Below are 57671 nucleotides of genomic sequence, written 5' to 3'. Positions count from 1 at the left end.
AAATCCCAAATGGCACCCAGGGCCGGTTCAAGGCATCCCCGTAGTTTTTCCACCCCATCGATATCATGGCGGGCACCAATGAGATCGCAGCCAACAGCAAGTACCGGGGAACCTCCTCAACCACCTGGCCGGGTTGGCCAAAACGATCGAGAAAAGGTATGGTTGCGAGGATCAAGACCACCACCAGCAAGCCATAACCAGCAGCCAGCCACGTGCCATGCCGCAAGGCATGTTTAACGTCATCATGCTGCTTCGCTCCACGCCCCTGGGCTACCCGGATCGACACCGAAGTGAGCAAGCCGACACCAAAGAGAAAAGGAACCATCAGTAAAGTGTTGGCAAAGGTCGAGGCGGCCAAGGGCACCACACCAACACGACCAATCATCACCGTGTCGGCCACCCCCATCAACATTTGCCCCACTTGCCCGGCAATCAAGGGCAAGGCTAACAAAATGGTCGCTCTGGCCTCTACCCAAAACGAGCCAAAAGCCGGACCTTGTCCAGTCGCTGCCTTACCTTCCCCTCTGTTCACCCTCTTCTGATACCCCATGATCATCAACAATCAAGAGTAAGTCACTAAGGATTTCACCTCACTTGCTAAGTCCGTTTCTCGTCGATCTAAGCTCATTCTCCAGCGCATACTTCGGATCAGGATAAGGCTACGGGTGATTTTTCCATCGCCGTGGCAGAGGTTCTGACCTTACAATAGCGGCTCCGACGCATATGTCATCGCGCTATTTCCAACTCCAGTTTCTGGTCCTGATTCTCGCCTTCACCGCCATCCTGGGTCGGCTGATCACCCTACCCGCTCCCTTGTTGGTTCTCTGGAGGACCGCTCTGGCGGCCATCATCATGTTCATCTGGCTGGCCGCCTCCCGCCGAGCCCCCTTGACCATGCCTCGTAAAAAGATGCTCAGTGCCTGCGGCGTCGGCATCATCCTGGGGCTGCACTGGATGACCTTTTTTGGTAGTATCCAACTGGCGAACATCTCCGTCTGCCTGGCCGGCATGGCAAGCACCTCGCTTTTTACCGCTCTGAGCGAACCACTTCTCGACCGACGTAAGCCATGCTGGAAAGAAATCCTTCTGGGACTCATGATTGTCCCCGGGCTGGCGATGGTAGCTGGAGCTTCATGGGACCACGCCGCAGGACTCGGCTGCGCGCTCGTCTCCGCATTTCTTGCCTCCCTCTTTCCGGTCCTCAACCGAAAACTCACGCTCGCAGGGCAAGCACCACAAACCATCACCCTCTACGAGCTTATTTCCGCCTGCGGCACCTGCCTGATTGCGGTGCTCTGCATCGGTGATCTGAGGATCAGCCAGATGCCAAGCTCCAGCGACTGGCTCTGGTTACTGATCCTATCAGGCGTATGCACCGTCTGGGCCTTTTCCTTTCATATCCACTTGCTCCGCTATTTCACCGCCTTCACCACCAATCTGGCGGTCAATTTCGAGCCGGTCTACGGGATTCTACTGGCCGCCTTGCTGTTCCAGGAATACCACGAACTCAATCCGATGTTTTACTTCGGAGCACTCTGCATCATCGCGGCCAACATCCTGCACGTCTTTATTGGCAAAAAAACGCCGGAAAGCGGCGCAGGTGAACTTCCGCTCAACAAGTAGTTAGAGCTGTCGACGCTCACCATTCCGGAACAGCAGCCAAAGGAAAAACGGTCCACCAAGTAAAGCCGTCACCACGCCCACAGGAATCTCTGCCGAGTCCGTCACACTGCGCGCCACCGTATCACAGAGGGTAAGGAACACCCCTCCGAACAAGGCAGCACAAGGAACCAGAATCCGATGATTGGCCCCTACGATCAATCGACAGATATGCGGGGCCATAATGCCGACAAAACCGATCGGGCCACACACGGTGATAATCCCGGCCACCATCAGCGACACAGCAAAAAATAAGACCACCCGAACTTGCTCGACATTCACCCCGCGGCTCGCAGCCAGATCATCACTCACCGTCAACAAATTCAACTCCCGGCGCAACACCATCGCAATCAAGGCACCACTACCAACAAAGGGAAACACCTGCAGCACCGAGTCGGCATCCGCCCGACCCATGTCTCCCATCAGCCAGTGAATCACCCGGAAGGAGTTGCCAGCATCCATCAGATACTGCAGCAGCATAATCAGACTGGAGAAAAAGAAGCTGATCGCCACCCCGCCGAGCAACATCGTCATCGGTGATAGTTTTCCCGAGGCCTTGGCAATACCATACAACAGAACGATCGATAACATGGCTCCCAACAAAGCAGCCAATGAAACACCCGAGACCCCGAGCAACGAAAAACTAATCCCCAGATGCACCCATAGCGCCACCCCGAACGATGCCCCACCTGCAACCCCCAGGGTAAAAGGAGTCGCCAGCGGGTTACGAAACATCGCTTGAAAAACCACACCTCCTAAGGAAAGCCCGACTCCAGCTAAAAAAGAAAGCAAGACCCGAGGCACCCGGATTTGCCAAAAAATAATGGCATCAAGGTCAGAGCTCCCCGGTTTCGACAACACCGAACTATCCAAGGAATGACTACCCACCCAGGGAGCCCCCATCAAAGTGGCAGCCACCAAGAGTAGCAACACCGCGGCAATCACCTTCTGGGAACGTAGCAACATCAAACGCTCTCCTTTCTAGCCGCCGGGATCACAATCGGATCTCCAGTCACCGGGTGAGGATGAAGGGAAAAGTCCACCCCAAACACCAAGCGCAGGTTCTCCGGAGTCATAAACGCAGCAGGGGTGCCGTCAAACACCACCCTGCCATCAGACATGCCCAACATGCGGTCGTAATCCATCGCCGCCCAGTTCAAGTCGTGCGTCACGGCCAGCACCGTCACGCCTTGTCTCCTCCCGATTTCACATAAAATATGGTGGATCTCCTCACGCTGGCGTGGGTCGAGATGCGCCGACGGTTCATCGAGAACCAGCACGGGGGCCTGCTGGGCCAGGGCCGCGGCAATACACGCTTTTTGGCGTTCCCCACCACTTAACGTGGATAAAGTTCGCCGGGCAAAGGATTCCATTCCGATCTGCTGCAAGGCATCCATCGCGATGCGCAAGCCTTCCTGATCGCCCTGCCCCATCCCCCCTTCGTGGGCATACCGGCCCATCATCACAAAGTCCAGAACCGTAAAAGGCACACTCGCTTCAAGCAACTGGGGAACATACGCAAGCTTGCGAGCCAACTCGAGTCGTGAATAGCCAGGCATACCGCGGCCATCAATTTCCATCTCACCCCGCTCTGGTTTTAGCAAGCCTAGCAAACACTTCAGCAAGGTCGTCTTCCCCGCGCCATTGGCTCCAACGATCGCCACCCGCTCACCTTTACCCACCGAAAACGACACGTCTTTGAGCAGTCGGGATTTCCCGATGCTGAGCGACAGGTTGTTGGTCTTAATGATTGGGCTCGTCATAATCGTGGGACAGGTTTGCAAGCTGTCGGCAGAATCAGTTCTTTCTCTCTACTTCATTCCTATTTGTTGTTCAGTCTATCAAAAGTCTTCAAATTTGTCTTAATTCGGATGGATGGCCTCTGCCATGGCATCCAAGGTCTTCAAAAACCTAGGCCCTGGAATCAAATGCTGATTACCGGCAATGATCACAACCCGTCGATTTTTCACCGCATTCAACTCACCAAAGGCATACCACTGCTTCAACAACTGGCGCTCCTTGTATTTTTCATAGGTTTCATCCCGAACCAGATCAATGATCACATCCGGATTCAAATGCAAGAGCTTCTCCCGTGACAAAACCGGATAGGCGATGTCCCCCTGATAGGCGTTCACTCCACCGGCAATTTCGATCAATTCCCGGTGAAATCCACCACTCCCTGCTGCGATCACCCTGTCGGGCCGTGGCGAATCCGGATCTCGCTCAATGCAAACCAAGACCCGTGGATGCTCCTTGTCAGCATATCGATTGCGAATGCGATCGACGTGCTCCTGCATGCGGTCGGCCTTCGCCATTGCCTCCGGCCCCTTGCCGCAGGCTTTGCCAATTTTTCGGAACGACTGAATAATGCCGTCCACACTCGCATGCTCGGCACTGATTGTGCGTATCCCCAACTGATCAAATTTCCCTTGGAGACTGTGTTGGCTATCCACCATCACCACGCAATCGGGCTGCAAGGTGACCAATCGTTCAAAATCCACATCGACAAAGCCCGCGATCTTAGGCTTCTCCATGGCCTCCGGCGGGTAGGTACAGTAGCGAGATACTCCCACCACGCGCTCACCCAAGCCCAACTCATAAAGAACCTCCACCGTGCTCGGAGCCAATCCAACAAGTCGCTGCGGATCGGAGGATGAGACACTTGCCGTTTCAGCAGCCTCCGATTGGCTCACCGCGGGAGCCAAACAAAGCCTCGCCCAGTAACTACCAACAAACATCAATACCACCAAGGCGGACACCATTATGGCACCTGCACTTGGTTTGGTTCTGACGGGGGAATGATTCATGGCAGTCGCGAATGGCCATTGAATACCAAGGATACGCTAACAAGCAACTATCTCTTTTTGCAGCCACTCGACGGTTTGTAAAAAACTGGGCCCTTCCTGAATCATATTTCGCCCACAATCCACGGTGGACACAATCACCGGAGTGGATGCGTTCCACCCTCGCTCCGCGACCAAGGCCGCTGGATCCACCAAATATTCAGGTTCATGGAAAAACAAATGAATATCCGGCCGCATCCGGGCCACTTCTTCAAAATCAGGGGTGAAATATCCTTCGGCCCGATTCCCAAAAAGTAAGTCCCCTCCCGCCATCTCGACCAAATCCTGGATAAAGGTCATACCTCCGACAGCACGCATATGCCTTCCCAGCCAAAGCTCCACGTAGATTTTCGGACGAGTCCCTCGATTCGCCGCTTGCAAGCGCTGCGCCTGTGCCAACATCTCAGCCGACAAAATCCTCGATTTTTCCAACTCATCCAAGACCCCGCCGAGAATTCGATTATTCTCGAGCATCCCGAAGAAGCTATGAGGCAAGGGAAGCACATAGACTGGCAGCCCCTCTTTCGCCAACTTCCGGCCTAACTTCAACTGAATCCCGGAGGTGATCAGGATCAGGTCGGGCTGAAGTGCCTTCAACTGTTCCAAATCACAGTTCAAGTACTGGCCCACAACCGGGGCGTTCAGATCCGGAATGTAACGCTCACAATATTCAGACACACCGACCACTCGATCGATCATGCCCATCCGGTCCATGGCTTCACTCGCCGATGACACCAGACTAACCACGCGCTGTGGTGCTCCCGACAATTCAAATGAATAATCGAGTAATTCAACGTGCACTTTCTTCTTCATATTTTTTGATAGTAGGACAAGTTTGTAACTTGTCGACAGGCTTTGTGATCCATCAGAGAATGGTGTTGGCTCACGAGAGAATCGAAATAGGCTGGATTGATCTGATTTCTGGAAGTCGGCCTAGCATTCCTTACAAGTTGCAAACTTGTCCTACGTTGGGAAGAGATCACCCGGAACCACTCGAATGATCTCTCCATACTCCCAGGCATCAAACCATGCTCATGCCTGGGAGGAATCTCAACCAGAGATTCAAATTGGGGCCATTACCAGCTGAGGGTAATGCCACCGAAGAAACCGATTCCGCGTCCGGGGTAAACACTCCCGTATCCGTTGTAGTATTCGTAATGTTCGTCGAACAGGTTCTCAACGCGGGCATTAAAGGCCAGGTTCTCATTTACCTCATAATTGCCATACAGGTTGATCAGGGTGTAGGAATCCATCGTATTACCACCGTAACTGCGGGAATCCAGATAGCTTGCCGTCACCCCGGCATTGAGTTGATCACTGATCCGCCCATGCAGGCGAAGCCCCAGGGAGTTCTCAGGAATATCCACCAGAGCCCGGTCCAGCCAGGTGTAACTCAGATAAACACTCAATCGTTGATCAAGAAAATGAGCCTCAGCCGAAGCTTCGATACCACTGGTTTCGGTCACGCCATCTGCATTTTCATAACTACCGGGTTGAATCAAATTCCAATTGTTATCATAAACAGGAGGAACACTGGTAATAGCATCCTCGATTCGATTACCAAAGTAAGTCACTCCGATCTTATACTGACCATCACAAAACGGCTGCTCCACTCCAAAGTCCCAACCAAGTGACTCCTCGGGGTCAAGCTCACTGTAGAATCCTGCCCCATATCCATACATCTCAGTGAATGCAGGAAGGCGGAAACCATGCCCAACACTGGCTCGAACGATCGAGTCGGTTTGAGACACCGTGTAAGCAGAAGCAACACGCCAGGTGACCACATCGTCATCGTATCCATTTTTGCCATCATCGTCGTAGTTCTCCCACCGGGCACCACCGCTGACGTTGAATTGTTCAGTCACATCCCAAATATGATTCACATACAATCCATACTGGGTCCGGGTGCGATCATCCGCCGACCCAAAACTGTTCGCGTAGGAAAAATCGGAATCTTCGTAAACGAGGCCGGCTACCGTGGTGTGTTGGTCATTCCACTTCACGGTGTTATCCCAGTAAGCAGCGTATTTGGTGATGTCTTCATCATTGAGATACGGCACAACCGGACCATTGGGGTTGGGGGCAAGACTCTCAAATTCGGAATCTTGATCGTAAACACCCAAGGTCAACTTGCTGACCCATTGATCATTCACTTCATACTCGGCAAACAAAGTGCCCAAGTTATAGGTCAAATCCGTTTCATCCGGACCCGAATAATACCGTCCGACTTGAGGCCCTTGATAGGTAGAATCGGCACCTCGCCAGGTCAGGCCAACATTCAGGCAAGGGTTGACGACATAGTCCAAGCGCAAGGCATAAGAAAATGAATCAAAATCATTATGATCCAGATCATTCTCTGTGGTTTCGTAGCCAAGCCCCAAGGAATACGAAAAGTCTCCCTCGGACCCCTGCATGCTAAGAATGGAATTCCACGAGTTGAACGATCCACCTTCAACAAACAGATCGCCGTGATAAGGTCCTTCTCCCTTTTCTGAGTAGATACCGATGACCCCTCCAATGGAGTCACCACCGTAGAGTGCCCCTTGAGGCCCACGTAATACCTCTACGTTAGACAAGCCACCCAGATTGTTATTTCCAAGAAATTGTTTAATCCCAACAGCAGAGGTATTCGCATCGCTAATGCGCATACCATCAACGACGACGTGCGCATGAGCGGTCCGGGTTCCCCGGAAATAAACGTCAGAGGTAGAACCTCTCTGGCCGCCCACCGAATCGGAGACAACACCTGGCACAAATTTCAGAGCCTCGTCAAGATTTCGGACTCCCTGGGTTTCCAACAAGCCCACATCGAGCACCGTCACCGAGTTCCCCACTTTGGCCAATTCGGTTTCAACCCGGTTGGCCATCACAGTGGTAGGAGCCAAAAACTCTTCCTTCGGCTTCGATTTCACCTCGGCTTCTGCCCGGTCTTGACTTTGTTGGACATCCTGAGCGGCAGACACGCCGAAACTCGCCAACAATACACTGCCCGCTGCAAATCCGCGCAGGCCCGTCATTTCTGCACTCTTCAAGAGTGCGCATTTTCTGTTCATTTGGAATGGTGGTTCGTTGCCTGTTTCACGCAGGCGCTGGATCCATCTTCCCAAGGCTGGTTTTCTGACTTTTCCCTCGTATACTCGATACGAGACAATTCACAGTGGCGGAACCGCTTCGGAATCCCTTGATTGCTCAAAGTCACCGAATTTCCCATCTATTTCCTGCCCGTGCCACGGGCATCCCTGGAAGAGTCGAGCCACCTTCAGCAGATGGCCGACGGCGCGAAACTAGGGAGCAAGATTGAAATAGCAAGCCGATTGCTGAAACAATCACAATACGCACAGGTTAAGAGCGATTCTGCATGACTGCCCTCATTGCACAATTTCGCCCTTCATCCTTGCAGGCGTCCGCTAGAATCGCTTTAGTTGGTGAAGATCCATGCACGCACTCATCGACCGACTTGCCGAAAAGGCATTTGAATCCGGGGCCACCGACCTGTTCCTCTCTGAGGGGGAAGTCCCCAGGATCCGCTTGGACAATGTCATCACCCCGCTCGACCACCCAGCAGTCCCGCGGGAAACCATGGAAACCTTCTGGCGAAGCTGCCATGCAGACCCCGAAACAACCACGGAAAAAGACATCAGCCACGTGATCCCCGAAGGCAAACGCCTACGCGTTAACCTCTACCGTTCACTCGGGCTGCTCGCCGCCGTACTACGCCCGATCAAAAATGAAATCCCGAGCCTGACCGAACTCGGACTCCCGGAAAACCTCATCACCCAATGGTTCAACCAAAACGCCGGATTCATTCTCGTCACCGGCCCAACCGGATCGGGAAAATCCACCACCGTCGCTTCCGCTCTCCAATGGGTCAACCATCACTTGACCAAACACATTGTCACCATCGAAGACCCGATCGAATATCTGTTTGCCAATCAACACAGCTACTTTTCCCAACGAGAACTACACGCCGACACCCCATCGTTTGGTTCCGCATTGCGTGCATCCATGAGACAAAGTCCGGACATCATCTTCGTCGGTGAAATTCGTGATGAAGAAACAGCCAAAGTTTGTTTGCAGGCCGCAGAAACCGGCCACCTGGTCGTCGCCACCTTGCATAGCTCCGGTGTAACAGACAGTCTGGAGCGCTTATCCAACCTGTTCCCAGCCGAAGAACGGAGCGGATTACTCAAGCTTCTCTCCCAACATCTAACAGGCATCCTATCCCAACAACTTCTACCCCGCAGCGAGGAGGGTCTTTTTCTTGCGATTGAGCACCTGCAAAACGAAGCAGGCACGCGCAAATGGATCGAAGAAGCCAATCTGGCCGAAATCTCCGACCACATGAACCGCGGGGATAATGCCGCCAATTGTTCCTTCGTGCGTTACCTCGTAGCGGCAAGCGAACAAGGGTTTATTTCTGCGGAAGTCGCGCGCAAGGCGTCACCGAACGCCCAGGACTTCGACCGTTTTCTGCGAGGCATCTCCTAACAAATCACCACACCTGATCACGAAGCAGCCATCATGAGCGAAGTTAAAAGCGTCACCGATTACCTCAGGATCACCGTCGAATACGGAGGTTCCGATTTACACCTATCCAGTGGAGCTCCACCCGCAGCCCGAATCGATGGTGTGCTCAAACCTCTGGAAACCTTCTGTCTCAATGACGAGGTCACCAAGTCCCTGATCATGGACACCCTCACCGAGTCGCAACGGGCCGAACTCGAACAAGACTGGGAGCTCGACTTCGCCATCCAGGTGGATGACATCGGCCGTTTCCGTGGCAACGCCCACTTCACCCGGGGGCATGTCGAGGCATCATTCCGCTACATCCCCACCGAGATCCCGAATCTGGCCGAACTCGGCCACTACCCGATCATCGAGCATATTTGCCAGCTGCGCAGAGGCTTGGTGCTGGTCACCGGCATCACCGGCTCAGGCAAATCCACGACCATGGCATCGATGATCAAACGCGTCTCTGAAACCCGCTCCGGAGTGATTATCACCATCGAAGACCCGATCGAGTTTGTCTACCCTCACATGTCCTGCCTGGTCAAACAACGGGAGGTTGGCAGCGATACCAAGTCGTTTCCCAAAGCGCTGCGCCAATCCTTGAGACAAGACCCCGATGTCATCGTTGTCTCCGAGCTCCGGGATCTCGAAACCATCCGGATCGCGCTCACCGCCGCCGAAACCGGCCACCTTGTCATCGCTACCCTCCACACCGTGGACGCCCCTCAGAGTATCGACCGACTTGTCGATGTGTTCCCTCCGGATCAGCAACAACAAATCGTCGCCCAACTCGCCAACGTTTGTGAAGCCATCGTCTCCCAACGGCTGATCCCGACAGCCAACGGCCAGGGGCGCGTGCTTGCTTCTGAAGTTCTCAGAATGAACCACGGGCTACGCACCTGCATCCGGGAACGAAAAATCGAACAGGTTGTCGGTTTGATGGAAATTGGTCAGGCCGAAGGTATGCACACCATCGACGAATGCCTCGCCCAACTGCTCGCAGCCAATCAAATCACGCAACAAGAAGCGATTTTCAATTGCCGGGACCGCAAGCGCTTCGAACCTACCAACAAAAAATAACGATCCACATCCATGTTTAACGCCAACCTACCAGCCAGCGAATACATCAAACAAGGCGTCCTTCTTGTCGTCGTCATTGCCGTCGCCCTCTTTGGCATCAAAAGCTGCCGAAAGTACCAGAAACAACGGCAACTTGTCATCGAGCTCAGCAACCATGCCAGCGAGTCCGCAGCCTATGAGCAATTTTATGCCGAATCCGCCCAACAAAACCTGCTTAAAGCGATGTCTGAAATCCACCAGGCTTCCTTGTTGGGGCTGACACCCAATGAGGTATTAGACAAAGTCATGCAAAAAGAAAAAGGCTTCTTTGCGGACGAAGAAAGTGGATCGGTCCCCATCCGGGAAAAACTCATCCGCGACACACTGCTGAGCAACTACGACCACTGCCATAAGCTTGGTATTTTCGACGACGACATCAACCTCGACTCACTTGCTGCAGGCGAACTCCCAACCATCACCAAAGGCCCGTCAGCCAACGAAACCGCCGTCATCCGAAATATCATCGATGCCAGCATCCTGCCCGGAGTTGAAAAACTGCTGCCCAACCTCGTCATCAGTCCACCACGAGACGAGAAGGCCACTGATACAGACACCCACTTCGCCAAAGCCAGAGCCAAGCAATTGTTGCAGTCACTGGCAGAAGCCAGCCTGATCGAACACAAAGACTACAAAAAAGTGATGGAACACTTCGAGGCGAGACAAAACAAGCTCCCCCCCATCCAGCCGGAAGCCGCCCCTAGTTCTTCTCTTTCGAAGGAGCGTTCTCCATCCCCATGAACCACTGCTTGAAAAAGGCCTCGGCTTCCAGCTTCGCCCGGTCCTGACCTTGCCCAAAAATCCCGCGATCGGCAGATGCCGGACGCTTCATCAGCGTGACCTGTTTGTCTAGCTTCGCCCCCCCTCTCTCAAGGTGAAGGGTCACCACATCGTCCGGCTGTTTTCCTGACACATAAGCTTGAAACGTATCCCGGGCATCGAAGCTCGCCTTTTTCTCCTTCAGCTCTGAAAAATCCAAGGCATCGATACCGACAATCACATCTCCTGGCTGAAGCCCTGCCTTCTGGGCAGGAGTGTTAGGCAGCACCTGTAACACCCGAATCGCAACCTGCCCGACCGGGTCCATCATGATCCCGACAAAACCTTTCCCCTTGCCAAATTTCCGTTGGATCGCCGACTGCTTCATCAGCGCATGACAGCGGGCTTTTACCTCAGGGTTATCCACCCCCTTCCACACTTGGTAAAGGATTTCGGGTGCTTGCTGACGGTGTTTTGCAGCCCACGATTTGAGCTCGCCGTAGGCTTGTTCCCGCTGCTCAAATTGATCCGAGGCCATTTGATTCAAAACCTCCGCCGACACCTTGAGCGCATCCTTGGGCGCATTCTTTGGAGTATCCTCGGCAGCATGCACCGCTCCCCAGCTCATCAAGGCAAGCAGCACCAAACGGAACACAGACAACTTCATCATCATGGCGGCCAAGCTACCTCAGCTCTCCGGGAATGCAACACTCCAGAAGCACCGATATGGATCTTATTGAAACTCCAAAGACAAATCCAGAGCCACCGCCGAGTGCGTAAGCGCGCCAACAGAAATAAAATCCACCCCTGTCCGGGCAATGCCCGCCATGGTCTCGAGATTCACCCCCCCACTGGCTTCCAACAATGGCTTCCGATCCGCGGCATCTCGCATGGCAACCGCCAGCTTCATCTGCTCGTTGCTCATGTTATCAAGCAAAAGATGATCCACACCATCGAGAGACAAAAACCCCTTCACCTGATCCAGCGTGTCCGCTTCCAATTCAACTTCCACATCCGGCTGGTCTTGCTTCAGCCGGTCAATCGCATCCTGCAAAGCCTCCAGTTTATTCTCTGCCACCAGATGATTATCTTTCACCATCGCCCGGTCATACAAACCCATGCGGTGATTGCTTCCACCACCTGCGACAACAGCAGCTTTCTCTATCGCTCTCCACCCTGGGGTCGTCTTGCGTGTATCCAGAACTCTGGCCACCGTCCCCTCGACCATGCGCACATACTCCGCGGTTTGGCTCGCGATGCCGGACAAGCGCTGCAAAAAATTCAGAGCGGTTCGTTCAGCCGTCAAGATGGAGCGTGCAGAGCCAGATATTTCCAACACGTGGTCACCGTAGGCAATCGGATCACCATCTTGCTTCAAGACCACCACATTCAAGGATGCATCAATCCGGGAAAACACCTCTTTGGCTACATCCAAGCCAGCGACCACGCCGTCCGCCTTGGCATAAATAGAGGATTCCGTTTGTTTATCCTCAGGGACAAAGTACTTCGAGGTCACATCCCCGGTGCCAATATCCTCCTGCAAGGCCAAATCGATCAACTGGTTCGTCACTGCGTCCATGTCCTGATCTTGAACCGCGACCACCGAATTGACAACCCTCATTCCTTCTTCTGCGCTGCCAATCTCGCAAATCGTTTTTCACCAGGCCCAAGTGCTCCGCCAACCCGGTATTTATAGACCCACACGCCATGGTCCGATTCATACTGCTCAAGGATTTCAAGGTCCGCCGCACTCTGCCAATCCTCCATATTGCTCGAAACCTCAATATCCAAATCCATATCAAAACATGATCTCGCCGAAATTTCCATCGTCAGATAGCGATCCGCTTCCTCTGATGCCCCGCCAACAACCACTTCAAACCCTCCGGAGCCGTCATCGGTCAGCGACTCCACCGCAACACGATACACAGCCTCCCCCCCGAGTAAATCACGCCCCAAAGCATAACTCATCAAGGCACTCCAGCCGCCATCTTCCTCCAGTGGGTCCGATTGTCCACGTGCCGCCAGCCAGCTATCGAACAAGGGGCCGTAGCCTAGCGGGGAGCCCTCTTCACCCGGCGTCACCACCCAATTCGAAGGATCGGAATAATCAGTCACTTGGGCTGGTCCCAGACCAAAACCATGATCATAGCTCAACGACGAACCTCCGGCATCCGGCCACGGGCTTTGGTTATCGTAGCGGAACTCAAAGATGGTCGAATTCGTGGCATCCTCAAGCTTAAGTCTCTCCCCCCCGTTATTCAATGAGGTGCCATTGGCAAACTCTCCCGCAATGCGCGCATTGAAGTAATCGCCATAGATCGAGGCAAAAGCCAGACTATCTTTAACCACTAACAAGCGTTGCCCAGGCTCCAAGGTGGTGATGTCTGCAGTCGTAAAATCAAAATCAACCCCCGCGGTGAAATGCACACCGGTCAGGTCGATGGTCTCGCTTGATGACGAGTTCCACAACTCGATAAACTCAGCATCCGGATTCACCCCCGGAGCGTAATGAAGCTCGGTGAGAAGGAGATACTGCTGAGCCAAGGAGGGAGCACCTTGATAGGTGAACCTTTGCACCTCCCCTGCGGCGGCATCACTCAAAACAAGCTCTTCACCAAAGCTCGAAAGGTGCCCGGCATACGGACCGGTCACCAGACAACGTTCACCGGCCTTGGGTGATACCGAGCGACTCGCGAATTTCTTCAATTTGGGCGACACATAAAGGTAGCCGTTTCGGGGGATCACCGTGCCTGCTGGAAAAACAAATTCCACCCCATGGCTGATCGACCAGCCACTGATATCCACCTCGCTTGATTCTCGATTCCATAGGCGGATATACTCCTGATCCTGATCGTGGCTTGCAGGACTGAAATCCACCTCGTCAATCACCACATCCGGGGTCCCCGACTGACTATCCGGTATCACCACATTCATTCCCGGGATCGCCTGCGTGAAGTCATTAAACAACTCGCTCCGCCGCTCCGGCAACTCGGTATCGCGCAGGCGGACACGGTAGGTGTTCGAGGGCCCGGGCAAGGAACTCATCGGCTCAAACAAAGCATCAATCGTCTGATCAAACCAACTGCCGGTAGACGTCGCCATCAAATGCTGGTCCATCAAGGTGCGCAAACGCCGCAACATCAGGCGCTGCATCGTCTCATCCTCAAAGGCGACATCATACAAGCGGTTCCACTGGTTGGCCCCGTCAGCTGTCGGTTGTGCCTGAATCCCGAAAAACGGATGATCCACTCTGGTTTCACCGTGCCCACCGACGATGTCCCAGGTGTAATCAAGGTCCCAGGGGAAAATCCTCCAGCGCCCGTCCCCATCAACATCCTTGAAGACATAAAAATTTTTCCGCACATCATCCGCTTGTTGCTGGATCGCCCGAATCGCCATGTAATTGATAAATTCAGGGATATCCAGATTATCATAAAAGCGGTCGATCCGCTGATCCGAGCTCGCCAGTTTCAGATCATCGACCAATGCCTGAAGCGATGAAAAATCATCTTTGTCCCCGGTCTTTTTTTCGACCCCTGTGGTTACATCATCAAAGGAAGGATTGAGATTGCTGCGCTGCACCAGCTTATAAAGGTCCCCTCCGTCGCTGTCATAGCCATAGCGGTCCAGAAAATCTTCATCCACCTGTTCAATCAAGGTGCCGACCCGGTCAAAACTACCATTCACGCGCATGTGAACCTGGAAAGATTCACACGCCGGGTTGCCGGCCTGCTGATGATATTGGAACCCGAGTGGCTGCCGCAGATACGACGGGTCGGAACCATTGGCATTCATATTCACCTCCCCGACAGATGGCATCGTCTCATTCACATACAATGGATAGCCCTTGTTGAAGTCAAATTTCTGCGATGAGGTATTGGTATAGCCCCCACGCTCCCGCACATAGATGTTATCGTAAAACTTCCCACCGTAATAGACCGATGCACGGGCTCCGGTCCGATTGTGTGCGTTGGTCACATTCTGGGTAAACCAATGCATGAGCTCAAGGTCTTGCCCGAGTGAAGGGTCGGCCACCACGGTTCCGTAATACCCCGGCGACTGGCTGTCTCCCGAAGTATCCGCCTGCATTGGCATCCTGGAGGCAAGCCCACCGGTGTCCTCCGCCACCACCGTCCAGCGCAACATTTCACCAGCGGAAGCAGCAGAAGCCGGGAGAATCGCCGTATACAGTCCATCTCCGGCGCTAACATCGCCACCCAACCCGTCATCCCGCATCGCTACCTCAAGCTCAGCCGAATAGTTCACGCGATACCGCAGCGTGACCGATGCGACCGCCGCCTCCCTGGGTTGCACGTAAGCGGTGACCAGGACATCGTCAGCCTCACCAGGTTGAGGTGGATTTTCCGTGACCCCTGAAACAATCGGGCCCGGGTTGATCACCCCGCCATCATTCGCCCGAGCCGGAGAGGGGTCACTTAGATAGGTATACGCCGAGGCGTCGGCCGCCGTGTTCACGGACAGCTCGGCATCCAGCAGCAGGTCAGAGCTCGAAGCATTGCTATTGTTCAGTTGAATTGCCAGCACATTGGTTCCATTCCGCAATGCCGATTCATACCCCGCGAGGTCGAAATCAACAAAGCCGGTGGCATCCCCCGCCTGGGTGGAAGAGAGCACTTCGGTTCCATTCAAAAACACCTCGACTGCATCATCATAACGCAAGCGCAGAATCATACCGGAAACCGCAGAGGCATCCGGGAGCTCAAAGGATTGCCTTGACCATACCGATACCGTGCCATCTGCCAGCCAGCTATTGATCCATTGCGCATAATCCCCACTGCGGTCATAACCCAATCCCGCCATGCCCTCGGACCAGGTTTCGTCATCGAAGTCATAGGCCGTCCAGTCCTTCCCCTGAAGATCGACCGTCGGGGTCTCGGTGGTAAATTGAACCGCCGATTGTGAGGCCACCAGAACCGAGCGATTGAACAATCCATAGCTGATGTCCTCACTTTGTGCCGGAAAGGGGTCAAATTCCGAAGTTTTTGATACGCCGTCCGGTTTGACCAAGGACAGATACTCGCCATCACTGCTGAGCTTGAAATTTGTATGGAGTTCACTTCCCGTGACCGCCCGGTCCTTGCCCGAGGCAAAAACCACCAGGTAGCCGCCGGCGGGAACACTCACGCTCGGAAACGTCCACTTCTCAAGATCGTCGTCAGCATCCGTCAGATGCCATCCGGCCAAGTTGACCGCCAGACTTCCCGGGTTGTGGATTTCAATCCAATCGGAAAACTCTCCGTCTTCATCCGCATATTCACTGTCATTGGATGCCAAAAACTCCGAGATCACAGGATCACCCGCAGCGATAGCCACTGGAAGAATCCAGCAAACCATCCATGCCACCACCAAGACTAAAAACCTGCTCATCATTAAGGAGAATACCGCCATCACCGAATGCCTGACGAAAAAACCTACACGCTACCTGCTATCGAGCAAGCTCCAATCCCACCCCCAGCGCGGTAGAGCGCGCTAAAAATCCTTGTGCATCACGGGAATTCTGGCAGAAACCACGGCGCGATGCTTGCCATTCAAAATCTCCACGTCGAATACGGTGCCAGGGTGCTTTTTAAGGATCTGTCATTTACCGTCCTGACCAAGGAGCGTATCGCCTTTGCTGGCCACAACGGCGCAGGCAAATCCACCCTGATGAAGTGTATCGCCAACATCATCGAACCCAGTGGTGGCCAAATCGTCAAACCAAAGCATTGCCAGATCGGCTACCTTCCCCAGGAAGGCATCCACATCAAAGGCATCAGCCTCTGGGATGAGGTTGAATCCGCCTTCGCCGAAACCCAGTCCCTGCAACAGGACATCGACGAACTCTCCGAGCAACTTAAACAACTCGACCCCCGCTCCGCTCCGTATTCCGACCTGCTGCATGAAATCGGCGACCTGGAACTCAAACTCCACGACGCCGACCCCGGCAGAATTAAACCGAAAATAGAATCCGTGCTCGCCGGCCTTGGATTCAAACGGAGCGACTTCACCCGCGACTGCGGTGAGTTCTCAGGAGGATGGCAAATGCGTATCGCACTCACCAAACTCCTACTGCAACAGCCAGAAGTTCTGCTCCTGGACGAACCCACGAACCACCTCGACATCGATTCCCAGAAGTGGATGGAGAACTACCTGGTCAACTACCCCGGTGCCATCCTGATCATTTCCCACGATCTGGCACTGCTCGACATGCTCACCACCCGGACCATCGCCTTCCACCACGGCCGGGCGGAGGAATACGCCGGCAATTACTCGTTCTACATGAAGGAGTCCGCACTGCGTAAAGAAATCCTGGTCAAGCAATACAAAGCTCAGCAACGCGAAATCAAACAAACCCAGGAGTTTATCGACCGCTTCCGGTCCAAAGCCACCAAGGCAAAACAAGTTCAAAGCCGAATCAAACAGCTCGAAAAAATCGAACTCATCACCATCGAAGATGACGACTCCGTGATGAACTTCCGCTTTCCCGAGCCCCCGGCCTCCGGCCACAGCGTGGCCATGCTGGAACGTGCGGATAAAGCCTACGGCAACATCTCGATCTTCAAGGACTTCAATTTCGAAATCACCCGCGGCGAACACATCGCCATCGTTGGCCCCAACGGTGCCGGCAAATCAACCTTCTGCCGACTCATCACCGGACAGGAAGCACCCGATGCCGGAACCTACACTCTGGGCCACAAAGCCGCCGTCTCGTTTTTCTCCCAGAACCACGCCGACGAACTCGACGCCACCCTGACGGTGCTCGACTGCGTGGAGCGGGCAGCCTCCCGGGAGATGGCGCCACATGCCCGGAACCTGCTGGGGTGTTTCCTCTTCCGTGGCGATGACGTCTTCAAGCGCATCGGCGTGCTTTCCGGAGGAGAACGCTCCCGGGTTGCCCTCGTCTGCATGCTGGTTCGCCCGGCCAATTTCCTGATCCTGGACGAACCGACCAACCACCTTGACATCCAATCTCAGGAGGTTCTGCAAAATGCGCTCAAAGATTACCCGGGCTCGTTTTTAATCGTCTCCCACAACCGATCCTTCCTCGATTCCATCGTCACGAAAACCCTCGAGTTCCGCCAAGGGCGCCCCCCTCGGATGTATGCCGGCAACATTTCCTATTACCTCGAGAAATGCGAAGAGGAAAAACAAGCGGAAGCGGTGAAAAATAAAACCGCACCCAACACCCAGACCGCAGGAGCCGCGGCATCGGGCAACCGTAAGCAACAACGGAAACTCGAAGCCGAACAACGCCGCAAACGGAAGGAAATCCTCGGTCCCCTTCAGAAAGAACTCGAAACAACTGAAGAAAACATCTCTGAGTTTGAAGCGGCCCAGGCTGCCCTCACCCAGCATATGTCAGAGCCCGAAGTCGCGGCCGATGCCGAAAAACTCCAACAGGCGTCCCACGCCTACCAGGCGCTCGGAGAAAAACTCGAACATGCCTACACCCGCTGGGACCAGCTCAATACCAAGATTGAACAGGTCAGCGAAGAACTCGGCGAGTAATACCATTTGATCAGTTAAATTGGCTGAATGGCACTGAAAGTTTTCGATTTTAACTAGGCACAAGGAAGGCGCATAGCGGGCTATGCAACCGACGCGCAGCAACGGTAAAACCAAGTAGTAAAACAGACGGGACGATAGCCGAGATGAATGAGTTCTTTGGTAAGGCGCGACGAAGGAATGGTGCGGGCACCATGACTAAGGAGAAACAAAGCCAAAGGAGTCATTCATCCGGAATTCTCATGGATCACGCAGTGCTTTTCCACATACCTCAACAACGATCAATCGTCTCGTCTGTTTTGCGGAGTGGTATAAAATCTATAAGATTCAGTGCCCCCTTGCCATTCAGCTTGCTGACTGACTCATCACCTTAAACTCAAACCATTCAGCCCATTTAACTGGGAGAATGGTATAACCCTGTCGATGGGCCAATGGCAGGCAGCGCCTGTCCATTCGGCTTCGGCTGCTATTTTTTCTTATTTTCAGGCACGGGCAAATCCCCCGTTTCCGTCTCGGCCTCTGCTTTTCTCCACCCCTGAATACCGGCCTCAAGATACTTCACTTGGGTGTATCCCAACTTCTTGGCTGCGACCGCAGCCCGTTTCCAAGCAGATCATTGAGGGCCACTACAATAGGTGACCACTAGGGTGCTCTTGTCCTCTGGTAGTTTTTCGGCGAGTTTCTCTTTTTCCGTAGCAAAGTGAATCGCGCCAGGCACATGTCCCTTATTATAGGACTTCACTCCATTGACATCGATCACGGCCACCTTGCCCGCTTTCACTGCGGACTGGAGCTCTTCCACCGTCACGGATTGAAAGCTCGGCTTGTTCGGTGTCGACTTTTCCTCGGCTTGGCTTTTGGCAGGTGCTTCGGCTTTATCTTGGGCCAGAGCCAGAGGCGAAACCAATAGGGCCACCATGGCTCCCATGGAGCAGGTGGATAAACAGGGGGATGGGTTCAGTTTCATAACAACCCACAATAAAGCACCAAATCGACATTCCTCCACTGAAAACCAACAATCACGCCCAGCCGGCAGGCTATAGCCAATGATCGGGAACCTTCAATCCGTAGGTGCTCTGCACAAAACCAAGGCCGTCAAGAATCGCACGGTGCCTGTCGGCGTCATACTCCAGCCCGGCTTTTCGCCGGTCCACAATCTCTTTCAGTTCAGGCAATGCATACATGCCCAGCTGATAAAAATTCCCCCAGGTGGGATCTCCAAACAAGCGGTAGATCACCTCGTTGTCATCCCGGTCACTGGCAAGGCGCTTTTTGCCGGTGATCTTTTTTTCCGCGGCTTCGGCCTCCAACTGATCGACGTACGTAATGAGTAGCTGCATGATTTTGTCCAAGCAGCATGCGCCAAGCCGATCAAGGCATACAAGCCCTAGTTTGGGCTAGCGACGCTTTTTTCGCTGACCTCCCGGTCCTGACTTCCCTCTTCCGGAAGTTTTTTTACCCGCTGTCTTTTTTGCCTTGGCCCTTGCCGATCGCTCGTAGCGGTCAGCCGAGTGACGTTTGGGTTTCGGCTGATGATACGGGCGTCTTTCGTCCTCATCATCCGGAGCCGGGACCTTGTAGTTGAACCCCTCCCGATACTTTTTCGGCAAAGTCCGTCCAATCTGGCGCTCCAACTTGCGGAGTTTTTCACCGTTGGCCGAGGTCAGGAACGTAATGGCATTTCCCTCGGAACCGGCCCGACCGGTGCGCCCGATCCGGTGGATGTAGTCATCGCTTTGCTCCGGAAAATCATAATTGACCACGTGGGTGACATCCGGGATATCGAGCCCTCTGGCGGCAATATCCGTCGCGACCAACACACGAATCTTACTTGCCTTAAAGTCCCTCAGGGTTCGGTAGCGGTGGTTTTGGGAACGCTCCCCATGAATCGCTTCGGCTGAGATTCCTTCGGCCTTGAGATCCTTGGTCAAGGTGTCCACCGCCTCCTTGGTCCGGACAAATGCAATCACCGAAAACAATTGATGATCCTCCAGCAAGCTGACCAACAAGTCGGTTTTTAAATGCTGCTCCACCGGATAAAGCTCCTGTTTCACGGTATCGGCCGGGTTACTACGGTTCCCAATCTCAATCGTCATGGGTGAGCGAAGAATCTCCTTCGACAGCTTTTCCACCTGATGAGGAAAGGTCGCTGAAAACAAAAGACTCTGGCGTCGTTTCGGAAGGCGGCTGACAATCTCATAGATATCCGGGAAAAATCCCATATCCAACATCCGGTCAGCTTCATCAAGCACCAGGTGGGTGAGCTTGCCAAAGCTGGCATGACCAGCCTCCATCAAGGCCAGTAAACGTCCCGGTGTAGCAATCACAACATCCGCCCCACTGGCAAGTTTTTCGATTTGGTGGCGTTCACTGGCGCCGCCGGTCACCATGACCGTCCTCAGGTTGGTGTATTTTCCATAGGTCCGGATACTCTGGTTGATCTGGGCAACCAACTCACGGGTCGGGGCAACAATCAGCACCCGGCTTGCCCGCACGGCCTCATCGTGACTCTGTTGGCAGAGTTCGGACAAAAGGGGCAGAGTAAAAGCCGCCGTTTTCCCCGTTCCGGTCTGGGCCAGGCCAATCAGATCCTTCCCCTGCATAATCACAGGAATAGTCTTGGCCTGGATCGGCGTGGCTTCCTGATATCCCGCATCGTCAACCGCTTGAAGAATACGTGCCTGGAGTCCGAGAGTGGTAAATGACATACGGAGATCAAGTAGGCGGGATCCCGGAAACTGCAAGTTTTTTCCCGCATTCCACCACTTGCACGAGCTTCAGAGGCATGTTATGACCTCCTCAGACCACCGTCATGTCCAAGCTGCCCGATACTTATTTCTCTCTGTTCCAGCAGCAAGTGGATGCTTGCCAGATCGCCGACCGCGATGAACACGCCCAAACCCGGCGAAAGCTCAACCGCGAGATCAGAGAGTGTATCAGCGCCCTGAAACAAGTGGCCAACGAGGAAGATCCCGAAGTCTGGTATGCCCTCGGCCACGCCTCCACCTTCTTTGAAAAAAACATTTCCCAGGCAAACCACTGGTACCAAAAAGCCGCCGACGCCGGCCACACCCAGGCAATCACCAAAATGGGGAACCGCCTGCGCCAGTCCCAACACCCGGAAGACCAGGAACAATCACGCCAGTGGCTCACCCAGGCAGCCAAACAAGGTGACGCCTATGCGATGCTCTGTATCGGCTTCGCCCACCGCGATGGCAAGGGGGTGAGCAAAAACCTCCAAGAAGCAAAAAACTGGTTTATCAAAGCTCTCGATGCCGGAGAGCCGTCCGCTCCAGAGCAGCTCGCCGACTTACTCCATAAACATCTTCATGACCCGGCACAAGCACTGCCCTATTACCTCAAAGCCCAGCAGCACGGAGTTTCCTGCCACGAAGCCTTGGCCGAAATCTACAACACCCGCGGAACCACAGCCTACAACCCGCACAAAGCAAAGGACCACTACGAAATCCTGCTCCGGCGTGGCCAGAAATCCGCCCCGTGGGTGATGCTCGAACTCGCTAAACTCCACGCCTCGGGACAGGTCAGCGACAATGGCGTAACCCACGCCCGCAAGTGGCTCTACCAAATCATCACCCAGTGCCCGAAGTCGCTCTCAACCCGTAAAAAAGCAGAGCGCTTGCTTGAAAAACTCGACGAGTCTCTATTCTAATTCTATGGAGTGCTGAGCAGGCTGCGATGTTTGATCCATGTCACATGATTCAGCAAGCTGATCCTAATCACTCATGGTCAGAATCTTATCCCATTCCACTTGTTTACATGAGTCATACGTGCGTGTGAACCAACAAAAAAGAGGCCCGGCGAACACTCACCGGACCTCTTTGATAAATCATTAAAATAGATCGTAAAGATCTTACTTGGCACCAACAGCGGCGCTGATCAGATCGAGGAAGCTCTGGGCTTGAAGGCTGGCTCCTCCGACAAGACCACCGTCGATGTCCGGCTGGGCCAGAAGTTCGCCGGCATTGTCTGCCTTCATGCTGCCACCGTATTGAATACGCACAGCTTGAGCCACTTCGTCACCGCAAACGTCAGCCACCACGGAGCGGCAGAATGCGTGAGCATCCTGTGCCTGCTCGGATGTGGCAACACGACCGGTTCCGATCGCCCAGACGGGTTCGTAGGCAATCACGATCCCCTTTGCGTCGTCAGCACTGATGCCTTCGAGTCCTTCAGTGATCTGGGAGCGAAGCACTTCTTCAAGTTTTCCTCCGTCGCGCTCTTCGAGCGTTTCCCCGATACAGAAAATCGGTTTCAGGTTAGCCGCAATGGCCTTCTTGATTTTGGCGTTGATGATGGCATTGGTCTCACCGTAGAGCGTGCGGCGCTCGCTGTGACCGATGATCACGTAGCGGACAAACAGCTCCTTGAGCATCATGGTGCTGATTTCACCTGTGAATGCTCCGTTGTCCTGCTCGGACACGTTCTGCGAGGACACAGACACTCCGGAGTTCGCTGGCAGGGCAGCTACTGCGGCGGGAATGGTTACAAAAGGAGGCGCGATGACGATGTCAGCTTGGTCGGACAAACTGCCGAGTCCGGCAGTGAAGGAGGAAATGAAGTCCTCGGCCTCTTTCGGGCCAATGTTCATTTTCCAGTTAGCAGCAATGATTGGTTTACGCATAATAAATAATGGTTGGTTAATGGTTGGTTATTGATTCGGACTGGCGCCTCCCGCGAGAGGCGCTCAATCGACTTAAGATTCGCTCAGGGCGGCCACACCGGGCAGCTCCTTGCCTTCAAGCAGCTCGAGCGATGCTCCGCCACCTGTGGAAATAAAGGAAACGTCCTCACCGAGGCCGTATTTCTTCACAGCGGTCACCGAGTCACCACCGCCAACAATCGACAGGGCGTCACTCTTGGCGACGGCCAGTGCCAACGACTTGGTTCCGGCTTCGTATGATGCCATTTCGAACACACCCATCGGTCCATTCCAGACGATGGTCTTGGCATTCAGTGCCTCTGCCACGAAGGTCTCGATCGATGCCGAGCCGATATCGAGGCCCATCCATCCGTCTTCGATTCCATCCTCGACGGTAACGTTTCTGGTTTCCACCCCATCCTTGAACTCCTGGGAGACGCAGTGGTCAACCGGCAAAAGGAAGCGTGTGTTTTTCTCTTTGGCGAGGCGAAGAATATCAAGTGCAAGGTCCAGTTTGTCTTCTTCGACAAGCGAGCTACCAACGTCATAACCTTGGGCCTTGCTGAAGGTGTAGGCCATGGCTCCACCGATAATAAAGGTGTCCGCCTTCTCGAGCAGCGCGGTGATGACTTCAATCTTGTCACTCACCTTGGCTCCACCCATGATCACCAGGAAGGGCGACTCGGGAGACTCAAGCTTTTCGCAAAGGAACTCAAGCTCACGCTCGATCAAGAACCCCATCGCACTCTGAGACACATAATGGGTCACGCCCTCAGTGGATCCGTGCGCACGGTGGGCAGTCCCAAAGGCGTCGTTAACAAAAACCTCGGCGTCGCCAGTCAATGCCTTGGCAAACTCAGGGTCGTTCTTTTTCTCACCGACATGAAAGCGGGTGTTTTCCAACAAAATAACATCACCCTCGGCCAATGCGGCACGTTGGTCGGCAGCGGCCACGCAGTCGTCTGCAAAAGCAACCTCCTTACCCAGAAGTTCACCGAGACGCACGGCAGCCGGGCGAAGAGAGAATTTGGGGTCGGGCTCACCCTTGGGGCGACCGAGGTGGGAACAAAGGGAAAGCTTGGCGCCTCCGTCCAGAAGATGTTTGATGGATGGGAGAGCTGCCACAATACGGGTGTCGTCGGTGATTTCACCGGCATCGTTCAAAGGAACGTTAAAGTCGACACGCATCAGGACAGACTTGCCGCTGACGTCGAGGTCTCGAATACTTAATTTAGACATAACAATTTGCAGTTAGAGGGATTGAAAAGAAAGGGAAGAAAAAAGGCAGAGGAAGTTGCCCTCCTCCGCCTTGGGTAAATACATAATCAATGATTAGAGGGATGCTCCGAGCATGTTCAAGCCCTCAGCTGCACGGCAGGAGTAACCCCACTCGTTGTCATACCAAGAACAGACTTTCACGAAGTTACCTTCAAGAGTCATCGTAGTTCCAGCGTCGAGGATCGAGCTGTGTGGGTTGCTGACGATGTCCTGAAGAACCAATGGATCTTCAGAGTATTCGAGCACACCCTTCATAGGACCTTCAGCAGCGGCTTTGAATGCTGCGTTGATTTCTTCAACCGTCGCCTCGGACTTGAGGATCGCTGTGAAGTCAGTGAGTGATCCGGTAGGAGTAGGAACACGGAATGCACCACCGTTGAGCTTACCCTTCATTTCAGGGATCACCTCACCAATGGCACGTGCTGCACCAGTGGAAGAAGGAACGATGTTAATCGCAGCGGAACGAGCGCGACGAAGGTCACCGTGTGGTGCGTCAAGCAGGTTCTGGTCACCGGTGTAACTGTGGATCGTGCTCATGAAGCCTTTTTCAATGCCCCAGTTGTCGTTGAGAACCTTGACCAGAGGAGCAAGGCAGTTGGTGGTGCAGGATGCGTTCGACACGATGTTGTGCTTCTCAGCGTCGTAAAGGTCGTCGTTGATACCGATACACATGGTGAGATCAGGATCAGAAGCTGGTGCGGAAATAAGCACCTTCTTGGCTCCGGCCTCGATGTGCTTGGAAGCACCTTCGCGGGAGCAGAAGAAACCTGTAGACTCGAGAACTACGTCTACTTTGAGTTCTGCCCATGGAAGAGCTGCAGGGTCACGCTCAGCGGTGGCGTGAATTTTGTGTCCGTCTACGATGATGGAATCATCGTCATAAGTGACGTCATAAGAAACACGACCCTGTGCAGAGTCATACTTCATCAGGTGAGCCAGAGTTTTGTTATCTGTGAGGTCATTGATTGCGACGACATTCTTGAGTTCGCCTTTTTCTACGAGCGAACGCAACACGTTGCGTCCAATGCGTCCAAATCCATTAATTGCGTAATTAGCCATGGTTTTTTGTGGTTAGCCGCCTGCGGGAATGCTGGCGGGGCAAATACTTTAATCGGCAAAAGCACCTCGTCAACACCTGAGACGCTCATTTCTTGACCATTGCATTGCATATCTTGCGTTTGCGGCGCGGGATGTGACTTGCATCTGTTGGCTTCCTCGTTATTGTCCGCAGCCCCCGACCTACCAAGGCCACAGCAACCGCCATTTGAAGAGACCATGAAACACCCAGCCCTCTGTTTGTTCCGCTCCGTCCTGACTGCCGCATTCGCACTCGGCCTGGCTGCCCAACTGACATCTTGCTCAAGCCCGCAGCAGCGTCAGCACACGAAGATCACCGTCATCGCCAACTCCGGCAGCAAACAAAGCCAGGAACATCACCTGGCGGAGGCCCTGGCAACAGCCGAATCCTGCCTGCAGCGTGGAATCGACACTCCGGAACAGTTAGCCCGCTACAATCAAGCGGTGGAGCACGCCGTCCTGCTCTGGCTCGCCGGCAGTGAGCAAGATCTGCACCAGCAACGGCTCAACGTGGACTCCCGAGAAGGAAAACCCTACCAGGTGCAAGCATCCTGGCCAGCCAAGCTGCGTTTTGACCGTTTGATACCAAGCTGGACCGTCAAACGAGGATCGCTACGCAAAAATATCCACCGCCAAGGAGCTGGAGCGCCCTTTGTTGCCCAGTGGGAATTCACCCCCAAGCGATCAGAAAACGAGCCCTTCATGTCGAGCAAAGGCTACTTTGCCTCGGTCACCGCCACCCTTGATTTCCAAGCCTCGGAAAGCGAACGCACCATCGCCAGACTCGTCATTCACAATGCCAATATCACCCCGGATGTCCGACTGGGAGGGAACAAGCACACGCTCAACTTCGACCAATCCGCGTTGGCAGAACATTTGCTCGCCTACGACAACGAGTTCTCCGCTCTGGGAGCCCTGCTGCGACCACATAAATACCTCGACCAAATTGACCTGCAAACCATCTCCCCCCCGGACCCCGACCGACTGCCGGTTATCTTCACCCATGGCCTGGCCTCCGAACCCCGAACCTGGCAAAACGTTTACAACGAACTTCGCAGCGACCCGGTCCTTCGAGAACGCTGCCAAATCTACTTTTTTCGATACCCAAGCGGTGTGCCCGTGCTTTATAGCGCCGCCCAACTGCGCACCAAACTTGCCGAACTCCAGCAAACGCTCAATCAAAAGCAGACGAACCGCTACAGCAAGCAAATGATGCTCGTTGGCCACAGCATGGGGGGCCTGATCACCAAAACCCAGGTTCAGGACAGCGGCGATACCATGTGGTTGAACTTTATCGATTACACCCAAAATCGCGTCCGACTCAACGACCAGCAACTGGCGGCCCTGCAGCAATACCTCATTTTCAAACCCAACCCACACATCAGCCGTGTGCTGTTTATTGCCACCCCGCACCGGGGGAGCGAGCTCGCCGACTGGTGGATCACCCGTCAGTTCCGCAAACTCATCAAAGGCCCGGGCATCATCCTCCGCACCCCCCTGATGGCACTCGACCAAGACAACACCGATCAGCATGCCCAGTCAGCCATCGACAAACTCTTCCACTCCGGTATCCCCACCAGCATGGAAAACCTCTCCCCCAAATCCAAATTCGTCAAAGACACGATCAACCTGCCCCTCAAAAAAGACCTCCGCATTCACTCGATTATCGGTAACCTGAAAGGCCTCGACCTCAACGACCCCGAGTGCTCAGACGGCGTGGTCCCCTACACCAGCGCCCACCTTCAACAACCCGACTCGGAACTGGTCGTGCCCTACGGCCACAGCGCCCACGAACATCCGATGGCCATCGAAGAAATCCGCCGCTTGATCCTCCTCCATCTCAAAGAGCTGAAATAGCAAGGAGCTGACGAGGACAAGCTCACAGCTCATGGGGCAATTTTTCACTTTCTACTCTCGCGTTTCAAACACTGTTTGCTAGAAGAGTATTCGATATGAGTGATTATCCAGCACCTTCCCTATCCACCCAAGAAGCAAGCAACCTTTACCAGGCTCCAGGAGTCCACCCTCAGATGCAAGTCAGCGACCCTTCGGTATCTGCCATGATCATCAACCAATTGGTCAGAACCCGGGGCTGGGTCCGTTTATGCAGTGTTGTGGGATTCATCGGCGCGGGTTTCATGCTGCTTGGAGGCCTCTTCATGGTCATCGGAGGTGCCGCACTTCCACTATCCTCTGGTCCGGGTCAATCAGCGGCTTACGGTGCTGGTATGATCGCAGGCATGGGCATCTTCTATCTCGTTTTCGCCCTTTTCTACATCTACCCATCCCTGCGCCTTTGGCAGTATGCCTCGAGCATCTCAAGGCTTCAGCACTCGCAGCAGACGGTCGATCTTGAGACCGCTCTCGACCGCCAGCGCTCATTTTGGAAATTTGTCGGCCTGATGATCAGCATCATCCTCGGACTTTACCTACTCATCATCGTTGGAGCGATTGTGATCGGGGCCGCGGGAGCCCTGAATATCTAGGCCGAATCGCGGCTTTCCATTTTAAGTTTGCTATTCCCCCCGTGCACGCATAGGGGTCACGTCCGACTGCGCGCGGACATTGGCCGATTATTGGCTCGTCGATATACGAACCACTGCTGAGCCCGGGACTTTTCCTTTTCCCCGGCACCCCCCTCCCGCAACCAAGCACAACCCAAATCCTCAGCGAACCATGACCGATATTGCCTTTTCCGACCTCGAGCTCAAACCCGAGCTACTCGAAGCCATCCACAAGCTCGGCTTCGAAAGCCCTTCTCCGATTCAAGCCCAAGCCATCCCTCCCATCATGGAAGGGAAAGACATCATCGGCCTGTCTGAAACCGGCTCGGGAAAAACGGCCGCCTTCACGCTGCCCGCACTGCAGATGATCGACACCGAACTTAACCATGCTCAGGTCCTCATCCTTTCCCCCACCCGGGAGCTTTGTATCCAAGTCTGTGAAGAAGTGCACCGACTCGGCAGCCAAATGCAAGGGCTCCGCGCCGTCCCCGTGTACGGAGGCACTCCCATCGACCGGCAGATGAGACAGCTCAAGCAAGGAGCCCACATCATCGTTGGAACCCCAGGACGACTGCTCGACCACCTGCGCCGTAAAACGCTCAAGCCCGCGACGATTCAGCTGGCAATTCTCGATGAAGCCGACCGCATGCTGGACATGGGATTCCGTGAAGACATGGAGGACCTGCTGGGAGCTCTACACAACGATCACCAAACACTCTTCTTTTCAGCGACGATGAACAAACACGTCGATCGCTTGATCCAAAAATTCGGCAACGACCCCGAAGAAGTCTCCATCAAACGCCAGACCAAAACGGTCTCCACCATCGCCCAAAGCTACTACGAGGTGAGAAACCGCTCCAAAGTGGAAGTGCTTACCCGCCTGATCGATATGGACAACCCACGCTTGGCCATCATTTTTTGTAACACCAAACGCAGCGTGGACGAATGCACCGAAGCTCTGCTCGCCCGTGGCTATGCCGCCGACCGCCTGCACGGTGACATCAGCCAGCAACTACGCGAACGCACCACCCGACGTTTCCGCGACGGCAAATTCGAGTTACTCGTCGCCACCGACGTCGCCGCCCGAGGACTCGATATTGACGATGTTGACGCGGTCTTTAACTACGACATCCCACAAGACCCGGAAGACTACGTTCACCGGATTGGCCGAACAGGCCGCGCAGGCCGCGAAGGAAAAGCCGTCAGCTTTGTTTTCGGACGCGATATCTACCGCCTTCAGAGCATCGAAAAATACACCAAACAACACATCCAGCGGGAAAAAATCCCCTCACAAGAAGAGGTGGAAGGACGCCGTGCCGATCAGCTGTTTTCCATGGTTCAAGGACGACTCGAGCAAGAAGTCAGCCGCTCCTACCGCCACTACATCGACCGCCTGCTCGACCAAGGGCACACGGCCACCGACATTGCCTCATCCCTGTTTGAGCTCTTACGCGAAGCGATTGGTCGAGAAGGCGAGGAAATTGTCGAAGACCGCCCTGATTACAATCCAAACAAAGACCGAGGCGCACGCCGCAGTCGGGAAAAAGGACGCGGCAAAGAAAACCGCAGGGAACGAGGAGACCGTGGCGACCGCCGTGACGGCAAACGCGGCAAGGAGCCGCACATGTCCACCCTATTCCTCAGTCTGGGCAAAGCAGCAGGCGTTCGCCCGAGCGACATCCTGGGTATGTTCTACCGGGAAGGTAAAATCCCGGACAACACCGTGGGTCAAATCCAACTCTTCGACCGTCACGCACTCGTTGACGTCCATCAGGATCACGCCGACGCCCTCTGCAAAAACCTCTCGAAGTCCAAGCTCCGCAATCAACGGTTCCGCATCGGACCCGACCGCATGGCGTAAGCGGGTAGCGGGAAGGCAAGCACCTGGTATAAGGAGAACGGCCTGTGGCGTCAGGATTGAATGACGGTATAATTGGGCGACGGTAGGGCTGATTGGCCTCAATCAGCCGTCAAGTCGACACCTTCAAACAGGGTGGCAGAAGGCAAACCTTAGGCGGGCTCGCCAACTACTTCCCCAGCCAATGGTGGTTCGTCACCCTTGGGTTCGGAGGCCGGGGCCTGCTTCGTCACTCCTGCATCACTCTGGTTTCCAGGAATGGGACTTTTGGGCGGGCTGGGAGGATTACTCATCTTACCATGCTCCATGATTTCGCGAACCTGATCGGCATCGAGGGTCTCGTATTCCAAAAGGGCGTTGGAGAGATCAACCAAGGCATCATTGTGCTTAATCAAGAGATCCTTGGCCAAGGCATAGGCGTCGTCGATCAGCTTTTTGATTTCGCCATCAATGGCGCGGGCGGTTTCTTCAGAGTAGCCACGGGTCGAGCCCACATCCCGGGCGACAAACACCTCGCCTCGCTCCTCACCGTATTCGACCATACCCAGGTTTTCGCTCATCCCCCACTCACAGACCATTTTGCGGGCAATGTTGGTAGCCATCCGGATATCACCGACAGCCCCGTTGGTCACGTTACCAAAGGTAATTTCCTCGGCGACCCGACCACCCATGGCAACACAGAGCTGATCGTGCAACTCCTTTATCCGGTAGGTGAATTTATCCTCTTCCGGCAAGAACATGGTTGAACCCAAGGACGGACCTCGGGGAATAATGGTCACCTTGTGCAAGGGGTCGGTATGCTCAAGCAATACGTTGAGGATGGCATGACCCGCCTCATGATAGGCGGTATTCTCCTTCTCTTTTTCACTGAGAGCCAGACTGCGGCGCTCACGCCCCCAGCGGACTTTATCCCGGGCTTCTTCCATCTCAGGTAAACCAACAGCTTTCAAATCCTTGCGGGCCGCCAGAAGGGCCGCCTCATTGAGCAGGTTCGCCAACTCGGCACCTGAAAAACCAGGGGTCCCTCTCGCAATCACAGCGAGATCAGTACCGGCTGCCATCTTGATGCGTTTGGCATGCACCTTCAAAATTTCTTCCCGCCCGTTCACATCAGGCAAGCCGACGGTGACCTGACGGTCAAAGCGACCCGGACGCAACAGCGCAGGATCGAGAACATCCGGACGGTTGGTGGCGGCAATAATGATCACTCCGGTCCGGGTATCAAATCCATCCATTTCCACAAGCAGGGCATTAAGCGTCTGCTCACGCTCATCATGGCCACCGCCCATGCCGTGTCCACGGTGACGACCGACGGCATCAATTTCATCGATAAAAATCAGGCAAGGTGAATTCTTTTTACCCTGTTCAAACATATCCCGCACCCGGCTGGCGCCAACCCCCACAAACATCTCGACGAAGTCAGATCCGCTGATTGAGAAAAAAGGAACATCGGCCTCACCCGCAATGGCTCTAGCCAACAAGGTTTTTCCTGTTCCCGGAGGGCCCACCATCAACAAGCCCTTCGGCAAATTACCTCCGAGCTTTTGAAATTTTTTCGGGTCGCGGAGGTAATCCACCACCTCAACCAGCTCTTCCTTGGCCTCCTGAATACCGGCAACATCCTTGAATGTCACCTTGTTACCGTCCATGGTCAACAAGCGGGCCTTACTCTTGCCAAAACTCATGGCTCCGCGACCGGCCGACTTCATTTGGTGACGGAAAAGGAAGAAAATAATGACCACCACCAATAAAATCGGCAACATCTGAATCAAAACCATCATCATGCCGGAATCCGGGACAAACTCGGCAAGATCATTGATCCGGTCCTTTTCATAGGCGTTGGATTGTTCAAAGCTGTTGATCAGAATCTCAAACCTGGCCAAATCCTTGGCATCTTTGACCGGAGGCGCCGGAGCAAACAGGTAACGCTTACCTACGATGTATTTATCATTGGACCCCTCGCGAGAGACCATTTCAAATCCATTCTCAGGGTCGTTGAGCACCACTTCACCACGGGCAAGCATCCGGGCGAGATCATCCAGAGTCAACAATTCGCCATCTCCGGAAGCCGGCAATTCCTGAACCACAGCCTGAGGAACATGATAACGGGAACGAATCGATTTCAATTGATCGTCGTCCAGTTGGGTATTCACGGGAATTCTGAACGCCCTCTGCTCAGAGTTCTCTTTATCTGCCACCCATGGGTCATTGACGTAATAAAACCCGGTGATCGTGGGCATCGTTGGCGACTCCCCCCCCTTTTTCAGCTGATGAGTCACATCCGGTAGTTTCTCACCCTTTTTAGGCAAATCCTGATCCGTGATAATCTTACCTGAATCGACATAATTCAGGAACTCTTTGTAGGACAACTGCTTGGTATTACCCGAACCATTGGCCGACCACGCATACCAGAGAATACCAATCGCAATGGACATGAGGACCAGCACGCGCCAGTTGACGCCACCACCGGTAGCGGGGCCTTGACCGTTATTTCCCTTCGGTCCCTGGGATTGATTCGGAGGTTCGGATGGTGATTGATTGGACATGATATGAAAATGACGCCGGTACATGGATCTGTTCTGCGATCCATGTCCTTGGCGCGGGAAAACCTAGCGTGGCTTTCCAAAAAAGAAATCCTTTTTTCTTTACTGACGCAAAGACATCCACAGCCGAAAATAAAACAACACCAAAGCTGCCTCACTCTGAGCCAGTTCTTCGGTGTTGAATTTTAAAATTGCGCCCCGATGGGCGCAGTTCAGGCAAGCCTCCAGACGTTAAAAAGAGGCCAAAATCATACACGCTGGCATCTCAAAAAACCAGACGCTCGAGCCCTATTGGTGCGTATCGTTATTATCCAGACAAGTGACAACCACTTCCCCGTCAGTAGGCACGACAGAATAGCCACCTCCGGTTTGCGGACAATTGGGAGATTGGCCAAATGAGTTCTCATAGGCAGCATGACCATAATAATCGACACCTTTCTCAAGCGGTTCAACCAAATTGCCATAGGAAATGAGCGTCTTTTTGATCTTACTCTGAACCGTCAGGCAATTGGCACGGTTGGATTCACGGATATATCCTCGTGCTGAAAAAAAGAAGACAGCTATCAAGGTCAACATCACAACGATGACCAACGTCACTTCAATAAGCGTCAGTCCCGGCAAGGCCACCTTTTTCGAGGAGACCACTCTATGGTTTGGGAGTTTCATTTTTAAGGGGGGGGGTGGGGTTGGGTCAACCTGTTGATTACCAACGGGCTGATTGAATTTTACTAGCATACAGCCATTTAAAAATCAAGAGTTAATTGTATTTTTTATAATTCTTTTACAAACCCCAATGATAAAAACTTATCTCATTCACCATCAGCGACATAGAAACACACCGTGTATTTCCCATCCAATTTGAGCATTAAGCGACATCTGTATCATATTTTCCCTTGGTTATCGTGATCCCTCCCACTAGGCTGCCGGCATGCCGAAGATTCACCCGAGAGCACTTGTCAGCGAGCGCGCCGAAATCGCAGAAAACGTCCAAATTGGACCTTTTGCCATCATTGATGCCGGAGTTCGCATCGACTCCGGATGCACGATCGGGCCCCAGGCATGGATCACCGGCCGATCAATCCTCGGCCGCGATAACAAGATCGGTTGTGGGTCCATCATTGGAGACCTCCCCCAGGACACCTCCTTTGACCCCGAAACAGACAGCAATGTCATCATCGGAGACAACAACACTATTCGTGAATACGTCACAATCAACCGCAGCACAGCTAATGGAGGGAGCACCGTTGTAGGCAATGACAACTTCATTATGACAGGCGCGCATCTGGCCCACGATGTCACACTGGGCAATCACAACATTCTGGCAAACAACGTCCTCGTTGCCGGCCATATCCAGATGGGTAACCATAACTTCCTCGGTGGCGGCAGCGGCTACCATCAGTTCCTTCACATCGGCGATTACTGTATGATCCAGGGGAATTCGGCCATCACCCGGGATGTCCCCCCCTATTGCATGGCCCACGGACAAAATAAACTGGCCGGCCTCAACACCATCGGCCTACGCCGGGCCGGCTTCAATGCCGAGCAACGAAAAGAGATCAAGCGGGCATACAAAATCCTTTTCCACAACGGTGGCAATCTGGCCGAATCCTTGGCCATGGCCGAATCCGAGCTTTGGCCGGAATGCGCCATGCGCCTCATCAACGCCGTTCGAACCCCCTCGCGCAAGGGCGTCATGACCCGCTAAGCAAAGAGCCTCGAAGAACTCGAAGAGGTCGAAGCCCCCCCACAACGACCACGACTCGACGCATCCAGCGTGAGCCTACGTGAATCCTATCGGTAAACGCCTGCCGGGCGCTCCGTGATACCGCGGACACGTTGCCGCTGCTCCCTTTCAGCCGCCAAGTCGTAGAGAACTCCACCAGCCACACGGACGCCATCACCGAAGTCCATCAATCTGGGATCCCCAGATGCTCCACGTTTATACTGCGTCGAGGACAAGACAGCCCCCTTCGGAGAAATCGAAGTATGAGTGAACAAATTGGGCTTCACCTGATACAAGGCGTGCATATTGTTCGCACTGTCCAGAGTCGCCGTTGGCTTACGAAAATTCATCACCTTACCAAGGGGGATGGTCCGGATATTGGCTCCGGTATTGGCGGAATCCACCTGCGCATACAATTCCAAGGCGCGGTTACCGGTGAAGGCGATCAACTTGTATTCGCGGATTTCACCGGGTGCATTGGGGATGCCGGCTCGCTGCACCCATACCGGACGACCGGTAGCAACGGTAAAATGCATCCGGTTCGATGAAAAACCATTCCGCGTGGGGCCAGGCATATTCACGGTTGCCATACATGTATAGTTTCCGACAGAACTGACGGCGTAGGACGAACTAATCGATACCGTCCGAGAAATCGTCTGCCCGACAGGAACTGTAACGGATCGGTAATTCATCTTCCTGGCCAGAGGAACCACACGACCATTGGACGTCAGATGAAAATTCAACCATGGGCGGCTGCCCTCTCCTCGCAACACCAATTCACGCCCGGCGTGGTTGGTGATGGAAATCGTTGCCGTCACGGCTTCGTTTAGGATATACGTCTGCTTACTCATCTGCAAACGTACCGCCACCTGCGCACGCACTGAGGGAGCCAATAAACAAACGGCAAAAAGAGTAAACAAGATCAAGAAGCGAGCAATACGCACGGAGGAGAGACCATCAAACGGCCTCGCTGATTCAGCATTCTGGTTCATCATTTAGGATAGGTAGGTGGACTGCATACATACTCCCGCAAGGGGAAGCCGTCAATCATCCTGTGCAGATTGGCTCAAAGTCCTGAACCCAAGGTCGGAACGGCGCAAGCTCCGGTCATCCACCCACTCGCGGGCCCGAGCCCCAAACTTGGGTTTCAGGTAAGATGCGCCACAAATCACATACCGGGCTGGCTGGGACGGGTCCGCAGGGTTCAAGCTTCGCTTACGAGTCCACTCACTGACATTGCCGGCTAGCCCGCAGATCCCGAGTTCGTTGCATTCGGTTTCATCCACCGGCAGCCATCCGGTTCCTTGAAGTTTCCCCATATCGCCACCGGCAGACCCTGACACATACCATTCTTCGCGGGTTGGCAACCGCCGCCCCCGCCACTCGGAATAAGCGTATGCATCCCACCAATCGACGCCTACCACCGGGTAGTTTAAATCCACTTTCAGAGCATTCCACGTCCCCCCGGCTTTTGCCGTGGCATAAAGAAGCTCCCAATCATCTGGCATGTGGGATTCTTTTTCAGCGGGTTGATCCTCATGCCGATAGACATGCTTTTGATCATCACTCAACACCTCCAAGGCCTTAAGAAATTTGGCATACTCACCGATCGTCACCTCATGGGCATCCATCCAAAACGCTCTCGACTTCACAGGCATCCCATCGGGCCCTGGATACGTGCCTGCCGGAATACGAACCAAATCCTTCAATTCCCTCTCGGTCGGACGCTCGGGCCGCGTGCTGATATAGTACCCCAGCCCAACCACAATCGACAAAGCGGTCACCGCAATCCCGATCTTCACCATCGCGGCCATTGAGACCAAGGGTTTCATCGGTATCGTCCGGCTCTGCAGGGTTTCCAAGTTTTTAGGCTCCGCCAACTGGCGCTCGACTTCATCTGCCAGATCATAGATTTGCTCCCAGCTCAGAGGGTGCTCACGTTCCAGATCCGCCATAAAATCCAACAGCGACCCCATCCGGGTTGAGCCCGGTTGATTCGGCTCGAGCAAATCATGAAACAGCATCCCGAGCAGTTGCTTGTCCCGGGTAAACACCTGTGGATCCACAACCCCGTCAACCACCATGTTGACCATGCGGCAATGGAAGCGCTCGTCTAAAAACAAATCATTCGGAGTTAACGGTAGAGTCGCCACGCCATTGACCTCAAGATGCCGATAGGCATCAGCAAGACCACGGATGATGCGCGCCATGTGCAGAGGAGAAACCCCTAATCCATCCTGGTGATGCTGCTCCAACGAAGCTCCCAACAATTTCTCGCGCGCATAAAAACAATGACCGTCCGATCTTACAGCCTCGAGCACCGAGCCAATCAATGGATGCTCAACTGAAGCCTTCGCTCGAACATCGGCAAAAAAGGCAGCCACCGTTTCCTCATCATGCTCCAGAGATTCCAACAGGCTGGAAATAATCACCTCCCGCTGCACGGAAACCTGCGTCGCAGTCCAAGTCAAGGTGTGTGAACCTTGAAACAGCAACTCACTCAGCAAGTAATCTTCTAATTGTTTTCCGGGCGCAAAGGCATTAGCTGGATCGGTCACCATAGGATAAAAGAATAAGACAATAAGACAGATGCATATGTAACGATTTTGAACCGCCTGACAACCCGATTACTCATTTTTTTCCAAAATCCAGCACAGGGCAAGGTCGAGCATCCAATCGAATGGAACGCCAAGGTCGCAAAGCAGGACAAACTACCAACGGATTCCACCCAGCAGATACAGCATGAAATCAATCAGAGCGGCACCTGAAGTTATTTTCTAATGAGAAGGCAAGGCGTCAGGAGCCCCATACATCCCCTCCTTGGACGGCAATAAACTCCCACCTTCCTCCGGCAACCAAGGCATCCCCTGATCTTGATAGGCAGGGACCATATTGGTCGCAGCATGAATACTGTGTAAATTGCGAGGATATGCCTGCTGGTCAACCACCTCACCCTTGTAGAGCAGCTCCACGATAAAGCCATAAAACTCACGGCGTCCCAACAAATGCTGCTCAGCAAGATCCAACTCGGGAATCCGATAAGACACCCGCAAGGTCTCTTCATTTCCAATATCCTGCCAATCAACCGAGGTGTCAGCCCATGTGGGGGTAATCTGAGCATTGGATGCAGCCTTCTTAATCTCGCCCCCATTCACTCGATCATAAAAATGAACCTGGACCTCAACATCATCGGATTGAATTTCCAAGTCAGGCCGACCAAGTAGCGTTACTGCAACATCCGCCTGCTGCCCGGCGTTGAATCCACTCCCCTTGTTCACCTTCATTGGGCCAATTGCGATCGTATGACGGCGAGCCACGGCGGTATCCATCCCTTCGGTCAACTTACGAGCTGCCAAGTTAAAATAAGGTCCCGCTTTCACCAGCCCCATTTGCTGGATTTGCTGATACTGATCCGCAGCCTTGGTGTAGAGACTCATGTCCTCAAACAACAACCCTTTTTCATAGAGCACGGCGCATTCTTCAGCGTCCATTCGTTCGGCTTCGTCAAGCTTCAGCATCGCCCGCATCATATCCCCCTCAAGATGCAGATTCCGGGCCTCTTGAACCAAGCGCTCGACCCGTGGGTTGGCAATGGCCACCGCAAAATGTCTTGGCCGCGTGACGAGTGCCGGAACCGCAGCCACCATCACCTCCGCTTTTGGTTGAACCCGGACCGGAGCATGATCCGCCATACCCGCAGCAGCCGCATAGCTGGAAGAAGAACCAAGATCCTGCAGGATTTGTTCAACACTGCGCGGATGAATTTCGGCTGTGGCAGGCTCCGAAGCCTTGGCTACCTGCGCTATAGCTTGAACTTGCTGGGAGGGAGCCGCCCCGTTCCGGACAGCAAGGGCAGTCCCCACTGACAACAGCTGGATAAAGCCAAACAATGCCAGCAGCCAGCAGGCAATCGTAAACGTTGGTCGGATCGTATGGTGAACGCTAGGTTGATGACGCTCAACACCTTGCGTAAGGGTGGTGGTGTGCATAAGCGATCACGTAAATACCGATTTCACCCCCACCTGTCAATCCGCGAAATCCCCGACCTTCCGAGCATTACCTAGAGCGCGAACACCCCAAGCTCTCGTCCAAATATGAATATGCCACCCCAAAATACAGGAATCGGAAAAATGACTCTGGACGCATCAACATTCATCCAGCATGAAAGCAGGCAGACAGCTCATCATCAAACTATGAACCAACTCTTCAATATCGAAAACAAAGTCATCGCCGTCACCGGAGCCACCGGTATTCTTGCCGGGGGACTGGCTCGCTACCTCCTCGAACAGGGAGCCAAAGTGGCCATCCTCAGCCTCTTCCCCGAAGAAGTTGAAGAAGCGGTCAAGGAAGCAAAAACCATCTCTGAACACGTCACAGGCTTCGCTTGTGATGTCACCAACAGCGAACAAGTCCAAGCTGCCCACGATCACGTGATCGCAACTTTCGGCACCATCGACGTCCTGATCAATGGAGCCGGAGGCAACATGGCTGGAGCCATTGCCGGTCCCGACCAGGATCTGTTTGATGCCCTCAAGCTCGACGACTACGCCAAGGTCATGGATCTCAACCTCAAGGGCACGGTGATCCCCTCCCTCATTTTTGGCAAAACCATCGCGGAAAAAGGGCAAGGATCGATTCTCAATTTCTCCTCGATGTCCTCCGAACAATCCATCACCCGGGTGCTCGGCTATTCCAACGCCAAAGCCGGCGTCGACAACTTCACCCGCTGGATGGCAACCGAAATGGCCCAACGCTACGGTTCCGGTGTCCGAGTCAATGCCGTTGCCCCAGGGTTCTTCGTCACCCACCAAAACCGGGCACTCTTGACCAACGAGGATGGAAGCTTCACCGAACGTGGGCAAAAAGTCATCAACAACACTCCGATGTTGCGTTTCGGCGAGGCCGATGAAGTCTTCGGAGCCTTCCACTACCTGATGAGTGACGCCTCCTCCTTTGTCACCGGAACCGTCATCAAAGTCGACGGCGGCTTCTCCTGCTACAGTGGGGTCTAAGCCCATAACCACGACCACCTGAGCCAAGCATTATGAATACATCCCAACCTCTGCTCACCGAAGGATTCCGCTGGTATGGCCCGGACGACTCGGTTTCTTTAAACGACATCGTCCAGTGCGGAGCCCAGGGGGTTTACACCTCCCTGCACCACATCCCCTACGGCGATGCCTGGCCCCGCGAAGCCATCCGTGAACGACTGGACCAGCTCGCAGCCCATCAACTGGAATGGTTGGCCGTCGAATCCGTCCCCGTATCCGAAGCCATCAAAACCCGGGGACCCCTCTGCGAAGAACACCTCGAAAACTATCGCCAAACCATCGAAAACCTTGCCGCTGAAGGGGTGAACGTCGTTGTCTACAACTTCATGCCAGTGCTCGACTGGATCAGAACCGACCTAGCCTACCAACTCCCCGATGGCAGTGAAGCCCTGCTTTACGATCCGGTTCACTTTGCAGCATTCGACATCCACATCCTGCAACGCGAGGGTGCTGAAAACGATTTCACCGACGACCAACGTGCCCGGGCAAAATCCTTTTACGACAATCTCACCCCGGATGAGCGACATCACTTCGAACGCAGCATCGTGGACGTCTTTCCCGGATGCAAACTCGGACTCAGCCTGGACGAACTTCGGGAAATGCTCGCCAACTATCAGGACATCGATGCCGACCAACTGCGTGCCAACTACCAGCACTTCCTCGAAGCCGTTGTCCCTACCGCTGAACGCTGCGGAGTTCGCCTCGCGGTGCACCCGGACGACCCACCCTTCCCCGTCCTCGGACTCCCCCGAATCGTCTCGACCGAAGAAGATCTCAAAACCATCACCGAACTCGTCCCCAGCCCCGTCAACGGACTCTGTTTTTGCTCCGGCTCGCTCGGCGGCCGATTGGACAACGACTTGACCGGCATCATCAAGCGCCTCGGCCGGCACATCCACGCCGTACACCTGCGCAGCGTCGAACACAACCCGGACGGCAGCTTCTACGAAGCCAATCATCTGGAAGGACGGGCCAACATCCCGGAGCTGGTTCAGGCACTGCTGCACGTAAACGCAGACAAGCCAAACGACCAACAGCTCAGCTTCCGACCCGACCATGGACACCGTATGCTCGATGACCTACAAAAACCCACCAATGCCAACCCCGGCTACGATTGTCTGGGAAGGATGCGCGGGCTTGCCGAAATCAGAGGGCTACAAACCGGCATTGCCTCGGTGTTAGTTTAATTTTGGCATTGCCCCGAAAATGGATCGGGGCATAATCGCCGCTAATGAAACGACTGCACCTTCACTGGACAGCCGTTCTGGCCCTTACAACCCTTACATGCCTTTCCCCCCGGAATGTCCATGCTGGATGTTGTGATCATGTAACCGAGCAAACTGAGGATAACCAGTCGGTCTTAATACTCGAAGCCCGCGTCACCGGACGCCAATGCCTGAAACTGGACAACGGGATCATCGTCACCGATGTCACGCTTCAGCCGATTGAAACATTCAAAGGGGAACAACAAAACGAACCCTTGACGATCCGTATGCCCGGCGGCCGTATTGGCAACGAAGGCCAATTTGACTCCGGCCATATCCGGCTCACATCCGGTAGCGATTACATCTTCCGCCTTGTGGCTCATGAATCCCACTGGAAATGCCTGAACGCACGAGTCGAACGCGCAGGGAAAGCCTCGGAAAAACGCCGCAACGCCTACCGCGAAAAACGCCGCAAAGCCGGAAAAGAAACCAAACGTTACGATCTGGGGAATGATGTCGACACCCTCATCACCGGTGAAGACGGAGCTGACGCCAAACCACCGAAACCAGACCCTGACCCTGAACCTGAACCAGTTCCGAGTGTCCCAACATTTGGATATATGGAAGATGCCAATGGCATCCCCTCCCGCTTCGCCGTATGTGATAGCAATACTCCCATCCCCTACCTTGTCGATATCGATACCGAGTTACTCCCAGGCGACATCACTGAAAGCCAGGCCATTCAAGCCGTTGAAGATGCCCTCACCGCATGGAGTGACGCCTCGGGGCTGACCTTCAAATTCGAAGGTTTATCCAGCTTCGGCCAAGCGGCATCAGGCGTCAGCTCAAGCGATTACAAAATCCGCATCCAACTGCACGACAAATACAACACCATCAGCAGTACCAGCACTCTGGGCAAGGGAGGAGGAGCCTACACGGGGTCAACCTCCTATCCCGGTGGTGGAACCGGAGGTAAAGTCATCGACCAGGAATTTCACAAACGCACGCGGGGCTACCTCATGCTCAACCACCGCTCCTCCTCCATGGAGAACTACAAGACCTTTGTCGAAGTACTGACCCACGAGCTAGGCCACGTTTTAGGACTATCTCACTCCAGTGAAGACCCATCAGAAGCAAACAGCACATTAAACGAGGCCATGATGTATTACCGTGTGCATGCAGATGAGCGAGGGGCTAGCCTCGGCACATACGATGTGGAAAAAATCAATGCAGGTTACCCGGCAGACAATATGCCCCCATCTGGAATGGATCGTATCTTATATGCCGTTACAGGTTCCCCCCAGCCAACCGGTATCGGGGTAGACCGCGTCACGGTCAGCGGCAACGACCGGGAAACACCAGACAACCTCAGCGTTCATATCCTGACCTCCACAGCCAGCAACATCAATGGTTCTTTCTCCACCAGTGGGAGTTCAACGATTGTCTACACCCCCAATGCGGCATACTCCGGAAGCCTGACCGAAGAACAAATCGAAGCGGGAGTCTACAATGACCGAATCCAATACCGTATCAGCGACGGCACCAACCTCTCTGCCTATCACTCACTGCGTATCGTCGGATTCAACTTTGACAGCACGCCATCAGACGGACTCCCTGACAACTGGATGAACACCCACTTCCCCGGCACCGGCGTCGGTAGCGTGGGAGATCCTAACCACCCGGACTCCGATCCGGACGGTGACGGCATGAGCAATCGAATCGAATATATCTACGGCAGCGACCCAAATGATCCGGATTCCTACCCGCCGAAAATGAGCTACGACCACATCAACGAGACCGTCAGCTGGAACTCCATCAACCGGATGCCCTACTACCTTGAGTGCTCGGAAGACATGCACACCTGGACCACCATCCACAGCTGTCTCGGCACAGGAGAGAGACTCATCAAAGAGATCTCCAACCCAGACAATGGCCAACGCTTTTACCGGATCAAACTCCGACCATAAAACAAACAACCGCCCCCCCCTGTCACATCGGCAAATCCATTTGTGCCAGTAATTGGGCAATGGGAGCAAAAGTCCTACGATGAATCGGACACGGGCCAAGCTCTTTTAACGCCTGCATATGCTGCTTGGTTCCGTAGCCTTTGTGTTTTTCGAAACCATAACCAGGATACTGCTTGGCATAGTCTCTCATTTGGCGATCCCGGGCAACTTTGGCAATAATACTGGCCGCAGCAATCGACATACTCTTTCCGTCCCCTTTCACGATACCTTCTGATGGAATGGGAAACCCCGGGACAGCCAATCCATCAATCAAACAATAGTCCGGGATGGCGGACAGCCCCTCGGCGGCCCGCGCCATCGCCGCATGAGTTGCCCTCAGAATGTTCTTTTCCTCGATCTCTCCAACCTCAGCAAAAGAATGCGACCAGAGAACCTCATCGTTTTGTAACAGCTCCTCATAGAGAAGCTCCCTGCGCTTTTCCGTCAGCTTTTTCGAGTCATCCAGCAAGTCATGGGAAAAACCATCCGGCAGCACCACGGCCGCCGCTGAAACCGGCCCGGCCAATGGCCCCCGGCCAGCTTCGTCAATCCCGGCAATCCTACGATAGCCATCCGCCATCCGGGCCAATTCAAAAGAAAAATCAGGCATGACTCACAAGCTGCCTCGTCGCGCCGCTCATGGCCAGCCTGATTCAAATCATCAGCTGAAAAAGTGCTCAGCCTTTAATGGTAAATCGACCCGGGGCGAACCGAACGGGGCACGCCGGATGGACGGACACCAACCATCATGGTGATGTAATACTTATTGTTCGCCTTATGCACACCAACACCTGTCAGATCCCAGCTCTGCTTGAGGTGGCGGTTGTGTTCGGCGCTTTTCATCCAGGCATTCACGGCCGTCCGTGCAGGATCGGAGTTTGAGGCTGGGACTGCAGATTCGATCTCTCCCAGATTCTCAATACCATACTTCAAGTAGGCATACTGGGCCCGGTTATGGGATCCAAAGTTACTCGGTTTTCCTTTGGTCAAATGACTCGATGCCTGAAACGAACTGTGCTGCTGCGCCATCTTGTTCAGGTTTCTATTTCCACGAAATGCTTTTTTACCCGCCTTGGCCCGTTCCGCATTCACCAGTGAGAACACCCGCTCCGCTATTTTGCGCTCTTGCGCATTGGGAGGCGCCGCTGTCTGCTGCGTTAAATTTGATGAGGAAGAGCAGGATGACAACGATGTAATAACGATGGCCGCCCCTGCCCAAGTAAGGATGGGTTTAATGATGTTCATAACGTCCACTTTTACCCCAGCATGGGGTTTGGAGCCAGATTATTTCACTTATTCCAATTAATAATGAATAAATTCTCTAATAAATGACTTTTTCCACAGAATCTGAACCCGTTAGCCGACCAACAATTTAAAAAAAATGAAAGCCGTTAAACGACCGTTTGCTAAAATCGATTTTCCGGTCACTTCTTCTTGGCAAGTGTCTGGAGATTCCCTAGCGTCACTCCATGCGCAAAAAAGTCCTTCTTCCCTTGGCCTCTCTCAGCCTCGCCATGCCCCTACTGGTGTCTTGCGGAAACTCCGACAAAATACCACTTCGCGGTCAGACCGCCACAGGCGAAGTAGCCAATGCCACAGCCCTGCTGAATGAAGGCAGAGCCTACCAGAGCAGCGGAAAAAATAGCAAAGCACTATCCACCTACAAGGAGGTTTCCAAAAGCTACCCGAACTCGACAGCCGCGCCGGAAGCCCTCTATGCGCGAGCCAACATGCTCGACCAACAGGGGGAGCTCATCAAAGCGTTCGATGCCTACCAAGAGCTGATCGTCAACTATCAGGCAAGCAGCCGCTACGCCTCCGCACTGCGCAGACAGGAACACGTGGCCCATGCCGCAGCCAACGGAGTGATCAAAAATAGTTTTCTAGGCATGAAAACCAAGATTGCCCCCAGCCGGGTAGAGACCATGCTCGGACAAGTCCGGGACAACGCCCCTCAAGCATCCAGTGCCCCAAAAGCCCAGTTTGCGATTGGCCAGGTCTGGCAACAATCCGGCAATGCTGAAAAAGCGATTGCGGCCTTCCGCCGAATCAGCGCCGACTACCCGGAAAGCTCCCAAGCACCCGAAGCGCTCTACCAAATCGGTGAAACCCTGATTCTCAAAACCAAAAAAGGAAACAAAAACAAGGCCAACTTCGACAATGCCACCAGCATCTACAACGAGCTAATCCAACGCTACCCGAATCACAAACGTGCCGCCGATGCCCGCAAGCGCATCAAGGGCCTCGGAGGACAAGAAATTCAGCGCAGCTATAACATTGCCGAATTCTACCGCAAAAAGGGAGAAAAAACATCCGCCATCTTCTACTACAAGGAAGTCCTGCGTAAGTCCAAGAGCGGCCCCTTGCGTGACCAGGCGAGCCAGCGTATTGCCGAACTCGAAGCCCAACCATAACCGCTCGTATTCAATATGCTCCATCGCTTGCTCCTCCTTCTCCTGCCATTGGCTCTGGCATCCTGCACCGGCTATCATTTGGGTGGCAGCAAACCCAGCCATCTGGCTCACGTCGAAAACATCCAGGTTCCTCTGTTTGTCAATGAAACCCAACTGACCCGAGCTGATGCCTACGCGACCAATAGCGCGGTCGATGCCCTGACCCGTGACGGATCATACCGAATCACCAATATCAACGATGCCCAAGCAGTGCTCGAAGGCTCCGTGGTCTCCATCGATTACGGCCAGGTCAGTTCCTCACGGACCGATACCTTGAAATCCGAAGAGCTCAGCATGGAGGTCACCATCAACTGGATCCTGCGCGATGCCAGCAACCCGGCCCGCATCCTGGAAAAAGGAAGCTCCCGGGGCAAAACCCGCTTCTTCGCCGGAGACAACCTGGAAATTGCCAAGGTCAACGCCCTGCCCGACGCCTTGCGCAGAGCTTGCGAATCCATGACCTCGCGCATCGCCAACGGGTTTTAGCCACCTCCCACGCCCTGGCACTCGGGCAATGGGAACGTATTTCACGAAAATGATCACCTTTGTCCCCACTCCGATTGGCAACCGGGCCGACATCACCCAGCGGGCCCTGAGCACGCTGCAAGATGCCGACCTCATCGCCTGCGAGGACACTCGACACTCACGCCCACTGCTCAAGCACTACGAAATCGACGTCCCTCTGATTTCCCTGCACGACCACAACGAACAGCAGCGCATCCCCGAGATCGTTGAAAAAGCCCAACAAGGGCTGAATATCGCCGTCATCTCGGACGCGGGAACCCCTCTCATCTCCGACCCCGGATACCGACTGGTTCAGGCCTGCATAGAACATCAGCTCGAATACACCGTGCTGCCAGGGCCATCCGCCGTTATTACCGCCCTCGCGGGTTCCGGCTTTCCCTGCCACGCCTTCAGCTTCGATGGATTTCTTCCTGTCAAAAAGGGAAAACGTCGAAAGGCACTGGAAGCAGCTATCGAATCAGGCAAGACCGCCCTCTTCTTCGAATCCCCCCACCGACTGATCTCCACCTTGGAAATCCTCAGCGACATCCACCCACAGCTGGAAGTCTGTGTAGCTCGTGAGCTCAGCAAAAAATTCGAAACCTACCACCGCGGCTCGGCCAACGATCTTTGGGCACAGTTTAAACAACGTGCACCAAAAGGAGAAATCGTGCTCCTGATCAATCCCGCGTCAATTACCAGCTAACGTTGGTCCCACGGGTATCGATGTGGGTAAAGCTCGGGTAACGCCCGACTCCCCCTTTGAACACGCCCTGCTTTCGCAGTTGCTTCGCAACATACTGGGCATGATACGCAGAAACGCCCTTGAATTTCAGATCCAACGCCAGATTCTGCATGTGATACGAACGGCTCTTACCTCCCACCGCGCGGTTGTAGCGTGGGCTGCGGTATGCCGAAGTAATTTCACGCAATGGCGATCCCATTTTTACCACCATCTTATCCACCACTTTCAGGGTGTTCGCGATGCTTTTCCATTGGCTCTTCGGAGGAAGAGTATTGCTGGTCCTCCCCCTGGTTTTAAAATGGGGAGCGAGCACCATCCGCGGAGTCACATTCCTCAAATTCAAACTCTGAATGTAATTGGCATATCTCAGCACGTCCGTTCCTTTTGCCTGCACCCAGGCATGAGGAATGCCTGGAACCGGTTTGTCACTCATCGTGCTGAACAAGGCCGCTCGAACACCCGTCGAACCTGCCATCGCCCCTACAGCCGTCAGCCCCGCCATCGCCAAAAACTTTCTTCGTGAAGTGCTGGCTGAGGCCCTGAGGCACAGCGGAATTCCTCCATTAACGAAAAAGGTATCCTTGGACGGGATAATCGGTGTTTGAGTGTGATCGGTAGGATGATCGGTAGGGTGTTTGCTTGCAGGTTGAGGCATCGCGCCGACAGTTTGGGACCTTTTCCGAGATTTTCCAGAGATTTTTTTCATCCCCCCTCAATCTATCCAAGACCTAATCCGCTCAAAATAAATGACTTCAATGGAATCCGAGGCATTAATGAACAGAAAAAAAATTACCTTTTTTCCTCTGGCGATGCTTCGTGGATGTGAAATGCCTCTCCACAAGAGCCTCAGATCTCCCCAATCGCCCATATTTATTAACTTTCTACTACAAACGATTGTATGAGAGCAGAACCCGCCCTCGCTGAATTTTGGAGTTTCAAGTGTTCAGAATGGGATCGGCCCATGCGCCCACACCCGGATCCGAAGTCCGAGCAACGGCTACCGTTCAGAGCCCTCCCTTTTTGTAGAAAATCTGCCTGGCCGACCAGGCACCTTGAGTGAAAAGATCCTCAAATCTCCTCTTCGTAGTAGATTTTAATCCACTTTTTCTGCCTTTGGCTGTCCTCTCCACGCTCGATCACATCCTCGTCGGCTTCCTTGAAGGCAGGGGCAAAGCTAATATTCACTCCGGAATCCAATTTGATCGTGCTGCGGTAGCGGTTACTCGATTTCTTCGCAATTTTTTTATCGATTTCAAAGGATTCGGGCAATGGCTCACCATCATCCTCATCCTGCTTGCCGCGAAACTCATCAAACTGCTCAATGATCTCCGGCTCCTGCAAAGCCTCTTCACGGAATCCCTTGAGGTCAAATTCATCGCGTTCCTCAAAATAATTCATTGCGCGGTTGGCTACCCGGCACTTTTTTTCGGCCTCCATATCCTCAGGTAAACCTTCCTTGGCGAAATCCACCGCCATATCCGCATATCGCTTCGTCACATAATCGTTGTCCTTACGATACTTTACACCAAGAAAGTCCCGCATCCAAAAATGAGCATCCGAACTCGCCTTGTCGAAGGTATAGACTAAAAACCCCCCTTCGGCATCGCAGTTAACGATCAGGCAACCTTTGTCAATTTTTTCAGGAGAAATCCCCCGATGGGTGATGAGCTGCAGATTCCCTTCACTGTCGGACACCTCGAGAAAAGGAACCCGGCTTTCCGACTTGATAATACTCAGTGCCCGTAATGGCTCACCATTGACCAATACATCATCGATCAATGCAATACACAGGTCTCCAGCCTTGATGTTCGGGTGTTTCGAGGTTTTATATAAGTGCCTCGCAATCTTCCGCCCGTGGTTCAACAACTCCTCCGGATCTTTGAAAATCTCTGTTGCGTAGCGATACACCTCGTTCAAGTCCAAGGAGGAATCATGACTTAAGGCCCGACGCTCCAAATTCCGGAAGGGTTTCAAAAAAGACAAGGTCAGCACCCCGGTATCGTCATTTGAGAAACGGCACAGTTCATTGGAGGTGCGTAAGGGTTCGGATCGGAGGGAGTTCCCCACCTGAGCCAAGGTCAGGGTGGTCAACTTCGCGCGTTTAAAATTCAACGTATGGGTCATGGTGTGCAGTCGCTCTCAGCGAGCGCAGAAGATCGCCAAAACCGGTCACCATTGTCCAGCGTTTTTCAGTCGATTGAGTGGAAAAAAGAAAGACCGCCCCCTCAGGGCGAATACACTAGGAGCTAACAGCCTGCGGCGCTGACAGGACTCACATGATTGTAGAGGGTCTACAGGTTTTTTTTAGAAGTGAGCTATAGGTTTTGGGCAAACCTTGATCTTTGAAAATTAAAAATCCTGTAAAAGATTAAAAAAAATCCTGACAATCCTGTCAGCGCCGCAGGCATCACCCAGATAATCTACCTAATGCAGGAGCCCTGACAGCCCCCTCGCCGGCCTCCTATTCTTTGCCTTCGATCTCCGCCACATGTTTGCGGAAGTCCGCCAACTCATTCCTGACCACCGGTAAAAGCACATAAAGGCCAATCATGTTCGGAATCACCATCGCAAAAAGCATCGCATCCGATACCCGGATGACGTTCGACAGCGAGGTGACCGCCCCCACCACCACAAATCCACAAAAAAGCAGCTTATAGATAAGAATCGCCATCTCATGAGGTCCCCCACAGAGGTAAATCACCGCCTGCTCTCCATAATAAGACCAGGAAATCATCGTCGAAAAGGCAAACAATAAAACGGCAACCGCCAGAAGCTTCGGGAACCAGGCATACTTCTCTCCAAATGCGCGCGACGTTTTTCCAATCCCCTCGACCTTATCCACATCCGTCATGGTCACCCACATCGACTTTTCACGCCCCTCTTCCCAGACTTCTCCAAATTTTTCATCCTCTGACAAGCCAAGCAGTCGTAACTCATCGCCCTCGGATACTTGTTTCACTACTTGCTCAACCCCGGGCTCGACAAACAAGGGCGTGGCGTCTTTTTTGACAATCGCATCCACCTTCCACATCCCGGTCATAATAATCACCAAGGCTGTCATCGTGCAAACCACCACCGTGTCGGTGAATGGCTCGAGCAAGGCCACCAATCCTTCACTGGCTGGCTTCCTCGTTTTCACCGCCGAGTGGGCAATCGGAGACGATCCAATCCCCGCCTCATTCGAAAAAGCCGCACGCTGAATTCCTTGAATGAGCACACCGATAAAGCCTCCGCCAACAGCCATCGGACTAAAGGCCCCGGTAATGATCTGGGAAAAAGCATCGCCAACATCGTCAAGGTGCGTCGCAATAATCGCAAAAGCCACCAACACATACATGCCACACATCAGAGGAATCAAAAAGGAGGTCACCCGGGCGATCACCACAATCCCACCGATGATCACAAGCCCCACAATCACCGCAACAATCAAGCCGAATCCCAACTTGCTCCCCTGAAAAATACCAAAAGCATCGCTCATCTGAGAGGCTGCCTGATTCACCTGAAACATGTTCCCTGCGCCAATCGCACTGCCGATACACATCACCGCAAAAAACACTGCCAAGACCTTACCCAATCCGCCCAAGCCTTTTTCCTTCAAGCCCTGGCTCAGGTAATACATCCCACCACCGTGAACCCGACCATGGTCATCAATTTTCCGATATTTAACCCCGAGTGTACACTCACAGAACTTGGTCGTCATGCCGCACAGCCCCATCAAAATCATCCAGAATGTCGCTCCGGGACCTCCGACGCTCACCGCCATCGCCACTCCCGCAATATTTCCCAAGCCCACCGTCGCCGACAAAGCCGCAGTCAGCGCCTGAAAATGAGTGATTTGCCCCGGTGCATCCTCGTCCGTGTACTTCCCCTTCACCGTCCGATAAGCCAGACCAATCGCACGAATGTTGAGAAACTTGAATCGCAGCGTCAGAAAAATAGCCGTGCCGCCCAAGACCACGAGTACAATCGGCAACGATTGACCTAACACCTTAACGGAAAAGAAAATAATCGTCTCCAGAAAATCAGCCACCGGCCTCATGGCACCATTCAGCTGAGATGAAATCGCATCTTCCTGCCCGGCGGAAGCCGAACCAACCATCATGGGAAGAGAAACGAGGAGACCAAGGAACGCAAAAAATCGTTGATAGAGCATAATAAAACCTATGAAAAAGTGCTGACTAAAGCTTTCCCAAGACTGACAGCCACACCCACGGGCACAAGCAAAATTGCTCAGCTCGATCGACTACTGACACAGATCCTGCCGATCCAACAGCTCCCCCTCGGTATTCCTCGCCCCGAATGCCCGTGTCTTGCTTATCTAAACACATATTCTGTTTGGTCTTGCCCGCAATTACGCTTTTGGCTAGTGATCTGGAACAAATTATGAAAATTGGCATCCCAAAGGAAATCTTCCCCGGTGAAAAGCGAGTCGCCGGATCCCCCGTGCTGGTCGAAAAGCTCATCAAACTCGGATACGAGGTCGTGGTCGAGTCTGGAGCCGGCGAGTCCGCCCATATCAGCGACGCCGACTGGAAAGCCGCCGGAGCTGAAACCCTGGCCGACACCGCCCAAGTCTGGCAACAATCTGACATTATCATCAAGGTTCGCCCACCCGAATCCATGGAGGCTGCCTTGCTCACCAAGGGGAAAACCCTGATCAGCTTCTTTTGGCCCGCCCAAAACCAGGAACAACTCAAACAACTCGCCGAACAAGGCGCCAATGTGCTCTCCATGGATTGTGTCCCCCGCATCTCCCGGGCACAAAAGCTCGACGCTCTCTCATCCATGGCTAACATCGCCGGTTACCGTGCAGTGATCGAGGCGGGTAACAACTTCGGTCACTTCTTTACCGGCCAAATCACAGCCGCAGGTAAAGTGCCACCCGCCAAAGTCATGGTCATCGGGGCCGGTGTGGCAGGACTGTCCGCCATCGGAGCGGCTTCCAGCCTGGGAGCCATCGTTCGTGCCTTTGATACCCGCCCGGAAGTTGCCGACCAAGTGGTCAGCATGGGCGGGGAATTCCTCTACCTTGACTTTGAAGAGGACGGCAGCGGAGAAGGCGGCTACGCCAAGGTGATGAGCAAGGAGTTCATCGAAGCCGAAATGGCGCTCTTTGCCGAGCAAGCCAAAGAAGTGGACATCATCATCACCACCGCTCTGATCCCCGGCAAGCCAGCCCCCAAGCTGATCACCGCCGAAATGGTGAAATCCATGAAGTCCGGCAGCGTCATTGTCGACCTTGCCGCCGAGCAAGGAGGAAACTGCGAACTCACCGAGCCGGGTGAAATCGCAGTCAAACACGGCATCAGCCTGATCGGCTACACCGACTTACCCAGCCGCATGTCCGGCCAGTCGAGCCAACTCTACGCCAACAACATCGGCCACCTCTTTGATGAACTGACCCCGGAGAAAGATGGCAACATCGACCTGAACTTCGAAGACGAGGTCATCCGCGGCACCACCGTCATCAAAGAAGGACAAATCACCTGGCCACCGCCAGCCCCAAAAATCAGTGCCGCTCCACCGGCAGCGAAAAAAGAAGAACCAGCTCCAGTGCCCACACCTGAACCCGAGCCGAAAAAGGGCCTCGGAACCCTGCTCGGACTCGGTATCGTCGCGGCCCTGATCCTCGGAGTCGGCAGCGTCGCTCCATCCGACTTCATGGGTCACTTCACCGTCTTTGTGCTCGCCTGCTTTGTTGGTTGGCAAGTGATCTGGAATGTGACAGCCGCCCTGCACACCCCGCTGATGAGTGTTACCAACGCCATCAGTAGCATCATTGTGCTGGGGGCCCTGCTTCAGGTCGGAAACAGCAATGGCATCATCGTGGTGCTCGCCTCCATCGCCATTCTCATCACCTCCATCAACATCTTCGGAGGATTCCTGGTCACCCACCGGATGCTCGACATGTTCCGCAAAGACTAAGCCCCCCTCAACCTTCCCACTCTCTACTTTTTACTCTATACTACTATGTCTGAAGGAATCACTACCTCATGTTACATCGTTGCCAGCATCCTGTTCATCCTCAGCCTTGGTGGCTTGAGTGATCAGGAAAAAGCCCGGCGAGGAAACTTCTACGGCATCATCGGCATGATCCTCGCCGTTGGAGCCACCCTGTTCAACGCCTCGGTCGGCAACTTCCACATTATCGCCATCGTCATTGTCATCGGTGCGGTGATCGGAGCCCTGCTCGCGGCCCGGGTCAAAATGACCGCCATGCCCGAACTCGTTGCCATGCTGCACAGCTTTGTCGGACTGGCCGCCGTGCTCGTCGGATTCGGAACCTTCCTGGATACCTCCCATCCGTTAAGTGGTGCGGAAAAAGCCATCCACGACGTCGAAATCTACCTCGGCATCCTGATCGGCGCGGTCACGTTTACCGGATCGGTCGTTGCCTTTGGCAAGCTCAGCGGCAAGATCGGTGGCCGACCACTCCTGCTCCCCGCCCGGCATCTGCTCAACATCCTGATCCTGATCGCCTGTATCTTACTCGGAGTGATGTTTGTCCAAGCCGGCAGCATTGATGCTGGCATGATGCCACTGGCAATCATGACGGTGCTCGCGCTGCTCTTTGGCATTCACATGGTGGCCGCCATCGGCGGAGCCGACATGCCCGTGGTGATCTCCATGCTTAACAGCTACTCGGGCTGGGCTGCAGCCGCCACCGGCTTCATGCTCTCCAACGACCTCCTGATTGTGACCGGAGCCCTGGTCGGGTCCAGCGGTGCCATCCTCTCGATCATCATGTGCCGAGCCATGAACCGCAAGTTCCTCAGCGTGATCCTCGGCGGCTTTGGCACGAAAAAAGCCACCAAATCCGCCGATGGCGAAGAACAGGGTGAAGCCGTTGCCATCACCGCGGCCGACACCTCCGAGTTGCTCAACAACTCAAAATCGCTGGTGATCGTTCCCGGCTATGGCATGGCCGTCGCCCAGGCCCAGCAAGCCGTTGCTTCAATGACCCAGAAGCTTCGCGACCAAGGTGTCAACGTCCGCTTCGCCATCCACCCGGTTGCCGGACGGATGCCCGGCCACATGAACGTGTTGTTGGCAGAAGCCAAACTTCCCTACGACATCGTGCTTGAGATGGAAGAAATCAATGATGACTTCCCCGAAACCGACGTGGTTATGGTTATTGGGGCCAACGATATCGTCAACCCATCAGCCGAAGACGAGCCCGACAGCCCGATCGCAGGCATGCCGGTGCTTCAGGTCTGGAATGCCAAAGAAGTGATTGTGCTTAAGCGCAGCATGGCCACCGGTTACGCCGGAGTTGAAAACCCACTATTCTTCAAAGAAAACACCCGCATGCTCTTTGGCGACGCCAAAGCCAGCATCGACGAAGTCGTCAGCGGGCTTTAACCCGTCACGCAAGGTAGGACAGATTTTCAATCTGTCGGCAAACTTGGGAACACAGTGCTCACAGCCTGATCATTCCTTCGGAGGCCGACAGGATCCAATCCTGTCCTACCTTCACACACCCAGAGTAGGACAGATTTTTCAATCTGTCGGCAAACTTGGGAACGCAGTGCCCACAGCCTGATCATTCCTTGGGAGGCCGACAGGATACAATCCTGTCCTACCTTCACACACCCAAAGTAGGACGGATTTTTCAATCTGTCGGCAAACTTGGGAACGCAGTGCCCACAGCCTGATCATTCCTTGGGAGGCCGACAGGATCCAATCCTGTCCTACCTTCACACACCCAAAGTAGGACGGATTTTTCAATCTGTCGGCAAACTTGGGAACGCAGTGCCCACAGCCTGATCATTCCTTGGGAGGCCGACAGGATGCAATCCTGTCCTACCTTCACACACCCAAAGTAGGACGGATTTTCAATCTGTCGGCAAACTTGGGAACGCAGTGCCCACAGCCTGATCATTCCTTGGGAGGCCGACAGGATGCAATCCTGTCCTACCTTCACGCACCCAAAGTAGGACAGATTTTCAATCTGTCGGCAAGCTTGGGAACGCAGTGCCCACACGTTGGGATCCTCTCCTTTTAGACAAAGAACCTCCTTCTCCTAACGCCCGATCCGCTTCACATCATCCGGGCCGATATTAAACATCTCTTTGGCCGTCAGCTTGGGCTTCTCCCCCTTGATCGTCTGATACTGGAACACCTTGACCGGCTTGTGTCCTTCTACTTGGGGAAAAATATACACCCGCACCGTCAAAGGGTCGTCCCCTTTGTATCCCGGCAGATCCTTGATCCAGAACTGGATCTCATTCATCCCATCACGCACCCCTCCAATCACCACCTCGGAGCGCGTGTCATTCTGAAATCGGTGCTTGCTGATCTTATTCACGCTCGCCCTGACTTCCCTGCCGGGGCAGTAGGTGTACACTTTTGCAATGTACTTCGCCATCCCCACTTCCATCGGCTTCACTGGCACCTTACCGTCAGGTAAAAAAGCTTCTCCGTCGACATACTTCAAATTGCCAGACATCAACTGGGTTCTCACATCCTTGAGTCCACCTAAATTGACAAACTCCGCACTGTCGTATTTCCATCCGCCGGATTCATAAACAAAACTAAGCACTAACAAATTGTCAGAAGGAGCTCCACCCACCCCAAAATCTACCTTACCAAAATACACCTGTTTCGCCGTCATCCCCTTATAACGGGACCTCAATAACTTTAAACTGGCGGCGGCAGGAGGCGTCCCCGGCACCCGAAACACATCCTGGGGAAAGCGACCCCGCTCCGACATAATCCGGTTTTTGATCGCCATCTGGCGATGACTGGCGGTGATCTGCTTCCAGGCTGCATGATTCTTTTTTTTCATCGCATCACGCCAGTAGGCATAGACATCCTGAAGCGCTTTGGTCAGTTTGGGATCCGTCGGTGATTGGGCGCGAGCACTCGGTGTGGCGGAAAATGAGACCAGCACCATCGACAGCAAAAGAAATAATTGCATGCTTTTCATGATTTCCATTGGACAATAAATCCAGCAGAGGGCAAACACTTTTTCAGACAAGCTTGTCCTCCACCCGGCAATCTGTGCATGAACGTCCTTCCCCAACCTACCACCCCGCTGAGCGCCGAACGCAAACTCGAGTTGCTCAACGGAGCCTACCCCCACATCTATCAGTCCGAAGACGGTATTGATCTTCACGCCTACTGCTTTTACCCGGAGGACAGTAAACCCAACAGTCAACAGGATGACCAATCCGGAGAACTGAAACCTGCCATCTTGTTTTTTCACGGAGGCCTCTGGGATGTCAGTATGGTCACCCAGTTCTCCCCCCATGCCATGCACTTCGCCAGCCGCGGCATGGTCGCCATTGTGGTGGAATACCGGGTCAGCGCAGTACACCAATCCACCCCGGACGACGCCTTTGATGATGCCCAGATGGCGATGCTCTGGCTCCGCCACAACCATCAGGAACTTGGAATTGACCCCAAGCGCATCGTTGCGGCCGGGTCCGCAGGAGGAGCCCATATGGCCCTTTCACTCGCCATGCGAAAAAAACTGGAGGTCGTCGATGGCTACGACCCGAGGCCGCAAGCGGTGATCGGAGTCAGTTCCTTTGTCCATACCAACCGGCGAAATGTCGACCACCAACGGTTCCCCAACGCCAAGGTCAGTTCGAAACTCAACCCCTACCACAACGTTCGCCGCAAGCTTCCCCCCACCCTGATGATTCACGGCAAAGTCGACACCGTCGCGCCCCACTATATGATTGTGGAGTTTGTCCGAATGATGAAACGCAAACGCAACCGCTGCGACCTGATCGATTTCGACGCCTGCAACCACAGCTTTTTCAACTTCAATGTCAGCCCGGAGCACTTCGAAATCACCCTGAATTCGATGGATGCCTTTATCGCTGAACTGGGCTACATTCCGCCAACCGAATACGGACAATAATGGCTGAAGACAAAGCCGCTACAAGCGTGAGGAATCCTCATTTCGGCCCGGGACAAGCGAAGCTCGAAAAAAAATTACCTATTTTGCCCCCTGTGGGATAAATTCATGGTTGCATCCGGGCGACCTTTCATCAATGATCGCGCGCGTATGAGCGACCAACCATTAGCAGGCAAAACGGCCGTTGTTTTCGGCGTAGCAAACAAACGCAGTATCGCATGGGCGATTGCCAAGGCCTGGGCAGATGCAGGAGCCAAGCTGATTTTCAACTATGCAGGGGACCGATTGCAAAAAAATGTAGAACAACTCGCCACGACCTTCGGTGAAGACACTCCAGTCTACCCATGCGACGTCACCAGCGACGAGGAAATCGACAGCTTTTTCGAAAATGTCAAAAAACACACCGACAAAATCGATCTGGTCCTTCACTCGGTTGCCTTTGCTCCAAAAGAGGCTCTCCAGGAAAGTTTTGTCAAGACCTCGCGTGAGGCCTACGCCATCGCCCACGATGTGTCTGCCTACTCTCTGGTCGCCATCTCCCAGCGCGCTGAAAAAATGATGCCCGACGGCGGCAGCATCATTGCCATGAGCTTCTACGGTGCCGTCAAGGTGGTGCCTAACTACAACGTCATGGGTGTGGCCAAAGCCAGCCTTGAGGCCAGCACCCGCTACCTTGCTGCCGACCTTGGCCGCAAGAACATCCGGGTCAACTGCATCTCCGCAGGCCCAGTGCAAACCCTCGCCGGACGTGGCGTTTCAGACTTTGGCAAACTCTTCAAGTATTACGAAGATCACGCACCCATGGGCCGCACCTGCACGCCCGAAGAACTCGGTTGCACCGGCGTCTTCCTCGCAAGTGACGGATCCGCATCCATCACCGGACAGGTGCTCTACGTGGACGGCGGCTACGAAATCGTCGCCATGTAAAACCCCTCCCCCAAAGTATCATGGCGGACTGGTTTTACGGCAAAGACGGTACCCAGCACGGCCCGGTTTCCGATCCGGAAATCCACACGCTCATCAACTCGGGCCAAATCGATGCCAAAACCATCGTCTGGTGCGAAGGCATGCCTGACTGGGCACCAGTCAACGCAGTGCCCGAATTCCAACACGCATTTGCAAGTAGTGGAAGCGCTGGCATCCCTGCCCAGCCCGCTCCATCAAGCCGTCCCTCAACCAACCCATACGGGAGTCCGCAAAGCTACGCCGGTCAGGCTCCATACGCTGGATCACCGATCCCGACAGACGGACTCTCAATCGCAGCCTTGGTCTGCGGAATTCTGGCCATTGTCGCCTGCTACGTGTGGGCATTATTTGGCATCCCCGCCGTCATTTGCGGCCACATGTCCCTGAAAAAAATCAAACACAGCGTGGTTCCGATCCAAGGAAAAGGCATGGCCATCGCCGGCCTCGTCTGTGGCTATCTCGGCATCGCATTTCAACTGTTCATGATCATAGCCATCGCGCTGGCATTTGCAGACATGAGCCGCCACTCGTATTAAATCCCCCCCCGAAGTCATTTGACCGTCATGGCCACCCGCGCGCGACAGCTCTGGCCACTCCTGCTGCCATTGGCAGCCTGCGGCTTCACCTCTTTTTTCTACACCCTCTCGAGCTGGCTCGGCGGCCACGGGATAGAATGTGCCATCCGCCGTTGGACCGGCTGGTTCTGCCCGGGGTGTGGAGGAACCCGCTGTGCGGGAGCCCTCGCGCGAGGAGAACTCACCGAAGCCATGCAATGGAACCCCATGCTGGCGATTGGGGTGATACTTTTCGGAGTCGGATCACTCTATCTGATCATCAG

Annotated in this window: 48 protein-coding genes and 1 riboswitch (2 of these 49 cut by a window edge); of the genes, 22 read left to right on the top strand and 26 right to left on the bottom strand. The window is 54.0% G+C overall.

The genetic code is table 11. The features are described from left to right. On the bottom strand, positions 1 to 550 hold the 5' portion of the coding sequence (locus HW115_RS14770; RefSeq protein WP_178933714.1) for an MATE family efflux transporter. The gene continues 863 nt to the left of window position 1, outside the view; the window shows 550 of its 1413 coding nt (coding positions 1–550); it begins with the start codon at positions 548 to 550; its stop codon lies beyond the left edge, outside the window. Between the two features lie 173 nt (positions 551 to 723). On the opposite strand from HW115_RS14770, the gene HW115_RS14765 reads away from it, so the two are divergent. Next, positions 724 to 1623: a DMT family transporter gene (locus HW115_RS14765; protein WP_178933713.1), complete on the top strand. Its 900-nt coding sequence runs from the start codon at positions 724 to 726 to the stop codon at positions 1621 to 1623. Here HW115_RS14765 and HW115_RS14760 read toward each other — a convergent pair whose 3' ends face one another. From HW115_RS14760 to HW115_RS14740, 5 genes are all read right to left on the bottom strand, one after another. Beyond that, on the bottom strand, positions 1624 to 2625 hold the full coding sequence (locus tag HW115_RS14760) for a FecCD family ABC transporter permease (protein ID WP_178933712.1): 1002 nt from the start codon (positions 2623 to 2625) through the stop codon (positions 1624 to 1626). Further along, the gene (locus HW115_RS14755) at positions 2625 to 3422 is read right to left on the bottom strand and encodes an ABC transporter ATP-binding protein (protein ID WP_178933711.1); all 798 of its coding nucleotides are present in this window, start codon (positions 3420 to 3422) and stop codon (positions 2625 to 2627) included. The genes HW115_RS14760 and HW115_RS14755 overlap by 1 nt, the downstream gene beginning before the upstream one ends. Positions 3423 to 3521: 99 nt before the next feature. After that, positions 3522 to 4466: an ABC transporter substrate-binding protein gene (locus HW115_RS14750; protein WP_178933710.1), complete on the bottom strand. Its 945-nt coding sequence runs from the start codon at positions 4464 to 4466 to the stop codon at positions 3522 to 3524. Between the two features lie 36 nt (positions 4467 to 4502). After that, the gene (locus HW115_RS14745; RefSeq protein WP_178933709.1) at positions 4503 to 5315 is read right to left on the bottom strand and encodes an ABC transporter substrate-binding protein; all 813 of its coding nucleotides are present in this window, start codon (positions 5313 to 5315) and stop codon (positions 4503 to 4505) included. 263 nt (positions 5316 to 5578) lie between these two features. Next, entirely contained in the window at positions 5579 to 7555 is a 1977-nt protein-coding gene (locus HW115_RS14740; protein WP_178933708.1) for a TonB-dependent receptor, read from the bottom strand. Between the two features lie 37 nt (positions 7556 to 7592). Beyond that, positions 7593 to 7759: riboswitch (cobalamin riboswitch) on the bottom strand. Between the two features lie 178 nt (positions 7760 to 7937). Here HW115_RS14740 and HW115_RS14735 point away from each other — a divergent pair. From HW115_RS14735 to HW115_RS14725, 3 genes are read left to right on the top strand one after another with little or no spacing between them, the layout of a single operon-like run. Then, positions 7938 to 8990 carry a type IV pilus twitching motility protein PilT gene (locus tag HW115_RS14735; RefSeq protein WP_178933707.1) on the top strand — a complete coding sequence of 351 codons (1053 nt, stop codon included), beginning with the start codon at positions 7938 to 7940 and terminating at the stop codon, positions 8988 to 8990. A gap of 33 nt (positions 8991 to 9023) precedes the next feature. Then, entirely contained in the window at positions 9024 to 10091 is a 1068-nt protein-coding gene (locus HW115_RS14730; protein WP_178933706.1) for a type IV pilus twitching motility protein PilT, read from the top strand. A gap of 12 nt (positions 10092 to 10103) precedes the next feature. Further along, positions 10104 to 10868: a hypothetical protein gene (locus HW115_RS14725; protein ID WP_178933705.1), complete on the top strand. Its 765-nt coding sequence runs from the start codon at positions 10104 to 10106 to the stop codon at positions 10866 to 10868. Here HW115_RS14725 and HW115_RS14720 read toward each other — a convergent pair. The 3 genes from HW115_RS14720 to HW115_RS14710 are packed head-to-tail and all read right to left on the bottom strand — an operon-like array spanning position 10828 to position 16277. Continuing rightward, on the bottom strand, positions 10828 to 11559 hold the full coding sequence (locus tag HW115_RS14720) for a PDZ domain-containing protein (RefSeq protein ID WP_178933704.1): 732 nt from the start codon (positions 11557 to 11559) through the stop codon (positions 10828 to 10830). The two genes, HW115_RS14725 and HW115_RS14720, sit on opposite strands and share 41 nt — an antisense overlap. A 60-nt stretch (positions 11560 to 11619) precedes the next feature. After that, positions 11620 to 12465, bottom strand: a complete 846-nt coding sequence (gene nadC / locus HW115_RS14715) for a carboxylating nicotinate-nucleotide diphosphorylase (RefSeq protein WP_178933703.1) — start codon at positions 12463 to 12465, stop codon at positions 11620 to 11622. A 38-nt stretch (positions 12466 to 12503) separates the two neighbouring features. Continuing rightward, positions 12504 to 16277: a lamin tail domain-containing protein gene (locus tag HW115_RS14710; protein WP_227021548.1), complete on the bottom strand. Its 3774-nt coding sequence runs from the start codon at positions 16275 to 16277 to the stop codon at positions 12504 to 12506. Between the two features lie 147 nt (positions 16278 to 16424). Here HW115_RS14710 and HW115_RS14705 point away from each other — a divergent pair, with 147 nt between their 5' ends. Continuing rightward, on the top strand, positions 16425 to 18395 hold the full coding sequence (locus tag HW115_RS14705; RefSeq protein ID WP_178933701.1) for an ABC-F family ATP-binding cassette domain-containing protein: 1971 nt from the start codon (positions 16425 to 16427) through the stop codon (positions 18393 to 18395). Between the two features lie 610 nt (positions 18396 to 19005). On the opposite strand, the gene HW115_RS14700 is transcribed toward HW115_RS14705, so the two are convergent. From HW115_RS14700 to HW115_RS14690, 3 genes are all read right to left on the bottom strand, one after another. Next, positions 19006 to 19359 (bottom strand): rhodanese-like domain-containing protein, encoded by a 354-nt coding sequence (locus tag HW115_RS14700; RefSeq protein ID WP_227021547.1) that lies wholly within the window; start codon positions 19357 to 19359, stop codon positions 19006 to 19008. A gap of 70 nt (positions 19360 to 19429) precedes the next feature. Continuing rightward, positions 19430 to 19732, bottom strand: coding sequence for a hypothetical protein (locus HW115_RS14695; RefSeq protein WP_178933700.1), 303 nt, complete (start codon positions 19730 to 19732; stop codon positions 19430 to 19432). Between the two features lie 57 nt (positions 19733 to 19789). Next, entirely contained in the window at positions 19790 to 21100 is a 1311-nt protein-coding gene (locus HW115_RS14690) for a DEAD/DEAH box helicase (protein ID WP_178933699.1), read from the bottom strand. 104 nt (positions 21101 to 21204) lie between these two features. Between HW115_RS14690 and HW115_RS14685 the strand changes: the two genes are divergently transcribed. Beyond that, entirely contained in the window at positions 21205 to 22062 is an 858-nt protein-coding gene (locus HW115_RS14685; protein WP_178933698.1) for a tetratricopeptide repeat protein, read from the top strand. A 201-nt stretch (positions 22063 to 22263) separates the two neighbouring features. Here HW115_RS14685 and tpiA read toward each other — a convergent pair whose 3' ends face one another. The 3 genes from tpiA to gap form a co-directional block, all read right to left on the bottom strand. Then, positions 22264 to 23034 (bottom strand): triose-phosphate isomerase, encoded by a 771-nt coding sequence (gene tpiA / locus HW115_RS14680; RefSeq protein WP_178933697.1) that lies wholly within the window; start codon positions 23032 to 23034, stop codon positions 22264 to 22266. A 72-nt stretch (positions 23035 to 23106) separates the two neighbouring features. Then, positions 23107 to 24291 carry a phosphoglycerate kinase gene (locus HW115_RS14675; protein WP_178933696.1) on the bottom strand — a complete coding sequence of 395 codons (1185 nt, stop codon included), beginning with the start codon at positions 24289 to 24291 and terminating at the stop codon, positions 23107 to 23109. Positions 24292 to 24384: 93 nt separating this feature from the next. Beyond that, complete coding sequence (gene gap / locus HW115_RS14670; RefSeq protein ID WP_178933695.1) at positions 24385 to 25389, bottom strand: type I glyceraldehyde-3-phosphate dehydrogenase; 1005 nt, start codon at positions 25387 to 25389, stop codon at positions 24385 to 24387. A 216-nt stretch (positions 25390 to 25605) separates the two neighbouring features. Between gap and HW115_RS14665 the strand changes: the two genes are divergently transcribed. From HW115_RS14665 to HW115_RS14655, 3 genes are all read left to right on the top strand, one after another. Beyond that, entirely contained in the window at positions 25606 to 27264 is a 1659-nt protein-coding gene (locus HW115_RS14665; protein ID WP_178933694.1) for an esterase/lipase family protein, read from the top strand. Between the two features lie 95 nt (positions 27265 to 27359). Beyond that, on the top strand, positions 27360 to 27893 hold the full coding sequence (locus HW115_RS14660) for a DUF5362 family protein (RefSeq protein ID WP_178933693.1): 534 nt from the start codon (positions 27360 to 27362) through the stop codon (positions 27891 to 27893). 190 nt (positions 27894 to 28083) lie between these two features. Further along, complete coding sequence (locus tag HW115_RS14655) at positions 28084 to 29772, top strand: DEAD/DEAH box helicase (RefSeq protein WP_178933692.1); 1689 nt, start codon at positions 28084 to 28086, stop codon at positions 29770 to 29772. A 149-nt stretch (positions 29773 to 29921) separates the two neighbouring features. On the opposite strand, the gene ftsH is transcribed toward HW115_RS14655, so the two are convergent. Further along, positions 29922 to 32315 (bottom strand): ATP-dependent zinc metalloprotease FtsH, encoded by a 2394-nt coding sequence (ftsH, locus tag HW115_RS19825; protein WP_178933691.1) that lies wholly within the window; start codon positions 32313 to 32315, stop codon positions 29922 to 29924. A 285-nt stretch (positions 32316 to 32600) separates the two neighbouring features. Then, positions 32601 to 32978 carry a type II secretion system protein gene (locus HW115_RS14645; protein WP_178933690.1) on the bottom strand — a complete coding sequence of 126 codons (378 nt, stop codon included), beginning with the start codon at positions 32976 to 32978 and terminating at the stop codon, positions 32601 to 32603. 262 nt (positions 32979 to 33240) lie between these two features. Here HW115_RS14645 and lpxA point away from each other — a divergent pair, with 262 nt between their 5' ends. Further along, positions 33241 to 34017, top strand: coding sequence for an acyl-ACP--UDP-N-acetylglucosamine O-acyltransferase (lpxA, locus tag HW115_RS14640; protein WP_178933689.1), 777 nt, complete (start codon positions 33241 to 33243; stop codon positions 34015 to 34017). A gap of 86 nt (positions 34018 to 34103) precedes the next feature. Here lpxA and HW115_RS14635 read toward each other — a convergent pair whose 3' ends face one another. The 3 genes from HW115_RS14635 to HW115_RS14625 form a co-directional block, all read right to left on the bottom strand. Then, positions 34104 to 35030 (bottom strand): hypothetical protein, encoded by a 927-nt coding sequence (locus tag HW115_RS14635; RefSeq protein WP_178933688.1) that lies wholly within the window; start codon positions 35028 to 35030, stop codon positions 34104 to 34106. A 48-nt stretch (positions 35031 to 35078) separates the two neighbouring features. Beyond that, positions 35079 to 36596, bottom strand: coding sequence for an SUMF1/EgtB/PvdO family nonheme iron enzyme (locus HW115_RS14630; RefSeq protein WP_178933687.1), 1518 nt, complete (start codon positions 36594 to 36596; stop codon positions 35079 to 35081). A gap of 216 nt (positions 36597 to 36812) precedes the next feature. After that, entirely contained in the window at positions 36813 to 38024 is a 1212-nt protein-coding gene (locus HW115_RS14625; protein WP_178933686.1) for a hypothetical protein, read from the bottom strand. Between the two features lie 204 nt (positions 38025 to 38228). Here HW115_RS14625 and HW115_RS14620 point away from each other — a divergent pair, with 204 nt between their 5' ends. The 3 genes from HW115_RS14620 to HW115_RS14610 are packed head-to-tail and all read left to right on the top strand — an operon-like array spanning position 38229 to position 42258. Continuing rightward, on the top strand, positions 38229 to 39047 hold the full coding sequence (locus tag HW115_RS14620; RefSeq protein WP_178933685.1) for an SDR family oxidoreductase: 819 nt from the start codon (positions 38229 to 38231) through the stop codon (positions 39045 to 39047). 32 nt (positions 39048 to 39079) lie between these two features. Continuing rightward, positions 39080 to 40273 carry a mannonate dehydratase gene (uxuA, locus tag HW115_RS14615; RefSeq protein ID WP_178933684.1) on the top strand — a complete coding sequence of 398 codons (1194 nt, stop codon included), beginning with the start codon at positions 39080 to 39082 and terminating at the stop codon, positions 40271 to 40273. 44 nt (positions 40274 to 40317) lie between these two features. Further along, positions 40318 to 42258, top strand: coding sequence for a matrixin family metalloprotease (locus tag HW115_RS14610; protein ID WP_178933683.1), 1941 nt, complete (start codon positions 40318 to 40320; stop codon positions 42256 to 42258). A 22-nt stretch (positions 42259 to 42280) separates the two neighbouring features. Here HW115_RS14610 and rnhB read toward each other — a convergent pair whose 3' ends face one another. After that, positions 42281 to 42907 carry a ribonuclease HII gene (rnhB, locus tag HW115_RS14605; protein ID WP_178933682.1) on the bottom strand — a complete coding sequence of 209 codons (627 nt, stop codon included), beginning with the start codon at positions 42905 to 42907 and terminating at the stop codon, positions 42281 to 42283. Positions 42908 to 42981: 74 nt separating this feature from the next. Then, positions 42982 to 43542 carry a CAP domain-containing protein gene (locus HW115_RS14600; RefSeq protein ID WP_178933681.1) on the bottom strand — a complete coding sequence of 187 codons (561 nt, stop codon included), beginning with the start codon at positions 43540 to 43542 and terminating at the stop codon, positions 42982 to 42984. Between the two features lie 224 nt (positions 43543 to 43766). Here HW115_RS14600 and HW115_RS14595 point away from each other — a divergent pair, with 224 nt between their 5' ends. Genes HW115_RS14595 through rsmI form a run of 3 tightly spaced genes read left to right on the top strand, consistent with a single transcriptional unit; the run spans position 43767 to position 45960 of the window. Beyond that, positions 43767 to 44711, top strand: coding sequence for a tetratricopeptide repeat protein (locus HW115_RS14595; RefSeq protein ID WP_178933680.1), 945 nt, complete (start codon positions 43767 to 43769; stop codon positions 44709 to 44711). Between the two features lie 15 nt (positions 44712 to 44726). Continuing rightward, on the top strand, positions 44727 to 45236 hold the full coding sequence (gene lptE / locus HW115_RS14590; protein WP_178933679.1) for an LPS assembly lipoprotein LptE: 510 nt from the start codon (positions 44727 to 44729) through the stop codon (positions 45234 to 45236). A gap of 49 nt (positions 45237 to 45285) precedes the next feature. Further along, positions 45286 to 45960, top strand: a complete 675-nt coding sequence (gene rsmI / locus HW115_RS14585; RefSeq protein ID WP_178933678.1) for a 16S rRNA (cytidine(1402)-2'-O)-methyltransferase — start codon at positions 45286 to 45288, stop codon at positions 45958 to 45960. On the opposite strand, the gene HW115_RS14580 is transcribed toward rsmI, so the two are convergent. From HW115_RS14580 to HW115_RS14570, 3 genes are all read right to left on the bottom strand, one after another. Next, complete coding sequence (locus HW115_RS14580) at positions 45950 to 46654, bottom strand: D-Ala-D-Ala carboxypeptidase family metallohydrolase (RefSeq protein ID WP_178933677.1); 705 nt, start codon at positions 46652 to 46654, stop codon at positions 45950 to 45952. The two genes, rsmI and HW115_RS14580, sit on opposite strands and share 11 nt — an antisense overlap. A gap of 413 nt (positions 46655 to 47067) precedes the next feature. Then, positions 47068 to 48123, bottom strand: coding sequence for a nucleoid-associated protein (locus tag HW115_RS14575; protein ID WP_178933676.1), 1056 nt, complete (start codon positions 48121 to 48123; stop codon positions 47068 to 47070). A gap of 337 nt (positions 48124 to 48460) precedes the next feature. Continuing rightward, a complete protein-coding gene (locus HW115_RS14570) occupies positions 48461 to 50152 on the bottom strand; it encodes an alanine/glycine:cation symporter family protein (RefSeq protein ID WP_178933675.1) in 1692 nt (563 codons plus the stop codon). A gap of 230 nt (positions 50153 to 50382) precedes the next feature. Here HW115_RS14570 and HW115_RS14565 point away from each other — a divergent pair, with 230 nt between their 5' ends. Further along, complete coding sequence (locus tag HW115_RS14565) at positions 50383 to 51924, top strand: Re/Si-specific NAD(P)(+) transhydrogenase subunit alpha (protein ID WP_178933674.1); 1542 nt, start codon at positions 50383 to 50385, stop codon at positions 51922 to 51924. A 45-nt stretch (positions 51925 to 51969) separates the two neighbouring features. Continuing rightward, positions 51970 to 53361 (top strand): Re/Si-specific NAD(P)(+) transhydrogenase subunit beta, encoded by a 1392-nt coding sequence (pntB, locus tag HW115_RS14560; RefSeq protein ID WP_178933673.1) that lies wholly within the window; start codon positions 51970 to 51972, stop codon positions 53359 to 53361. A gap of 661 nt (positions 53362 to 54022) precedes the next feature. Here pntB and HW115_RS14555 read toward each other — a convergent pair. Next, positions 54023 to 54919, bottom strand: coding sequence for a hypothetical protein (locus HW115_RS14555; protein WP_178933672.1), 897 nt, complete (start codon positions 54917 to 54919; stop codon positions 54023 to 54025). Positions 54920 to 55006: 87 nt separating this feature from the next. Between HW115_RS14555 and HW115_RS14550 the strand changes: the two genes are divergently transcribed. The 4 genes from HW115_RS14550 to HW115_RS14535 all read left to right on the top strand — a co-directional run. Then, positions 55007 to 55870, top strand: a complete 864-nt coding sequence (locus HW115_RS14550) for an alpha/beta hydrolase (protein ID WP_178933671.1) — start codon at positions 55007 to 55009, stop codon at positions 55868 to 55870. Between the two features lie 147 nt (positions 55871 to 56017). Then, positions 56018 to 56794: an enoyl-ACP reductase FabI gene (locus tag HW115_RS14545; RefSeq protein ID WP_178933670.1), complete on the top strand. Its 777-nt coding sequence runs from the start codon at positions 56018 to 56020 to the stop codon at positions 56792 to 56794. Positions 56795 to 56814: 20 nt separating this feature from the next. Further along, positions 56815 to 57369, top strand: a complete 555-nt coding sequence (locus tag HW115_RS14540) for a GYF domain-containing protein (protein ID WP_178933669.1) — start codon at positions 56815 to 56817, stop codon at positions 57367 to 57369. Between the two features lie 27 nt (positions 57370 to 57396). Then, positions 57397 to 57671, top strand: the 5' portion of a protein-coding gene (locus HW115_RS14535) for a DUF2752 domain-containing protein (RefSeq protein ID WP_178933668.1). It continues 133 nt past the right edge of the window; only the first 275 of its 408 coding nucleotides appear in the window; the start codon lies at positions 57397 to 57399; the stop codon falls past the right edge of the window.

Source organism: Oceaniferula marina (assembly GCF_013391475.1).
Taxonomy (GTDB): Bacteria; Verrucomicrobiota; Verrucomicrobiia; order Verrucomicrobiales; family Akkermansiaceae; genus Oceaniferula; species Oceaniferula marina.
The sequence above is the reverse complement of the archived record's forward strand: the minus strand, read 5'-3'. Positions and strand labels throughout refer to the sequence as shown.

What these genes read in the sequence shown, in the direction of transcription:
- tpiA (WP_178933697.1), bottom strand. Translation starts at nt 23,034, where the DNA reads ATGCGTAAACCAATCATTGCTGCTAACTGGAAAATGAACATTGGCCCG.
- HW115_RS14635 (WP_178933688.1), bottom strand. Translation starts at nt 35,030, where the DNA reads ATGATGAACCAGAATGCTGAATCAGCGAGGCCGTTTGATGGTCTCTCC.
- HW115_RS14545 (WP_178933670.1), top strand. Translation starts at nt 56,018, where the DNA reads ATGAGCGACCAACCATTAGCAGGCAAAACGGCCGTTGTTTTCGGCGTA.
- HW115_RS14695 (WP_178933700.1), bottom strand. Translation starts at nt 19,732, where the DNA reads ATGCAGCTACTCATTACGTACGTCGATCAGTTGGAGGCCGAAGCCGCG.
- ftsH (WP_178933691.1), bottom strand. Translation starts at nt 32,315, where the DNA reads ATGTCCAATCAATCACCATCCGAACCTCCGAATCAATCCCAGGGACCG.
- HW115_RS14745 (WP_178933709.1), bottom strand. Translation starts at nt 5,315, where the DNA reads ATGAAGAAGAAAGTGCACGTTGAATTACTCGATTATTCATTTGAATTG.
- HW115_RS14690 (WP_178933699.1), bottom strand. Translation starts at nt 21,100, where the DNA reads ATGTCATTTACCACTCTCGGACTCCAGGCACGTATTCTTCAAGCGGTT.
- HW115_RS14620 (WP_178933685.1), top strand. Translation starts at nt 38,229, where the DNA reads ATGAACCAACTCTTCAATATCGAAAACAAAGTCATCGCCGTCACCGGA.
- HW115_RS14630 (WP_178933687.1), bottom strand. Translation starts at nt 36,596, where the DNA reads ATGGTGACCGATCCAGCTAATGCCTTTGCGCCCGGAAAACAATTAGAA.
- lpxA (WP_178933689.1), top strand. Translation starts at nt 33,241, where the DNA reads ATGCCGAAGATTCACCCGAGAGCACTTGTCAGCGAGCGCGCCGAAATC.
- HW115_RS14575 (WP_178933676.1), bottom strand. Translation starts at nt 48,123, where the DNA reads ATGACCCATACGTTGAATTTTAAACGCGCGAAGTTGACCACCCTGACC.
- lptE (WP_178933679.1), top strand. Translation starts at nt 44,727, where the DNA reads ATGCTCCATCGCTTGCTCCTCCTTCTCCTGCCATTGGCTCTGGCATCC.
- HW115_RS14750 (WP_178933710.1), bottom strand. Translation starts at nt 4,466, where the DNA reads ATGAATCATTCCCCCGTCAGAACCAAACCAAGTGCAGGTGCCATAATG.
- HW115_RS14700 (WP_227021547.1), bottom strand. Translation starts at nt 19,359, where the DNA reads ATGAAACTGAACCCATCCCCCTGTTTATCCACCTGCTCCATGGGAGCC.
- HW115_RS14740 (WP_178933708.1), bottom strand. Translation starts at nt 7,555, where the DNA reads ATGAACAGAAAATGCGCACTCTTGAAGAGTGCAGAAATGACGGGCCTG.
- HW115_RS14660 (WP_178933693.1), top strand. Translation starts at nt 27,360, where the DNA reads ATGAGTGATTATCCAGCACCTTCCCTATCCACCCAAGAAGCAAGCAAC.
- uxuA (WP_178933684.1), top strand. Translation starts at nt 39,080, where the DNA reads ATGAATACATCCCAACCTCTGCTCACCGAAGGATTCCGCTGGTATGGC.
- HW115_RS14555 (WP_178933672.1), bottom strand. Translation starts at nt 54,919, where the DNA reads ATGCAATTATTTCTTTTGCTGTCGATGGTGCTGGTCTCATTTTCCGCC.
- HW115_RS14665 (WP_178933694.1), top strand. Translation starts at nt 25,606, where the DNA reads ATGAAACACCCAGCCCTCTGTTTGTTCCGCTCCGTCCTGACTGCCGCA.
- pntB (WP_178933673.1), top strand. Translation starts at nt 51,970, where the DNA reads ATGTCTGAAGGAATCACTACCTCATGTTACATCGTTGCCAGCATCCTG.
- HW115_RS14765 (WP_178933713.1), top strand. Translation starts at nt 724, where the DNA reads ATGTCATCGCGCTATTTCCAACTCCAGTTTCTGGTCCTGATTCTCGCC.
- HW115_RS14720 (WP_178933704.1), bottom strand. Translation starts at nt 11,559, where the DNA reads ATGATGATGAAGTTGTCTGTGTTCCGTTTGGTGCTGCTTGCCTTGATG.
- HW115_RS14550 (WP_178933671.1), top strand. Translation starts at nt 55,007, where the DNA reads ATGAACGTCCTTCCCCAACCTACCACCCCGCTGAGCGCCGAACGCAAA.
- gap (WP_178933695.1), bottom strand. Translation starts at nt 25,389, where the DNA reads ATGGCTAATTACGCAATTAATGGATTTGGACGCATTGGACGCAACGTG.
- HW115_RS14645 (WP_178933690.1), bottom strand. Translation starts at nt 32,978, where the DNA reads ATGAAACTCCCAAACCATAGAGTGGTCTCCTCGAAAAAGGTGGCCTTG.
- HW115_RS14685 (WP_178933698.1), top strand. Translation starts at nt 21,205, where the DNA reads ATGTCCAAGCTGCCCGATACTTATTTCTCTCTGTTCCAGCAGCAAGTG.
- HW115_RS14755 (WP_178933711.1), bottom strand. Translation starts at nt 3,422, where the DNA reads ATGACGAGCCCAATCATTAAGACCAACAACCTGTCGCTCAGCATCGGG.
- HW115_RS14600 (WP_178933681.1), bottom strand. Translation starts at nt 43,542, where the DNA reads ATGAACATCATTAAACCCATCCTTACTTGGGCAGGGGCGGCCATCGTT.
- HW115_RS14710 (WP_227021548.1), bottom strand. Translation starts at nt 16,277, where the DNA reads ATGATGAGCAGGTTTTTAGTCTTGGTGGTGGCATGGATGGTTTGCTGG.
- HW115_RS14725 (WP_178933705.1), top strand. Translation starts at nt 10,104, where the DNA reads ATGTTTAACGCCAACCTACCAGCCAGCGAATACATCAAACAAGGCGTC.
- HW115_RS14760 (WP_178933712.1), bottom strand. Translation starts at nt 2,625, where the DNA reads ATGTTGCTACGTTCCCAGAAGGTGATTGCCGCGGTGTTGCTACTCTTG.
- HW115_RS14595 (WP_178933680.1), top strand. Translation starts at nt 43,767, where the DNA reads ATGCGCAAAAAAGTCCTTCTTCCCTTGGCCTCTCTCAGCCTCGCCATG.
- HW115_RS14735 (WP_178933707.1), top strand. Translation starts at nt 7,938, where the DNA reads ATGCACGCACTCATCGACCGACTTGCCGAAAAGGCATTTGAATCCGGG.
- HW115_RS14625 (WP_178933686.1), bottom strand. Translation starts at nt 38,024, where the DNA reads ATGCACACCACCACCCTTACGCAAGGTGTTGAGCGTCATCAACCTAGC.
- HW115_RS14565 (WP_178933674.1), top strand. Translation starts at nt 50,383, where the DNA reads ATGAAAATTGGCATCCCAAAGGAAATCTTCCCCGGTGAAAAGCGAGTC.
- HW115_RS14570 (WP_178933675.1), bottom strand. Translation starts at nt 50,152, where the DNA reads ATGCTCTATCAACGATTTTTTGCGTTCCTTGGTCTCCTCGTTTCTCTT.
- HW115_RS14655 (WP_178933692.1), top strand. Translation starts at nt 28,084, where the DNA reads ATGACCGATATTGCCTTTTCCGACCTCGAGCTCAAACCCGAGCTACTC.
- rnhB (WP_178933682.1), bottom strand. Translation starts at nt 42,907, where the DNA reads ATGCCTGATTTTTCTTTTGAATTGGCCCGGATGGCGGATGGCTATCGT.
- HW115_RS14730 (WP_178933706.1), top strand. Translation starts at nt 9,024, where the DNA reads ATGAGCGAAGTTAAAAGCGTCACCGATTACCTCAGGATCACCGTCGAA.
- nadC (WP_178933703.1), bottom strand. Translation starts at nt 12,465, where the DNA reads ATGGACGCAGTGACGAACCAGTTGATCGATTTGGCCTTGCAGGAGGAT.
- rsmI (WP_178933678.1), top strand. Translation starts at nt 45,286, where the DNA reads ATGATCACCTTTGTCCCCACTCCGATTGGCAACCGGGCCGACATCACC.
- HW115_RS14610 (WP_178933683.1), top strand. Translation starts at nt 40,318, where the DNA reads ATGAAACGACTGCACCTTCACTGGACAGCCGTTCTGGCCCTTACAACC.
- HW115_RS14675 (WP_178933696.1), bottom strand. Translation starts at nt 24,291, where the DNA reads ATGTCTAAATTAAGTATTCGAGACCTCGACGTCAGCGGCAAGTCTGTC.
- HW115_RS14705 (WP_178933701.1), top strand. Translation starts at nt 16,425, where the DNA reads ATGCTTGCCATTCAAAATCTCCACGTCGAATACGGTGCCAGGGTGCTT.
- HW115_RS14580 (WP_178933677.1), bottom strand. Translation starts at nt 46,654, where the DNA reads ATGCCTCAACCTGCAAGCAAACACCCTACCGATCATCCTACCGATCAC.
- HW115_RS14540 (WP_178933669.1), top strand. Translation starts at nt 56,815, where the DNA reads ATGGCGGACTGGTTTTACGGCAAAGACGGTACCCAGCACGGCCCGGTT.